This is a genomic window from Flavobacterium sp., from assembly GCF_004295795.1.
Classification (GTDB): Bacteria; Bacteroidota; Bacteroidia; order Flavobacteriales; family Flavobacteriaceae; genus Flavobacterium.
In genome coordinates this window covers 173,015-230,685 of the sequence record NZ_SEBR01000003.1, presented here as the reverse complement: position 1 = coordinate 230,685, position 57,671 = coordinate 173,015, and the positions used below count along the sequence as shown (strand labels likewise).

At 46.9% G+C, this 57,671-nt stretch carries 52 protein-coding genes and 1 tRNA gene (2 of these 53 running past the window's edge); 32 read left to right on the top strand and 21 right to left on the bottom strand.

The genetic code is table 11. The features are described 5' to 3' along the window. The 3 genes in view from EOO49_RS03395 to EOO49_RS03385 are tightly spaced (at most 1 nt apart) and all read left to right on the top strand, a layout consistent with a single transcriptional unit that may run on beyond the window. Nucleotides 1-38: the end of a hypothetical protein gene (locus EOO49_RS03395; protein WP_290842741.1), read on the top strand. It extends 298 nt beyond the left edge of the window; 38 of the gene's 336 nt are visible here — the last part of the coding sequence; the start codon falls outside the window, past its left edge; its stop codon occupies nt 36-38. Continuing rightward, nucleotides 39-332: a hypothetical protein gene (locus EOO49_RS03390; RefSeq protein WP_290842739.1), complete on the top strand. Its 294-nt coding sequence runs from the start codon at nt 39-41 to the stop codon at nt 330-332. It abuts the gene before it with no gap. A gap of 1 nt (nt 333) precedes the next feature. After that, entirely contained in the window at nt 334-1,893 is a 1,560-nt protein-coding gene (locus EOO49_RS03385) for a PepSY domain-containing protein (protein WP_290842737.1), read from the top strand. Between the two features lie 50 nt (nt 1,894-1,943). Here the strand turns inward: EOO49_RS03385 and EOO49_RS03380 are convergent, their stop codons facing one another. Both EOO49_RS03380 and EOO49_RS03375 read right to left on the bottom strand, forming a co-directional pair. Then, nucleotides 1,944-2,285, bottom strand: coding sequence for a membrane-binding protein (locus tag EOO49_RS03380; RefSeq protein ID WP_290842735.1), 342 nt, complete (start codon nt 2,283-2,285; stop codon nt 1,944-1,946). A gap of 227 nt (nt 2,286-2,512) precedes the next feature. Further along, nucleotides 2,513-3,493, bottom strand: coding sequence for a TlpA disulfide reductase family protein (locus tag EOO49_RS03375; RefSeq protein ID WP_290842733.1), 981 nt, complete (start codon nt 3,491-3,493; stop codon nt 2,513-2,515). Nucleotides 3,494-4,435: 942 nt separating this feature from the next. Between EOO49_RS03375 and aspS the strand changes: the two genes are divergently transcribed. The 18 genes from aspS (at nt 4,436) to EOO49_RS03285 (ending at nt 21,398) form a co-directional block, all read left to right on the top strand. After that, on the top strand, nt 4,436-6,187 hold the full coding sequence (gene aspS / locus EOO49_RS03370) for an aspartate--tRNA ligase (protein WP_290842731.1): 1,752 nt from the start codon (nt 4,436-4,438) through the stop codon (nt 6,185-6,187). Between the two features lie 128 nt (nt 6,188-6,315). Continuing rightward, nucleotides 6,316-6,513, top strand: a complete 198-nt coding sequence (locus tag EOO49_RS03365) for a cold-shock protein (protein WP_290842729.1) — start codon at nt 6,316-6,318, stop codon at nt 6,511-6,513. A gap of 390 nt (nt 6,514-6,903) precedes the next feature. Next, nucleotides 6,904-7,269, top strand: a complete 366-nt coding sequence (locus EOO49_RS03360) for an NADH-quinone oxidoreductase subunit A (RefSeq protein WP_290842727.1) — start codon at nt 6,904-6,906, stop codon at nt 7,267-7,269. A 75-nt stretch (nt 7,270-7,344) separates the two neighbouring features. Further along, nucleotides 7,345-7,902, top strand: a complete 558-nt coding sequence (locus tag EOO49_RS03355) for an NADH-quinone oxidoreductase subunit B (protein WP_290842725.1) — start codon at nt 7,345-7,347, stop codon at nt 7,900-7,902. 5 nt (nt 7,903-7,907) lie between these two features. Then, nucleotides 7,908-8,438: an NADH-quinone oxidoreductase subunit C gene (locus EOO49_RS03350; RefSeq protein ID WP_290842722.1), complete on the top strand. Its 531-nt coding sequence runs from the start codon at nt 7,908-7,910 to the stop codon at nt 8,436-8,438. A gap of 2 nt (nt 8,439-8,440) precedes the next feature. Then, nucleotides 8,441-9,676, top strand: a complete 1,236-nt coding sequence (locus EOO49_RS03345) for an NADH-quinone oxidoreductase subunit D (protein ID WP_290842721.1) — start codon at nt 8,441-8,443, stop codon at nt 9,674-9,676. Between the two features lie 73 nt (nt 9,677-9,749). Beyond that, nucleotides 9,750-10,304, top strand: coding sequence for an NAD(P)H-dependent oxidoreductase subunit E (locus tag EOO49_RS03340; RefSeq protein WP_290842719.1), 555 nt, complete (start codon nt 9,750-9,752; stop codon nt 10,302-10,304). Continuing rightward, entirely contained in the window at nt 10,279-11,643 is a 1,365-nt protein-coding gene (nuoF, locus tag EOO49_RS03335) for an NADH-quinone oxidoreductase subunit NuoF (protein ID WP_290842717.1), read from the top strand. The genes EOO49_RS03340 and nuoF overlap by 26 nt, the downstream gene beginning before the upstream one ends. A gap of 116 nt (nt 11,644-11,759) precedes the next feature. Then, nucleotides 11,760-12,206, top strand: a complete 447-nt coding sequence (locus EOO49_RS03330) for a hypothetical protein (RefSeq protein WP_290842715.1) — start codon at nt 11,760-11,762, stop codon at nt 12,204-12,206. Nucleotides 12,207-12,285: 79 nt separating this feature from the next. Next, nucleotides 12,286-13,329, top strand: a complete 1,044-nt coding sequence (locus EOO49_RS03325; RefSeq protein WP_290842713.1) for a 2Fe-2S iron-sulfur cluster-binding protein — start codon at nt 12,286-12,288, stop codon at nt 13,327-13,329. After that, nucleotides 13,329-14,381 (top strand): NADH-quinone oxidoreductase subunit NuoH, encoded by a 1,053-nt coding sequence (nuoH, locus tag EOO49_RS03320; RefSeq protein WP_290842711.1) that lies wholly within the window; start codon nt 13,329-13,331, stop codon nt 14,379-14,381. Before EOO49_RS03325 ends, nuoH begins: the two co-directional genes overlap by 1 nt. Nucleotides 14,382-14,434: 53 nt before the next feature. After that, entirely contained in the window at nt 14,435-14,977 is a 543-nt protein-coding gene (locus EOO49_RS03315) for an NADH-quinone oxidoreductase subunit I (protein ID WP_290842709.1), read from the top strand. Next, nucleotides 14,977-15,492, top strand: a complete 516-nt coding sequence (locus EOO49_RS03310) for an NADH-quinone oxidoreductase subunit J (RefSeq protein WP_290842707.1) — start codon at nt 14,977-14,979, stop codon at nt 15,490-15,492. The genes EOO49_RS03315 and EOO49_RS03310 overlap by 1 nt, the downstream gene beginning before the upstream one ends. Further along, the gene (gene nuoK, locus EOO49_RS03305; RefSeq protein ID WP_290842705.1) at nt 15,492-15,812 is read left to right on the top strand and encodes an NADH-quinone oxidoreductase subunit NuoK; all 321 of its coding nucleotides are present in this window, start codon (nt 15,492-15,494) and stop codon (nt 15,810-15,812) included. The genes EOO49_RS03310 and nuoK overlap by 1 nt, the downstream gene beginning before the upstream one ends. 7 nt (nt 15,813-15,819) lie before the next feature. Continuing rightward, entirely contained in the window at nt 15,820-17,742 is a 1,923-nt protein-coding gene (nuoL, locus tag EOO49_RS03300) for an NADH-quinone oxidoreductase subunit L (protein ID WP_290842703.1), read from the top strand. Beyond that, entirely contained in the window at nt 17,742-19,178 is a 1,437-nt protein-coding gene (locus EOO49_RS03295) for a NuoM family protein (protein WP_290842701.1), read from the top strand. Before nuoL ends, EOO49_RS03295 begins: the two co-directional genes overlap by 1 nt. Before the next feature lie 15 nt (nt 19,179-19,193). Next, nucleotides 19,194-20,588 (top strand): NADH-quinone oxidoreductase subunit N, encoded by a 1,395-nt coding sequence (locus tag EOO49_RS03290; RefSeq protein ID WP_290842699.1) that lies wholly within the window; start codon nt 19,194-19,196, stop codon nt 20,586-20,588. Nucleotides 20,589-20,669: 81 nt separating this feature from the next. Then, on the top strand, nt 20,670-21,398 hold the full coding sequence (locus tag EOO49_RS03285) for a hypothetical protein (protein ID WP_290842697.1): 729 nt from the start codon (nt 20,670-20,672) through the stop codon (nt 21,396-21,398). Nucleotides 21,399-21,469: 71 nt separating this feature from the next. Here the strand turns inward: EOO49_RS03285 and EOO49_RS03280 are convergent, their stop codons facing one another. The 10 genes from EOO49_RS03280 to EOO49_RS03235 form a co-directional block, all read right to left on the bottom strand. Beyond that, nucleotides 21,470-22,222, bottom strand: a complete 753-nt coding sequence (locus EOO49_RS03280) for a glucose 1-dehydrogenase (RefSeq protein ID WP_290842695.1) — start codon at nt 22,220-22,222, stop codon at nt 21,470-21,472. A 180-nt stretch (nt 22,223-22,402) separates the two neighbouring features. Continuing rightward, nucleotides 22,403-23,263 carry a T9SS type A sorting domain-containing protein gene (locus EOO49_RS03275; protein ID WP_290842694.1) on the bottom strand — a complete coding sequence of 287 codons (861 nt, stop codon included), beginning with the start codon at nt 23,261-23,263 and terminating at the stop codon, nt 22,403-22,405. A gap of 1 nt (nt 23,264) precedes the next feature. Continuing rightward, nucleotides 23,265-26,342: a tail fiber domain-containing protein gene (locus EOO49_RS03270; protein ID WP_290842692.1), complete on the bottom strand. Its 3,078-nt coding sequence runs from the start codon at nt 26,340-26,342 to the stop codon at nt 23,265-23,267. A gap of 225 nt (nt 26,343-26,567) precedes the next feature. After that, nucleotides 26,568-28,298, bottom strand: coding sequence for a tetratricopeptide repeat-containing sensor histidine kinase (locus EOO49_RS03265; protein ID WP_290842690.1), 1,731 nt, complete (start codon nt 28,296-28,298; stop codon nt 26,568-26,570). Between the two features lie 10 nt (nt 28,299-28,308). Next, the gene (locus tag EOO49_RS03260) at nt 28,309-28,935 is read right to left on the bottom strand and encodes a response regulator transcription factor (RefSeq protein ID WP_290842688.1); all 627 of its coding nucleotides are present in this window, start codon (nt 28,933-28,935) and stop codon (nt 28,309-28,311) included. Between the two features lie 65 nt (nt 28,936-29,000). Further along, nucleotides 29,001-30,053 carry a UDP-glucose--hexose-1-phosphate uridylyltransferase gene (locus tag EOO49_RS03255; protein ID WP_290842686.1) on the bottom strand — a complete coding sequence of 351 codons (1,053 nt, stop codon included), beginning with the start codon at nt 30,051-30,053 and terminating at the stop codon, nt 29,001-29,003. Nucleotides 30,054-30,673: 620 nt separating this feature from the next. Beyond that, entirely contained in the window at nt 30,674-31,876 is a 1,203-nt protein-coding gene (galK, locus tag EOO49_RS03250; protein WP_290842684.1) for a galactokinase, read from the bottom strand. Further along, entirely contained in the window at nt 31,873-32,970 is a 1,098-nt protein-coding gene (locus tag EOO49_RS03245; RefSeq protein WP_290842682.1) for a glycosyl hydrolase 53 family protein, read from the bottom strand. Before EOO49_RS03245 ends, galK begins: the two co-directional genes overlap by 4 nt. Before the next feature lie 150 nt (nt 32,971-33,120). Then, nucleotides 33,121-34,218 (bottom strand): glycosyl hydrolase 53 family protein, encoded by a 1,098-nt coding sequence (locus tag EOO49_RS03240; RefSeq protein ID WP_290842680.1) that lies wholly within the window; start codon nt 34,216-34,218, stop codon nt 33,121-33,123. Continuing rightward, the gene (locus EOO49_RS03235; protein WP_290842678.1) at nt 34,215-35,267 is read right to left on the bottom strand and encodes an aldose epimerase family protein; all 1,053 of its coding nucleotides are present in this window, start codon (nt 35,265-35,267) and stop codon (nt 34,215-34,217) included. Before EOO49_RS03235 ends, EOO49_RS03240 begins: the two co-directional genes overlap by 4 nt. A gap of 98 nt (nt 35,268-35,365) precedes the next feature. On the opposite strand from EOO49_RS03235, the gene EOO49_RS03230 reads away from it, so the two are divergent. Continuing rightward, entirely contained in the window at nt 35,366-36,364 is a 999-nt protein-coding gene (locus EOO49_RS03230) for a GntR family transcriptional regulator (RefSeq protein WP_290842675.1), read from the top strand. A 25-nt stretch (nt 36,365-36,389) separates the two neighbouring features. After that, on the top strand, nt 36,390-36,644 hold the full coding sequence (locus tag EOO49_RS03225) for a hypothetical protein (protein ID WP_290842671.1): 255 nt from the start codon (nt 36,390-36,392) through the stop codon (nt 36,642-36,644). A gap of 1 nt (nt 36,645) precedes the next feature. Here the strand turns inward: EOO49_RS03225 and EOO49_RS03220 are convergent, their stop codons facing one another. From EOO49_RS03220 to EOO49_RS03210, 3 genes are all read right to left on the bottom strand, one after another. After that, on the bottom strand, nt 36,646-37,218 hold the full coding sequence (locus EOO49_RS03220; RefSeq protein WP_290842667.1) for a Crp/Fnr family transcriptional regulator: 573 nt from the start codon (nt 37,216-37,218) through the stop codon (nt 36,646-36,648). A 50-nt stretch (nt 37,219-37,268) separates the two neighbouring features. Beyond that, nucleotides 37,269-37,886, bottom strand: a complete 618-nt coding sequence (locus EOO49_RS03215) for an NAD(P)H-dependent oxidoreductase (protein WP_290842665.1) — start codon at nt 37,884-37,886, stop codon at nt 37,269-37,271. 375 nt (nt 37,887-38,261) lie between these two features. Then, complete coding sequence (locus EOO49_RS03210; protein WP_290842663.1) at nt 38,262-40,391, bottom strand: tail fiber domain-containing protein; 2,130 nt, start codon at nt 40,389-40,391, stop codon at nt 38,262-38,264. A 436-nt stretch (nt 40,392-40,827) separates the two neighbouring features. On the opposite strand from EOO49_RS03210, the gene EOO49_RS03205 reads away from it, so the two are divergent. From EOO49_RS03205 to EOO49_RS03185, 5 genes are all read left to right on the top strand, one after another. Continuing rightward, on the top strand, nt 40,828-42,969 hold the full coding sequence (locus EOO49_RS03205) for a glycoside hydrolase family 97 protein (RefSeq protein ID WP_290842661.1): 2,142 nt from the start codon (nt 40,828-40,830) through the stop codon (nt 42,967-42,969). Nucleotides 42,970-42,979: 10 nt separating this feature from the next. Beyond that, nucleotides 42,980-43,417, top strand: a complete 438-nt coding sequence (locus EOO49_RS03200) for a DUF3828 domain-containing protein (RefSeq protein WP_290842659.1) — start codon at nt 42,980-42,982, stop codon at nt 43,415-43,417. 180 nt (nt 43,418-43,597) lie between these two features. Further along, nucleotides 43,598-45,541 carry a heavy metal translocating P-type ATPase gene (locus tag EOO49_RS03195; RefSeq protein ID WP_290842657.1) on the top strand — a complete coding sequence of 648 codons (1,944 nt, stop codon included), beginning with the start codon at nt 43,598-43,600 and terminating at the stop codon, nt 45,539-45,541. A gap of 97 nt (nt 45,542-45,638) precedes the next feature. Then, nucleotides 45,639-46,622, top strand: coding sequence for a bifunctional methionine sulfoxide reductase B/A protein (locus EOO49_RS03190; protein WP_290842655.1), 984 nt, complete (start codon nt 45,639-45,641; stop codon nt 46,620-46,622). Beyond that, nucleotides 46,622-47,128 (top strand): peptide-methionine (S)-S-oxide reductase, encoded by a 507-nt coding sequence (locus EOO49_RS03185; protein ID WP_290842654.1) that lies wholly within the window; start codon nt 46,622-46,624, stop codon nt 47,126-47,128. Before EOO49_RS03190 ends, EOO49_RS03185 begins: the two co-directional genes overlap by 1 nt. A 553-nt stretch (nt 47,129-47,681) precedes the next feature. Here EOO49_RS03185 and EOO49_RS03180 read toward each other — a convergent pair. Continuing rightward, a tRNA-Leu gene (locus EOO49_RS03180) sits at nt 47,682-47,761 on the bottom strand. A gap of 165 nt (nt 47,762-47,926) precedes the next feature. On the opposite strand from EOO49_RS03180, the gene EOO49_RS03175 reads away from it, so the two are divergent. The 3 genes from EOO49_RS03175 (at nt 47,927) to pth (ending at nt 50,795) form a co-directional block, all read left to right on the top strand. After that, on the top strand, nt 47,927-48,868 hold the full coding sequence (locus EOO49_RS03175; protein ID WP_290842652.1) for a ribose-phosphate pyrophosphokinase: 942 nt from the start codon (nt 47,927-47,929) through the stop codon (nt 48,866-48,868). 29 nt (nt 48,869-48,897) lie between these two features. Beyond that, nucleotides 48,898-49,506, top strand: a complete 609-nt coding sequence (locus tag EOO49_RS03170; protein ID WP_290842650.1) for a 50S ribosomal protein L25/general stress protein Ctc — start codon at nt 48,898-48,900, stop codon at nt 49,504-49,506. A 668-nt stretch (nt 49,507-50,174) separates the two neighbouring features. Next, the gene (gene pth, locus EOO49_RS03165) at nt 50,175-50,795 is read left to right on the top strand and encodes an aminoacyl-tRNA hydrolase (RefSeq protein ID WP_290842648.1); all 621 of its coding nucleotides are present in this window, start codon (nt 50,175-50,177) and stop codon (nt 50,793-50,795) included. 14 nt (nt 50,796-50,809) lie between these two features. Here the strand turns inward: pth and EOO49_RS03160 are convergent, their stop codons facing one another. Further along, on the bottom strand, nt 50,810-51,229 hold the full coding sequence (locus EOO49_RS03160; protein ID WP_290842645.1) for a response regulator: 420 nt from the start codon (nt 51,227-51,229) through the stop codon (nt 50,810-50,812). A 106-nt stretch (nt 51,230-51,335) separates the two neighbouring features. Beyond that, complete coding sequence (locus EOO49_RS03155) at nt 51,336-52,199, bottom strand: AraC family transcriptional regulator (RefSeq protein ID WP_290842643.1); 864 nt, start codon at nt 52,197-52,199, stop codon at nt 51,336-51,338. A 200-nt stretch (nt 52,200-52,399) separates the two neighbouring features. On the opposite strand from EOO49_RS03155, the gene EOO49_RS03150 reads away from it, so the two are divergent. Further along, nucleotides 52,400-53,002: a hypothetical protein gene (locus EOO49_RS03150; protein ID WP_290842641.1), complete on the top strand. Its 603-nt coding sequence runs from the start codon at nt 52,400-52,402 to the stop codon at nt 53,000-53,002. A gap of 61 nt (nt 53,003-53,063) precedes the next feature. Here the strand turns inward: EOO49_RS03150 and EOO49_RS03145 are convergent, their stop codons facing one another. The 3 genes from EOO49_RS03145 to EOO49_RS03135 form a co-directional block, all read right to left on the bottom strand. Beyond that, nucleotides 53,064-54,089, bottom strand: a complete 1,026-nt coding sequence (locus EOO49_RS03145) for a zinc-dependent metalloprotease (RefSeq protein WP_290842639.1) — start codon at nt 54,087-54,089, stop codon at nt 53,064-53,066. Nucleotides 54,090-54,418: 329 nt separating this feature from the next. Next, nucleotides 54,419-57,151: a reprolysin-like metallopeptidase gene (locus EOO49_RS03140; RefSeq protein ID WP_290842637.1), complete on the bottom strand. Its 2,733-nt coding sequence runs from the start codon at nt 57,149-57,151 to the stop codon at nt 54,419-54,421. A gap of 156 nt (nt 57,152-57,307) precedes the next feature. Then, a protein-coding gene (locus tag EOO49_RS03135; protein ID WP_290842635.1) for a reprolysin-like metallopeptidase crosses the window boundary here: on the bottom strand, nt 57,308-57,671 show its 3' end. It continues 2,321 nt past the right edge of the window; only the last 364 of its 2,685 coding nucleotides appear in the window; its start codon lies beyond the right edge, outside the window; its stop codon occupies nt 57,308-57,310.

The window sequence follows — 57,671 nt, the reverse complement described above, 5'->3', positions numbered from 1 at the left end:
TGTTTTTGTTTGTTGTGGAAATGTCAAACCTCGTCTAAATGCCAGCAAATCCTAAATACCTCACTCCGGCTTTTTGGCCAAGATTCGCCAAGATTTCGGCCGCGATTCTCGGCAGTTATTTCGTGACGCTCACTTTTCACATGATGTTTATCGCGTGGTTCGACCGTCCGACGGTTTTGATCACGACGGCCTACACCGGATTTTTGATGTGGGTAACGCTCATGATCGTGACTTTCATCGCCAAAAGCGGATGGAAAATGTGGGCGCTTTATCTCGTTCTAAGCCTGATTTTTGGCGCTATCACTTACGCCGGAACCATTTACACTATCTGACATGGAAAACCGCAAGTACAATATTTTCTTCCACCTTCACACCGTGAGCGGCATCGTGATCAGTGCGGTTTTGTTCGTGATTTTCTTCGCCGGATCGTTCGCGTTTTTCCGGGACGACATCAACAATTGGCAACACAACCAATCGGCGGCTGACAACGAATATCTTTTGCCGACTGCCAATTTCAAGAAGACACTTTTCACGTTGGATACGGCATTCGTCATGCAAGGCCGAACGGTGGAATTCTCGCGTCCTTATGCCGAAAATTTCATCGTGGCGCACATGGATCCGACGTCGGATTCGCTGGCTGACAAGAAAGCGCGCATTCACGAATATGTTTATTTTGACGCCCGAAAATCGAAATTCCAGACTTACGAAGAAGGTTATGCGTTGGGCGAATTCTTGTACCGACTGCATTTTCTGGCGCAAATCCCTTATCCGTATGGCTATTACCTCGCCGGATTCACGGCTTTGTTCTTCCTTTTCGCGATCATCACCGGCGTTTTGGTACATTGGAAAAAGATCGTTTCCCACTTTTACACTTTCCGTCCGAAAGAGAAACTCAAGACGTTGTGGACCGACGCTCATACGGCTTTGGGAATGATAGGATTGCCGTTTCAGTTCGTCTATGCGTTGACCGGAGCTTTTTTCCTGATCAACATTTTCCTTGTCGCGCCAAGTGTCGGATTGTTCTACGGAGGCGATTCTGAAAAACTTTACGCCGATTTGGGTTACATGAACCACAGGGTCGAATTTGCCAACAAACGCATTTCGGCTTTGCCCGATATGGACGCGCTGGCCAAAACTGCCGAAGCCCAATTTCCCGATTTTCACCTGACGGCGTTGGAAATTCAGCATTACGGAGACGCGAACATGCGGATTATCGCTAAAGGAATGCTGGACAAATCCCAGAAAATGTCAAGCGTCGGCCGTGTCGTTTTTGATTCTGACGGAAAAATCCTGGCAAAACAAGATCCTTACGAAACGACTTCGTATCTCGATACGACGCGAAATTTACTGTACAAATTGCACTACGGCGATTATGCGGGTTACTCGATGAAAATCGTGAGTTTTATCTTCGGACTCATCACTTGTTTCGTGATCATTTCGGGCGTGATGCTTTGGCTTGTGGCGCGTGACAAAAAGAAATTGGACGAGAAAAAACGCCGTTTCAACAACGCTGTCGTAAGAATTTATCTCGCGATTTCGATGACGATGTTTCCGATTACGGCCGCGACTTTCCTCGCCGTTAAGCTTTACGCTGCCGCGGATATGACGTTCCTTTACAGCTTCTATTTCATCGGATGGCTTTTGCTCGTAATTGGATTCTTGTTGAAAAGAAGTCTCGCGTTCACCACGAAATACAATTTGCTTTTGGGAAGCATTCTCGGATTTTTGGTTCCGATCGCAAACGGAGTCGCAACCGGAAATTGGTTCTGGAAAGCGCTTTCGAACGACATGTTCTCGATGTTTTTCGTCGACGTGCTTTGGATCGGGCTTTCGTTGCTTGGCCTTTATTCTTTCTTGCGAACCAAGAAATCCCAACGGACACAACTTTCGTAACTAAAAAAGGCTGCCCAATCGGACAGCCTTGTTCTTGTTTACAAATACTATTAGTTTTTCGCTACTGCCTGATTCCAGCTGTGAACCGCCGAAACGCGGCTGCCAGAGTAATCGACTTCGCTCAATGATTTCTCGTTCCAGAAGAACCACTTTCCGGTTTTTTCACCGTTCGTGTATTCTCCCATTGCTTTCTTGTTTCCGGTAGCGTCGTAGGAAATCCATTTACCTTCGGCTTTGCCTTCCTTGAAATATCCTTGTTGGGCAATCTGTCCGTTATCGTGGAAATAGGTAGCTTTAACCATTTGGCCGACAGCCTCGAGCTTTGGCTCTTTTTCTTGTGCTGAAACAAAAGCCGAAACCAACATAGCCGCTGCAATAAAGTACTTTTTCATTATAGTAGGTTTTTTGGGAATTCTTTGCAACATTCTCAAGTCTATGGGAAACGTGTGAAAGAATTCGTGGTTAATATTCAATCTGAAACAAAAATAGAGAACCACTTTACACTAACCAAACTTTTGCTTAACAATTTGGTAACATTGAATAAAACTTAACATTGGAAAACAAAAAACCCAGCATTTACGCCGGGTTTCCGTTATTCGAAAAAAATTACTCCGATTTTTTATTTCACCAAAGTATCCAATTTGGCGACCAAAGTTGGGTCGGATGGACGCGGTGCATCGGCATCGACAACTTTTCCGTCTGGTCCAATAAGGATGAAACGCGGGATCGATTGGATTCCGAAAGCGACAGCCCAGTCTGAATTCCAGTCTTTGTCAGCCATTACTTGAGTGCCGCCGAGTTGTTTTTCAGATACGAAATTCTTCCATTTGTCGTGATCTTTTTGGGCATCGATAGAAACACTTACGAACTCGATGTTTTTGCCGTGGTATTTTTCCTCCACTTTTTTCAAGCTTGGGATTTCGGCTCTACACGGTCCGCACCAAGTTGCCCAAGTGTCGATATAGACATATTTTCCTTTCATCGCTGAAAGTTTTGTCTTTCCGCCTTTGTGGTTTTCGTATTCGAAATCAGGAGAAGCCGTTCCGACGAGTTTTGCCTGAGCCGCTTTGGCATCGAACATTTTTTGCAAACTGGCTTTGTTTTGCGCCAAACCGGCCGTCATTTGCGTACGGAATTGCTCGTTCACCTCTTTGTTGGCGAGTTTGGAAGCTACGTCAGCGGACAATTTATCGAACCCGGCCAAAAATCCTTGTTGGTCGCCTTTCTCCATTAGCGGCTCCAATTTTTCCTGTTCAAGTGCCAAATAAGCCAAAATGTTGCTCTCGGCAGCACCTTTTCCTGTGTATTTGATGGTTTCATCAAACATTTTGGCGTCCATCTTCAATTTGATGTCCGAGCCCGGAGTAAGGTAAAGTTGTGTCGTTTCCACGCCGTCTCCCAAGTTGTAAAAACCTTGTGGCGCTTCGAATGTATCGGAGAATTTTCCGTCTTTTCCTTTGATGACTTTTTTGAAATTACGGCCTGCGATCACAATGGAATCGGAGTTGCGATTGGCGATCTCGGCGGCGAATTTCACTTTGGTTTCCTGAGCATACATTGCCGCGGAAGCCAGAAACAGACCTAATACTAGTTTCTTCATATGTTGTTGGATTTTTTACAGAGACGTAAAAATAGTGTTTAATATGATTTGGTGATTTCGTTTTGGGAAAAAAGTCTTTGCGAGATAATAGATGAAAGACGGATAGATGAAAGACGGATAGATGAGACTGATGGACAACAGACGCATTTGCATCGTGATCGGAACTTTTGCGATTTAGACTTGAGATTTGGATTTTGGTTGCGGTGTCAGTTGGGTGGAATTAGTCCCGACAGCTATCGGGATGGGATTTGAATAGAACAACGAACAATGAATAACGAATATTGATTGTCGAACTGGAAATAGCCCCGATGCAAGCGGTTAGCCTTTTGCCGGAAACGGCTTGGTTTTTCACGGCTGTGGCAGCGACCGCAGGAAGCTCGCCTCAGCCGTAGAAAAAACCGGCGTTTGCAAGAAAGCTAGAAGCGGGCAGCGGGATTTTGCTCCTAAAAATAAACGTCAGAAAGAACGATCGGACGTCGCTTTTCAGACACCTACATTTAACCTTTTTTACAGATTTTCTGTAATCAAGTCATCGCGGAATTTTGTAGGGATAAACACCGGCCCCTTCCCTGAAGGTAAGATCGGGATTTTGGAAATATGTCGGTTACAGAAAAAATGTACTTTTTGTTAAAACTGATTCCGACTGAAGCTCAAATTCCGCCCAGAAGCAAACCGCCACTTTGCATAATATTCGCTAGTCGCTTTTTCAGAAACTTACATTTAACCTTTTTTACAGATTTTCTGTAATCAAGTCATCGCCGAATTTTTTAGGGATAAACACCGGCCCCTTCCCTGAAGGTAAGATCGGGATTTTGGAAATATGTCGGTTACAGAAAAAATGTACTTTTTGTTAAAACTGATTCCGACAGAAGCTCAAATTCCGCCCAAAAGCAAACCGCCACTTTGCACAATATTCGCTACTTTTGCACCAAATTTTTCAAAATGTACAGAAGCCATAACTGCGGGGAACTCAAAGCCTCGCACATCAATACAGAGGTTACGCTCGCCGGTTGGGTGCAAAAATCGCGCGACAAAGGTTTTATGTCGTGGGTAGATTTGCGCGACCGATACGGAATTACGCAGCTTATTTTCGATTCGGAACGCACCGACAAAGCCGTTTTCGAACAAGCACGCTCGTTGGGTCGCGAATTCGTGATCCAGGTGAAAGGCAAAGTGATCGAGCGCGAGTCGAAAAACCCGAACATGGCCACCGGCGACATCGAAATCCTGGTTTCTGAACTCAACATTTTGAACGAAGCACTTTTGCCGCCATTCACGATCGAGGACGAAACCGATGGAGGCGAGGAACTGCGAATGAAATATCGCTATATCGACATCCGAAGAAATCCTGTGAAGAACAGTTTGCTGTTTCGCCACAAAGTTGCGATGGCCGTAAGAAATTACCTTTCGGGCAAGGATTTCTGCGAGATCGAAACGCCTTACCTTATTAAATCGACTCCGGAAGGTGCGCGCGATTTTGTCGTGCCTTCGCGCATGAATCCGGGACAGTTTTATGCTCTTCCGCAATCGCCCCAAACCTTTAAGCAACTTTTGATGGTAGGCGGAATGGACAAGTATTTCCAGATCGTGAAATGTTTCCGTGACGAGGATTTGCGCGCCGACAGACAACCTGAATTTACACAGATCGACTGCGAAATGGCATTTGTCGAGCAAGAAGATATTCTGGACACTTTTGAAGGTTTGACACGTCATCTTCTCAAAGAGATCAAAGGCATCGATGTGGACAAATTTCCGCGGATGACGTACGATCACGCGATGAAAACGTACGGAAACGACAAGCCGGACATTCGTTTTGGGATGGAATTCGGGGAACTGAATCAAGTCGCGCAACAAAAGGAGTTTTCGGTTTTCAATTCGGCTGAACTTGTCGTGGGAATCGCGGCTCCGAATTGCGGCGAAATGACGAGAAAAGAAATCGACGCTTTGATCGAATGGGTGAAACGCCCTCAAGTTGGCGCAAGCGGAATGGTTTATGTGAAATGCAACGCGGACGGCACTTTCAAATCGTCGGTGGACAAATTCTACGATCAGGACGATTTGGCAAGTTGGGCAAAAGCGACCGGAGCCAAAGCCGGCGACATGATCTTTATTTTGTCGGGCAAAGCCGATAAGACCAGAACGCAACTTTCGGCCTTGAGAATGGAACTCGCCACGCGTTTGGGCTTGCGAAAACCAGACGAATTCGCACCGCTTTGGGTTGTTGATTTCCCGTTGTTGGAATTTGACGAGGAAAGCGGACGTTATCACGCGATGCACCATCCGTTCACGTCTCCAAAACCAGAAGACATGCACTTGCTTGAAACCGATCCGGGGAAAGTTCGCGCCAATGCTTACGACATGGTTTTGAACGGAAACGAGATTGGCGGCGGCTCGATCCGTATCCATGACAAAGAAACGCAGGCTTTGATGTTCAAATACCTCGGATTTACTGAGGAAGAAGCGCGTTACCAATTCGGATTCTTGATGGACGCATTCCAATTTGGCGCTCCGCCTCACGGTGGTTTGGCCTTTGGACTCGACCGTTTGGTGGCAATTTTGGGCGGACAGGAAACGATCCGCGATTTTATCGCTTTCCCTAAGAACAATTCGGGTCGCGACGTGATGATTGACGCGCCTTCGAACATCAATCCGGCTCAACTTGACGAGTTGCAAATCAAACTCAACACAAAATAAAAAATCGGCAAGAATTGATACCGTTTACCTGATTTTTGATAATAATTAATTTTTTTTTAACGCTGTTAACATTTGTTTGGGCATAAAGTATAAATTTGTTTGCATTAACAATTTTATTCGTTTCAACAATGCGTACAGGTACAATCAAATTTTACATTGAATCCAAGGGATATGGATTCATCACAGATGACGAGACAGGAAGAGATATTTTTGTTCATGCATCAGGCGTAAGAGCCGAAAATCTTAAAGAAGGCGACAAAGTGAACTTTGAGGAAGAAGATGGCCGCAAAGGAAAAATCGCCGCTCAGGTAACGTTAGTAAGATAATCTCCATAGTTTATTTTTACAAAATTCGGCGCTTCATAAATGGGGCGCTTTTTTTATTTCGTTGTTCAAAATTCAGATTCAGTTCCAATTTTCATTCGGACAATCTTTTTCTGATCACTTTCCCATGTTGTTTTATCCGACGAAAAGCACGTAGCAATCGACCCAATTCCGAAAAAGCAAAAAAATATCGGTCTTGAACAAATCCCAAAGCGAAATTTCAAGATTGCACCAAAGCGAAAAAACCTCCAAATTTTCATTTCCCGACAATCTGCATCCGTGTTATTTATAATGAATAAAAATTAGCTTGTAATCAGGCGCGGAGGCTTGGTTTCGTTGTTTTTTTCTACACATGCGGTTATCTTTGCAGTTATTCAAAAGCGGATTTTTCTTATGGAAAGCACCCAAACCGATTACCTACCTATCCTGATGCAAATGGGATTGGCCGTTGGATTCGTAGTCTTGACGATCATAGCCTCATCATTTCTAGGGCCAAAACGCAAATCACTCAACAAGGACAAGAACTTCGAATGCGGCGTCGAATCTATCGGTAACGCGCGTATCCCTTTTTCGGTAAAGTACTTTCTTGTCGCGATTTTGTTCGTGTTGTTTGACGTCGAGGTCATCTTTATGTATCCTTGGGCGACGAATTTCAAAGCGATGGGACTTGAAGGTCTTATCAAGATGTTCATCTTCATGACAATCCTCATTACCGGTTTCGTTTATGTGATCCGCAAAAAAGGCCTTGAGTGGGAATAAGATTTTAACCGACGGAAGAAATGAAAGAGATCGATGCAGCAAAAACTTCTTTCCGTTAAACAAAACAATTCAGAAATGGAAGATTCTTCAAAAAAAATAAACACCAACGCTCCAATGCCGGACGGTTATTCGGGAGAAGGTTTTTTCGCCACGAAACTTGACTCTGTCGTAGGTATGGCGCGTGCCAATTCGCTTTGGCCGTTGCCGTTTGCCACTTCGTGCTGCGGAATCGAATTCATGGCAACCATGGCGTCTCACTATGATGTGGCGCGTTTTGGTTCGGAGCGTATGAGTTTTTCGCCCCGTCAAGCGGATATGTTGCTCGTCATGGGAACGATCGCCAAGAAAATGGCCCCGATCCTTCGTCAGGTTTACGAACAGATGGCCGAGCCAAGATGGGTAATTTCTGTCGGAGCTTGCGCTTGTTCGGGCGGAATTTTCGACACTTACTCTGTACTTCAGGGCATCGACAAGATCATTCCGGTAGACGTTTACGTTCCGGGTTGTCCGCCAAGACCGGAGCAGATTCTCGACGGAATCCTTCGCTTGCAGGATTTGGTCAGAACAGAATCGGTACGACGCAGAAGCTCACCTGAATATCAGGAACTACTCGCCTCTTATAACATTTCCTAATCAAGATGGCTCTAGAACAGAATACAATCATACAATCGCTTTCGGAACGCTTCGGCGCCTCGGTCAGCGATTTCGTTCAAATACACGACATCCTGACTTTCGAGGTCGATTCAGAATCGATCCTTGACGTGATGGGCTTTTTGAAAGACGACGCGACGTTGCGTTTCAACTTCCTTACAGACGTTTGCGGAATGCACTTTCCGGACGCGGACAAAAGCCGACAATTTTCCGTCGTTTACCACATGCACAATTGGATCGACAATGTCCGCATCCGAATCAAATGCTATCTCAACGGCGACACTCCTGAAATCGACAGCGTGACTTCTTTGTTCCTTGGAGCGAACTGGCAGGAACGCGAAACTTACGATTTCTACGGAATCATCTTCAAAGGGCATCCGCAACTCAAGCGAATCCTGAACATGGACGAGATGGTTTCGTTCCCGATGCGAAAAGAATTTCCTATGGAAGACGGCGGTCGTACCGACAAAGACGACCGTTTCTTTGGACGAACAACCGATAATCACACCAAAGCGTAGTTATGTCAGATTTGCTTTTACCACCAGAACAACGCTTTGGCGACATCATCAAACGTCACGAGAACGAGGACGGAAGCGAGCTTTCGGTCTTGAACCTCGGCCCGACGCACCCGGCAACCCACGGGATTTTCCAGAACATTTTGTTGATGGACGGAGAACGAATCCTCGACGGCGAAGGAACCGTCGGATATATTCACCGCGCTTTCGAGAAAATTGCCGAAAACCGTCCGTTTTACCAGATTACGCCACTTACCGACCGCATGAACTATTGTTCGTCTCCAATCAACAATTTCGGTTGGTGGATGACAGTCGAGAAAGTACTCAATATCGAGATCCCGAAACGCGTCCAGTACATGCGAGTGATCGTGATGGAATTGGCGCGCATCGCCGACCACATCATCTGCAACTCGGTTTTGGGCGTTGACACCGGCGCACTTACAGGCTTTTTGTACGTGTTCCAATACAGGGAAAAAATTTACGAGATCTACGAGGAAATCTGTGGCGCGCGCTTGACGACGAACATGGGAAGAATCGGTGGTTTCGAACGTGATTGGACGCCGCTTGTGTTCGAGAAAATCGAAACGCTTCTCAAGGAATTCCCGCCAATCTGGCAAGAGTTCGAGAATCTTTTGGTCCGCAACAGGATCTTTATGGATCGCACGATCGACGTAGGTCCGATTTCTGCCGAAAAAGCGATCTCTTACGGATTCACAGGCCCGAATCTGCGCGCCGCCGGAATCGACTACGACATCCGAGTCATGCAACCTTATTCGTCCTACGAAGATTTTGAGTTCGATATTCCCGTCGGAAAATCAGGCGATACTTACGACCGTTTCTGCGTTAGGAATGCAGAGGTTTGGGAATCGCTGAAAATCATCCGACAAGCCATCGATAAAATGCCCGAAGGTCCGTATCACGCCGATGTTCCCGATTATTACCTTCCGCCAAAAGAAGACGTTTACCACAATATGGAAGCGCTTATCTATCACTTCAAGATCGTGATGGGAGAAGTTCCGGTTCCGGTAACCGAAGTCTATCACGCGGTAGAAGGCGGAAACGGTGAACTTGGATTTTACCTTACGACAGATGGAAGCCGTACGCCTTATCGCCTGCACTTTCGCCGTCCGTGCTTTATCTATTATCAGGCGTTCAACGACATGGTTCAAGGACAGATGTTGTCTGACGCCATTGCGACGCTTTCGAGCCTAAATGTTATCGCCGGCGAGCTCGACGCCTAAGTAAGTGTTGAGAATTGAGTATTGAGAACAGTCCAAATCTCGTATCTCAATACTAAAGACTAAAGACTAAAAAATGGATCATTCTATCAGAATACATCAAGACATAAACATCACCGACGCTTTGATGACGCGCATCAACGAGTTGTTCAGCCATTATCCGGACGACAAGCGCAAATCTGCCTTGCTGCCGATCTTGCACGAAGTCCAGGATGCGCACGACAACTGGCTTTCGGTTGAGTTGATGGACAAAGTGGCAGCGATCATCGGCATCAAACCGATCGAGGTTTACGAAGTCGCGAGTTTTTATACGATGTACAACCTCAAACCGATCGGGAAGTACATGTTCGAGTTTTGTCAGACGTCTTGCTGCGCGATCAACGGAGTCGAGAATCTGATGGACTACACGTGCGAAAAGCTCGGAATCCAAAACGGACAAACCACGCCAGACGGACTTTTCACCATAAAAGGCGTAGAATGTCTGGGCGCTTGCGGATACGCTCCCATGATGCAACTCGGGGATTTCTACCACGAAAACCTGAATCCGACGAAGATCGACCAACTCATCGAAGATTGCCGCGCAGGCAAAATCAACATGACAAACCATGGCACAGAAGATATTACTAGATAAAATCAACGTTCCGGGAATAAAATCCTACGAAGTCTATCGCCAGAACGGCGGTTACGCTTCTGTGGAAAAAGCCCTCAAAATGACGCCGGACGAAATCGTCGAGGAAGTGAAAACTTCCGGGCTCCGCGGACGCGGTGGCGCGGGTTTCCCTGCCGGAATGAAATGGTCGTTCATCGACAAGAAATCGGGCAAACCGAGACATTTGGTGTGCAATGCCGACGAATCTGAACCCGGAACTTTCAAGGACAGATATTTGATGGAATATATTCCGCATCTTTTGATCGAGGGAATGATTACGTCTTCGTTCGCTTTGGGCGCGAATCTTTCCTACATCTACATCCGCGGCGAATACATGTGGGTTTTCCGCATTCTTGAAAAAGCGATTGCAGAAGCAAAAGCAGCAGGTTGGCTAGGAAAAAACATCAAAGGTTCAGGTTACGATTTGGAACTTTACGTTCACGTTGGCGCCGGCGCTTACATTTGCGGCGAGGAAACCGCACTGATCGAGTCGCTCGAAGGCAAACGCGGAAATCCACGAATCAAACCGCCATTCCCGGCCGTTTCAGGTTTGTGGTCGAATCCGACAGTCGTCAATAATGTCGAAACGATTTCGGCCGTGCCTTGGATCGTGATGAATTCAGGTGCCGATTACGCAAAGATCGGAATCGGAAGATCGACGGGAACCAAATTGATTTCAGCTTCGGGACACATCAAAAACCCAGGCGTTTACGAAATCGAAATGGGATTGTCGGTTTACGAATTCATGAACTCCGATGAATATCTTGGCGGAATGTCTTCAGACCGACCGTTGAAAGCGTTCGTTCCCGGAGGTTCATCGGTGCCAATCTTGCCAGCCAATCTTATTTACAAAACAGCTTTGGGCGAAGACCGCCTCATGACATACGAATCGTTGGCCGACGGCGCGTTCACAACCGGATCATCAATGGGTTCAGGTGGATTCATCGTATACAACGACACTTCTTGCATAGTTCGAAATACCTGGAATTTCTCGCGTTTCTACCACCACGAATCTTGCGGACAATGTTCACCTTGCCGCGAAGGAACAGGCTGGCTCGAGAAAGTCCTGCACAGGATCGAGAACGGCCACGGACGCGAAGAAGACATCGATTTGTTGTGGAGCATCCAAGCCAAGATCGAAGGAAATACGATTTGTCCGCTTGGTGATGCTGCGGCTTGGCCGGTTGCGGCTGCGATCCGTCACTTCCGCGATGAGTTCGAATACCACGTGCGCTTCCCTGAAAAAGTGAAAAACAGAGATCATTTTACAGAAGAGCCGTTTGAGAAAGTCAAACATTTGGTCGCTAAGGAAGTGATTTAAAAATGAGGAAAAACGTTCTTATAATTTTACTGTTTTGTTGTTTCGGACTTTGCGCACACGCTCAAAAATTTGACGGATACGTGGTCACGAATGAGAATGACACCATAAAGTGTAAGTTGTTTGCTCCAACCAATCCATTTGACGAAAAGTTGGTTGCGATCTACTCTATTCACGATAAGATCAAAATCTTGACCGATAAGGGCGAAACGAAAAAATACACGACAAAAGACCTGAAAAGTTTCCTGATCAAAGGGACAAAATTCGGGGATTTAAAATGGGTAAGCCTCGAGCAAGACGGCCGTAAACGCTTCTATCACGAAGTACAAGCCGGAAGGTTGATGTTCTACCGGTTTTACAAAGGTCCGCCGGCAATAGGAATTGGTTTTGGACTCAAAGATGGAAAATTCGTTGAGTTGCAAGGAAGGGAATTAAGGCAGCGATTAGGAGAATTTATAGCTGACTATCCGGAATTACACAGTAAATGGATGGACTCCGACAAATATTACAAGCCGAGGGAACTCGAAGATGTTATAAAGTTATATAACGATCATTTTAAGAATTAAACATTTGGTAGCGAAAGTTACCGTATAAGTTGACAGCTGTCTGGAATACTACCAACTGCCGCAACTAATCACTAAGAATATGAAAGTAACAATAGACGGTCAATCGATAGACGTCGAACCAGGAACCACAATCCTGCAGGCGGCTCGTATGATCGGAGGCGAATCTGTTCCTCCGGCCATGTGCTATTACTCCAAACTCAAAGGTAGCGGCGGTAAGTGTCGCTGTTGTTTGGTCGAGGTTTCAAAAGGTTCGGAAGCCGATCCGCGTCCTATGCCGAAACTCGTCGCTTCTTGCGTAACGGGCGTCATGGACGGAATGGAAGTGAACAGTACGGCATCAGAAAGAGTGACCGATGCGCGAAAGGCCGTGACCGAATTCCTGTTGATCAATCACCCGCTCGATTGCCCGGTTTGCGATCAGGCAGGCGAATGTGATCTGCAGAACCTGAGTTTCAAGCACGGAAAATCCGAAACGCGGTTTATCGAGGAAAAAAGAACATTCGAGCCAGAGAACATCGGCCCGAACATCCAACTTCACATGAACCGTTGCATTTTGTGCTACCGTTGCGTGATGGTGGCCGACCAATTGACTGACGGACGCGTACACGGCGTCGTGGACAGAGGCGATCACTCGAACATTTCGACTTGCTTGTCAAAAGCGATCGACAATGAATTTTCGGGTAACATGATCGACGTTTGCCCGGTTGGCGCTTTGACCGACAAAACATTTAGATTCAAGTCTCGCGTTTGGTTCAACAAACCTTTCAACGCACACAGAAATTGCGACAAATGTTGCGGAAAAACAACCGTTTGGATGTTCGGAAACGAGATTCAGCGCATTACCGGACGCAAAGACGAATTCCACGAAGTCGAGGAATTCATTTGCAACTCTTGCCGTTTCGACCACAAGGAAGTAAGCGACTGGGTTATCGAAGGGCCGCGCCGTTTCGAAAAAGATTCGGTTATCAACGCCAACAATTACACGCGTAAAATCGCTCCTGTCGTTATCGAGACCGAAGAGAAAATCCTTCTCGGACGCGACCAGGACAGAGTTAAGATTTCGATGGCGTCGCGACCGTTGCGCCCCGAAGAACAAGAAGTATTTAAAGAAGGAAACGTATAATGGATCAGGCAATCATCATAGAAAAGTCGATTTTCATCTTCTCGATTTTCGCCATCACCATGTTGGCGGCGATGTATTCGACTTGGGCCGAACGCAAAGTGGCCGCTTGGCTTCAGGATCGCATCGGACCGAACCGTGCCGGAACTTTCGGGTTGCTGCAACCGCTTGCCGATGGTCTCAAACTTTTCTCGAAAGAGGAATTTCTTCCGAACACGCCAAACAAATTTTTGTTCGTAGTCGGGCCGGCCATTTCGATGAGCGTGGCCTTGATGACAAGTGCCGTCATTCCTTGGGGTGACAAACTCGTGATCGGCGGACGCGAAGTGATTTTGCAGGCAACCGATATCGATGTTTCGATTCTTTACGTATTTGGGGTTTTGTCGGTGGGAGTTTACGGAATCATGATTGGCGGATGGGCTTCGAACAACAAATTCTCGTTGATGAGTGCGATGCGCGCCGCGTCCCAAATGATTTCCTACGAGATCGCCATGGGAATGTCGCTGATCGCTTTGTTGATGATGAGCGGCACTTTGAGCTTGAAAGAGATTTCGATCCAACAAGCCGGAATGAACTGGAACGTGTTCTATCAGCCACTTGGTTTCATCATCTTTCTGGTTTGTTCGTTCGCCGAAACCAACCGCACGCCTTTTGACCTTGCGGAATGTGAGGCCGAATTGATTGGAGGTTATCACACTGAATACTCGTCAATGCGAATGGGATTCTACTTGTTCGCCGAATACGCGAGTATGTTCATTTCGTCCACGATTTTGGCCGTGCTTTATTTTGGCGGGTACAATTATCCGGGAATGGAATGGGCAATCGAGAATTGGGGCGTAAATGCCGGAAACAGTATTGGAATCATCGTTTTGTTCATCAAGATATGCGCGTTCATCTTCTTCTTTATGTGGGTAAGATGGACGATCCCGAGATTCAGATACGACCAGTTGATGCGTTTGGGTTGGCAAGGTTTGATTCCGTTGGCAATCGCTAACATCGTGATTACGGGATTGGTGATGGTGAGACACGAACTTGCCGCCGCACTCGGATTTTGATAGCTCGTTCAAGAAAGAACTAAAATCGCGAAAGCGAATTAAAGAAAATAGAAATGTCAGTACAGACGATGTCCTTGTCAGGACGCAAAAAAGAGGTTTCGAACAAAAAGATGACTTTTTGGGAGAGCTTGTATCTGGTGGCGATCGTAAAAGGTTTGTGGATTACGATCCAACACTTGTTTACGCGCAAGGTGACGGTAAAATATCCCGAAGAAGTCCGCGAGCGATCGGCGGTTTGGCGCGGCCAGCACATGTTGAAGCGGGACGAACAAGGTCGCGAGAACTGCACGGCCTGCGGATTGTGCGCGCTTTCTTGTCCGGCGGAAGCCATCACGATGACAGCATCGGAAAGAAAACCTGACGAAAAACATTTGTATCGCGAGGAGAAATACGCATCGGTCTACGAAATCAACATGTTGCGTTGCATTTTCTGTGGATTGTGCGAAGAAGCTTGTCCGAAAGACGCGATTTACCTGACAGAATCGAAAGTGTTGGTTCCGGCGAGTTACGAGCGCGAGGATTTCATCTTCGGAAAAGACAAATTGGTAATGCCGCTTGAAATGGCCATGGCAAACTCTAAACACAAGCAGAACTAATGTCAACAGTTTTACTTATATTCTGCGTGCTTTCGGCCATCACATTGGCTACCGCTTTCCTAACGATTTTCACCAAACAACCTATTCACAGTGCGATTTACCTCGTTTTGTGTTTCTTTTCGGTTGCCGGACACTACCTGCTTTTCAACGCCCAATTCCTTGCAGTCGTTCACATTATCGTCTATTCTGGAGCGATCATGATCTTGTTCCTTTTTACGGTCATGCTCATGAACCTGAACAAGGAAGACGAAGTGCACAAACCTCGTGTGACGCGACTTGCGGCAGGAATCATTTTCATCCTGACTTCTATGGTTTTGCTTGCGATCTTCATTCAATCAAAACCGATTACCGGAGATTACGACAACACCGGACAGGACTACCAATCGATCAAAGTTTTGGGACAAGTGCTCCTGAACGAATATATGGTGCCGTTCGAATTCGCCTCCGTGCTTTTGCTCGTGGCCATGATTGGTGCGGTGTTATTGTCTAAACGTGAAAAAACCGAGAAGAACTGATGGGAAATATTCTTAATGAGATCGGTATTGAAAACTACATCTTCCTGAGCGTGATCTTGTTCAGTATTGGTGTTTTTGGTGTGCTTTACAGAAGAAACGCCATCATCGTTTTCATGTCGATCGAAATCATGCTGAACGCCGTAAACCTTTTGTTCGTGGCCTTTTCCACCTATCATCAGGATGCGCAGGGCCAGGTTTTCGTGTTCTTTTCGATGGCTGTGGCTGCGGCCGAAGTCGCCGTCGGTCTCGCGATTGTAGTGTCGATTTTCCGCAACCTTGCTTCCATCGACCTCGATAATTTGAAAAATCTCAAAGGATAAACCAAAAATGGATACAGCTTACATTTTACTTCTATTGCTCGCACCATTTGCGGGATTCCTTTTCAACGTGTTCTTCGGGAAGAAACTCGGGCACAACGGCGCAGGCTATTTGGCCACATTCGCCGTGTTCGTGTCTTTTCTTGTGACACTTTTCTATTTCATCCAGATAAACCAAACCGGACAGGCCGTAAAAGTCAAGTTGTTCGACTGGATCGAGCTTGCGTCTATCAAGATCAATTTCTCGATCGTCCTCGATCAATTGTCGTTGCTTTGGCTGATGTTCGTCACGGGAATCGGAACGTTGATCCACTTGTACTCGGTTTCGTACATGCACGACGATGAAAACCGACACAAGTTCTTCGCTTACCTGAACCTTTTCGTATTCTTCATGATCACGCTCGTGACCGGAAGCAATCTTTTGGTGATGTTCATCGGCTGGGAAGGCGTCGGGCTTTGCTCGTATCTGCTTATCGGATTCTGGTACAAGAATCAGGATTACAACGATGCGGCCAAGAAAGCTTTCATCATGAACCGAATCGGCGATTTGGGCTTCCTTATCGGAATGTTCCTTTTGGCGAAACTGTTCGGAACACTGGATTACGCCGACCTCAAAATGACGATAGACGGCGGAACGAACATGGCAAACACAGGTTTGATCGCCGGAGCCGCGTTGGCTTTGTTTATCGGAGCTTGCGGAAAATCGGCACAAATTCCACTTTATACTTGGTTGCCAGACGCGATGGCCGGCCCAACTCCGGTTTCGGCTCTAATTCATGCCGCGACGATGGTAACTGCGGGAATTTTCATGATCGTACGCCTGAATTTTCTTTTCGGATTGGACGTAACTCTAGTTCCTGAGATTCAAACAGTAAACACGATCATCGCCGTTGTTGGAGCAATTACCGCTTTGGTCGCAGCCACAATCGGATTGGTGCAAAACGACATCAAGAAAGTCCTCGCCTATTCGACCGTTTCACAACTCGGACTGATGTTTTTGGCTCTAGGACTTGGCGCTTACGAAGTCGCTGTTTTCCACGTGATCACGCACGCTTTCTTCAAGGCTTGTCTTTTCCTTGGATCAGGTTCGGTGATTCACGCTATGCACGGCGAACAAGATATGAGAAATATGGGCGGACTCAAGAAATGGATGTCGGTCACTTACATTACTTTCCTGATTTCTTCGCTTGCGATTTCCGGAATCCCGCCGTTCTCAGGCTTTTTCTCGAAGGATGAAATTTTGATGACAGCTTTCCACGCCGACAAAGCGCTGTGGATCATCGCGTCTTTGGCGTCGATCATGACCGCATTTTACATGTTCCGATTGTTGTATCTGACATTCTTCAAAGACTTCCGCGGCACCGACGAACAAAAACATCACCTGCACGAAAGTCCGGCGCTGATCACGTTTCCACTTATCATTCTGGCGATTTTGGCCACTGTCGGAGGCGCGTTAAGTTTGCCTGGAAACAGCTGGCTCAACCATTATCTTTCGCCAATCATCGCACACAAAGCGCACGGAGGCGAACATCACCTTGACAACACGGCTTACATGCTAATGGCGATTGCTGTCGTTGGAGGTTTGATCGGTATCGGAATCGCCTATGCGAAATATCTCAAAAAAGGAGAAGTTCCGCCTGCAGATGCACAAATGACGGGCTTCCACAAACTGCTTTACAACAAATTTTACGTCGATGAGATTTACGACACTGTGTTCGTGAAACCTATAAACGCGTTGGCAACTTTCTTCCGCGACACGCTTGAAACCGCGCTTTCCAGTTTGGTTTTCGGATTCGGAAAAGTCACGAATGCCATCGGAAACAAAGGAAAACTCGTGCAAAACGGAAGCCTCGGACGCTACCTTTTCGCTTTCACGCTTGGTGTTGTCGCCATCGTCACTTATTTGTTCTACAACAAAATAATCGTTAACTAATGGATGTAAGTATTGTTCTGATTTTACTTTTGGCGGGAACTCTCGTGTCGCTTTTCTCAGGGAAGGCCGCGGGAAAAGTGGCTTTGGTAACGAGCCTCTTAGCTTTTGCTGCATCCGTTTCACTGTTGCTTAAAGTGCAAGCCAAGCAAAATGTCGCTGTTTTGGGCGTTTGGCTGGAGAATCCGAAAGTTCATTTTGCGCTATCCGGCGACGGACTTTCGATCGCGATGTTGTTGCTTACGACAGCTTTGCTTCCAATCATCATTTATTCGACCTTCGGAAGCGAAGTCAAAAAACCGAATTCGTTCTATTCACTGGTTTTGTTCATGGGATTCGCGATGGTCGGGACTTTTCTCGCCGCCGACGGAATCCTGTACTACATTTTCTGGGAACTTGCCTTGATCCCGATTTACTTCATCGCACTGAATTGGGGCAACGGCGATCCGAAAGAACGCCAGAAAGCCGTCGTCAAATTCTTCATCTACACATTCGCAGGTTCGTTGTTCATGTTGGCTTCGTTCGCTTATCTGTACACGAAAGCCGGGAATTTCCTTGTCGGGAATCTTTCTTCACTACAACTTTCCTCTGACGAACAGTTCTGGATTTTTCTCGGATTTTTCGCCGCTTACGCCATCAAGATTCCTTTGATTCCGTTTCACACTTGGCAAGCTTCGGTTTACCAAAAAGCACCGACTGCCGGAACGATGTTGCTTTCGGGAATCATGCTGAAAATGGGACTTTACAGCGTTTTGCGTTGGCAGTTGCCTATTGCGCCTTATGCGGCAAAACAATTTATGGCCGTTTTCCTGATTTTCGGAATCGCCGGAACGGTTTACGGATCGATCGTGGCTTTGCGTCAAAAAGATCTCAAGAAACTCCTCGCCTATTCGTCTCTGGCTCACGTCGGACTCATTGCCGCCGGAGCTTATACCCTGACCGCCGACGGTTTGCGCGGAGCAGTGCTCCAAATGATCGCCCACGGTTTTGTAGTCGTAGGACTTTTCTTCGCAGCCGAAGTGATCCACAGAAGATGGAACACACGAGAAATAGCTGAAATGGGCGGAATTCGCGCTCAGGCGCCAAAGTTCACTTCGATGTTCATGATCTTGGTGCTGGCATCGGTCGCACTTCCTTCGACTTTCAACTTTGTTGGAGAATTCACGGTGCTTTACGCTTTGTCTTCCGTTGGAATCTGGTATGCGGTGATTGGCGGTTTGACGATTATCCTCGGTGCTTATTACATGCTCAAAATGTTCCAGAACGTCATGCTTGGCGAGGCCAACAAAAAGCCGTTTGCCGACATCACTTTCCAGGAAGGACTTACCATGGGCGTGATCATCGCCGTGCTGTTTTTCTTCGGACTTTATCCGAAACCGATCACAGATTTGATCTCGGACAGCATCATCCAAATTGTAAACTATACCCACAAGTCATAATTCGACAGTAAAGACATGAATACATTGCTAGCAATAACGGGATTGGGTCTTTTGTGCCTGTTCTTTGAAATCGCGAACCTGCGCAAGGCCATCGTTCCTTTTACCGTCGTCGGACTTTTGGGCGCTCTCGGAATCACGATTGCCGAATATGGCAAGACCGAAAGCCACTACAACAACATGATCGTAACCAACGATTTCTCGGTGTCGTTTTCGGCACTGTTCATCGTTTTGGCGGTTTTCCTGATCGCTTTGAGTGGCGATTTTTACCGAAACGTACAAACCAAGATCTCCGATTTCGTCTCCATCAAACTTTTCCTGCTTGCGGGCGCGGTCGCGATGGTTTCTTTCGGGAACTTGTCGATGTTTTTCCTCGGAATCGAGGTTTTTTCGATCTCGCTTTACATCTTGGCCGCAAGCCGCCGTCTGAACATCAAAAGCAACGAGGCCGGAATGAAGTACTTCCTTATGGGATCGTTCGCTTCCGGTTTTATCCTTTTCGGAATCTGTCTTATTTATGGAGCGATCGGAAGTTTTGACATTGCCGAAATCGCCGAAATGACGGGATCGGCCGAATTGCCTTCGGAATGGTTTTTCATCGGGATCATACTGTTGACGATTGGAATGTTGTTCAAGATTGCCGCGGTTCCGTTCCACTTTTGGGCGCCCGATGTTTACGAAGGTTCACCAACCTTGTCGACAGCCGTCATGAGCGCGCTTGCCAAAGTCGTTGCCATGGCGACATTCTTCAAACTTCTCACCGGAATGAACGTGAGCACGGCATTCACCAACGGAGAAATTTCGCTCAAATACGAAATGATTATCATGATTGTTTCTATCGCGTCGATGACTGTCGGAAATATTATGGCCTTGCGCCAAACGAACGTCAAGAGAATTCTCGCGTTTTCCGGGATTTCGCACGCCGGATTCATGTTGATGACATTGCTTAACATTTCTTCGTCTGCCGGAACGCTCTTGTATTACGCATCGGCTTACGCACTTGCCGGAATCGCCGCTTTTGCAGTAATTCTGTACGTTTGCCGCGAGAAAGACAACGAAGACGTTTACAACTTCAACGGACTCGGGAAAACCAATCCAATTTTGGCCGCGGTTTTGGCCGCCTCGCTTTTGTCGATGGCCGGAATCCCGATTTTCGCCGGATTCTTCGCCAAATTCTCGTTGTTCACCCAAACCATCCAAGCCGGCTATTTGGTCATGGTAATCGTTGGTGTCGTGAATTCGATCATCAGTGTCGGTTATTATTTCAAGATCATTTTGGCGATGTATACGAAAGACGCGACCGAAGAAGCGCCAAAAGCGAACTTCGTGTTTTACGCCGTCGGAATCGTGTCGATCCTTTTGAACATCGCGCTAGGATTGTATCCGACATTCGTGTTGAACCTCATCAAGTAAACAAACCAAATTGCAATAAAAAGAGCGTCCTGTTTTGGGCGCTTTTTTGCTTTATGCGCTATCTTTCGGTTTTACTGTCCGATGAAAAATACTTCGATTTTACTTCTTCTATTGGTTTCGACTTTCGTCGGATGCAGAAAAAATCCCGACGTAAAAATCACTCCGGATCCAAAAAATAAGAAAACGGACATCGTCGAAAAAACCGATTCTGATGCTTTGGAAGAACACTACGTCGACAGCACAAAAATCGGGATCAAAGGACATTTCAAACTCGATCTCAGGAAATTCCGGACGGTTGACAGTGTTTACGCGATTGTGAGATTTTACCAAAAATCCGACGGGAAATGGAAGCTCAAACAACAACTCAAATTCGATAAAGACGGCATCGTTGGCTGTGATCCGGAATTTTCCGACTTCAACAACGACGGAAATGGCGACTTCACGTTCAAGAACGGCGTTGCTGCGAGACGAGCGAACGAGATGCGGTTGTTGATCATTTTCGATCCTAAAAAACGCGAATTGACGTTGATGAAAAATTCGGGCGAGCATCCGAATTTAAAGTACAATCGCGAACTCGACTGCATCGAAGGCTTTCACGTTTACGGCGGAGCACTGACCTGTTTCCTAAAAATCGAATCCGATTCGCTAAGGGAATTCGCCAATGTCGAGACTTTTGACGACACACTGACCGTGACCAAAATCGACAAAAAAGGCAAGCAGCGCCAAATTTTGCGCAAACACTTTGAAGAAAGTTACGTGCGATTCAAAAATTACGATCCGGTTGAGGAATATCAAGACGGTTCGTACTAAAACGAAAAAGCGTCCGCAATTGGGCGCTTTCCGATATCTGATTTTTCTGAAATCCGCGAACTGATTTGACGTTAAACCGCTGTATAACCGCCGTCTGCGATAAAATAACTTCCGGTTACGAAAGACGATTTGTCCGAACTCAAATACACGACCAAATCAGCGATTTCTTCGGGTTTTCCCAATCTGTTCATCGTCGCTTTTGACGCGATAGCTTGCATGGCATCGGCACTTAAATTGGCTTCGAGCAAAGGCGTTTGGATATAACCCGGACCGACCGCGTTGCAACGAATGTTCTTTTGACCATATTCTGCCGCAATGTTTTTGGTCAAACCGACGACGCCGTGTTTGGTCGCGGTATAGGCCGACGTCATTGGAGCGGCGACCGTTCCGTGAATTGACGCCATGTTGACGATCACGCCTCCGCCCTGTTTGTCCATCTGTTCGAGCTGGTAACGACATGCGTAAAAAACACCGCTCAGGTTCAAAGCAACCACGCGATCCCAGTCTTCCGGCTCGGTTTCTCCCGTGAGCGCTGGCTTTCCGCCGATTCCTGCGTTGTTGAAAGCGATGTCCAAACTACCGAATTTGGCAACCGTCGCTTCTACCAATTCCTTGTTGTCTATGGCTTTCGATGCATCCGATTTTACGAAAAAAGCTTTTCCGCCCAAGTCCTCAATTTGTTTTACGGTCGCATTTCCGTGTTCTTCATTGATGTCCGAAACGACGACTTTCGCGCCTTCGCGAGCGTACGCAAGGGCCGCGGCCTGACCGATTCCCGAACCTCCGCCCGAAACGACGGCAACTTTATCTTTTAAGAGTGACATAATGTGAGATTTAATATTCCCTTAAATTTACGACATCATTAGTTCAAAGTGAAGCATTAAACAAGGATTGGCATATTGTTAACACGCAAATCCATTCATAGAAAAAAAAGCAATCGAAAAACCCTTTCCACGAAAGCGAAAAGGGCGTTCCAAAAACTAAAAAAAAACTTAACTACTATCTTATCGCTTGACGATCCGGTTTGTAAAAACGCCGTCGATACTGTGAATTCTTAGTAAATATTGCGCCGCTTGCAACTTTCTCAAGTCAATCGAGGTGCTGCCTTGTGCCTTTTCGCTTGTAATTTTCCGTCCGCTCAAATCGAAAACCTCCATCATCGTGATTTCTGATTCCGAAGCAAAATTGAAAATGCTGTCCGATGGATTCGGATAGACCAAAACAGCGTTTTTCGAATGCGCAGCAACACCCAAAAGCTGTCCGTCAAACTGCAGCATCGGAACCTGAGCATGTAGGATTGCGCCGCCCAAAGGATTTTCGGGATCGAAATTCGTACTGTCCGAAACCACCGCCATCCCTTTACTTCCGGTGTCGATATACGAATAGAACTGCGCCGGATCACTCGCCGCCGTCCAACCCGGGGCATTTTCATCGACCGCGATGACGATGTTATCGAGATTGTTGTAAACGAACGGCTGCGAAAATTCAAATTCGATCCAAGTTCCGGCAACAGGTGAAAATTCTCCAGAGAAAACCTGCGTCATTTGCGAGGCGGGAATCCAATCGTCTCCCTGAAAGTCTTGCTTGTTGGTATGTCCGATGTAAATCGCCCAATTGTTCCAAGGCGTAATCGCGCTTCCCGTAGACTCGCAGTAATAGCGGATTTTCGTGATCGTTCCGGCAGTTCCGCCCGCTTGATTGAATCGTTCTTTCGATACGATTTGTTGTGAATAACTGTAGCCGTAAAAACTGAAAACGGGCATGACAGGATACACGAGATTTTCACTTCCGATGGAAACCGTGCCAGATTGAGCACAAATCGATGCGGCGAACATCATTAAAAAAAGGGCCAGATTTTTTTTCATTTTATGGATTTTTTTTCGATTCTAAGTTGGATACGCGAGCCAAAAGCGCTTCTAAGATCGCTTGCTGACGGTTTACTTTTTCGTGCAATGTTTTGTTTTCCGATGCCAGATTTTCGTTTTGCGACTTGAGTTCCTTGAAAGCATTCACAGATGCGATCAATATCGGATGGATGTTTAGGTTCAGATAGCCGTCATCGTCCGTGCCGACGGCTTCCGGGAAAATTTGCTTGACTTCCTGGGCTGAAAATCCCGAGAATTCCGTTTCCAGGACTTTTTGCTCAAAAGTTCGCTTTCCGACATTTTTGTAATTGTAAAGAATCGGGTTGAGTTGCGAGATTTCAGATAAACCTTTGGTGTAACTTCCGTGGATTGTCTTTAGGCGCTCGTCCGATACGATCGTCCAAGTGTTTGTTCCTGGCTTGCGACCTTGATCCAGTGAAAGTTGAAATTGTCCGCCGGGAATGATATTTCCCAACGCAACACGGCCATTTTTCAGGATTGTCATGGCATTGCTGCGCTCGGCGGCGTCGAGTATCTGGTCGTTGTTATTGTCTGTTGCATTTCCTACCACAAACAATCTGTCAGCGTTGTTTGCCGCACCGAATTGAGATTCGCCGTTTGCGGAAACGGTATATATTGTGGCGCCAAGCCCAAAAACTGCCTCACCGATACTTCTCGCTTCGTTGCGATATCCCGCGACCAATGAAAAATCTCCAGAAGCAAAATTGCTTTGTCCAGTAGCCATCGCGCCAGTCCCGCTAGTATTGGTAAATGCTCCCAAAGTGACTGAATTGTCGCCGGTCGCGTTGGAGTTACGACCAATAGCCCGAGCATCGGATCCTGACGCCGTGGCAGCGTAGCCGACAGCAAAAGAATAGCTCCCCGAAGCCACTACACTAGCTCCCAGTGCGACAGCCGCTGTAGTTGTGGCTTGTGAGTTGATACCTGTTGCAGTACTTCCATATCCCGAGGCGACGGGCGAACTGCCGCTAGCAAAAGAGTAGAGTCCAATGTTCTCATCATCAAACTGAGCTGCAGCCGCGCCGCCAGTGCGAAATGCCGCCTTTCTGGGATAAAAGAACATTCGCGTTCCTGCGCCGCTCAAATCGAGAACAGCGCCCGTATTCATCGTCCCGGTCACTTGTAAACCCGCAGTTCCTTCGATTCTTACCGCGCCGGCATCGGCTGTAATGGTTCGTCCGGAACCTGCTCCACCAAAATCGTATCCGCTATCCAAACTGCCACTTGAATTTGTTTGTACCCATTCTTTGGTTACGACAGCTTTCCCGGTTGTTTCAGCAGTTATCAAAGCGTTTGTCACCGTTGGAAGTGTCGCCAATCCGTTTTTCAGAATCACTAAAGCGTTCCTTCTTTCGGCCGCATCGAGCGTGTTGTTGTTATTGGAATCGATCGCGTTTCCGACGGTAAAAACCCTGTCGGTCGCATTTGCCGTTCTATTCTGACTTGCGCCGTTTGCCGTGACCGTGTAATTCGTTGCGCCGATTCCCACAACTGTTTCTCCATAAGCCAGAGCCGAATTCTGGACGCCGAACGCGGTTGCACGCTGACCCGAAACGCTGTTGATGAACCCGAATGCCATTCCGAAGTTTGAACTTACACTATTGGCGATTCCCAAGGCGATTCCTGAATTTCCCGTGATGACGTTTTCAGCCCCGACGGCAATCGCGCCTCCGGCAGTCGCTTGGTTTTCGGAACCCAAAGCCGATGCGCTCGTACCCGAAGCGTCGTTAAAATAACCCGCGGCAAAAGAACCCGGACCGACGATGTTCGAGTATCCGAACGCTGTCGCCGCTTCTCCATTTGCATAATTGTCGTATCCGGCGGCGAATGCGAAATTCCCGGATGCTCTGGTGTTCGATCCGAAAGCGGCCGAGCCTTCGCCAATTTGTGCATCGTCCCAAAAATTCCCGTTTGCCAATCCTGCACGAAAAGCCGCTTTCCTCGGATTCCAGAACATTTTTACGCCATTTCCGGTTGGTGCGAGTGCGCCAGATGCGATCGTTCCTGTCGAGACCAATCCGTCAGTTCCTGCGATAGTGACCGAACCTGCATCTGCAATAATCGTTCTTCCCGCTCCAGCCGTCGGGAAATCATATGAACCGTCCAGACTTCCGCCGAAAATCGAAGTCGGATCGACCCAAGTGGCGATTCCTGTCGGCCCTGATCTCAGAATGCGACCGTTTGCCTGAGAACCGTTGTTGAGAATCATCGATCCTACCACGTGAAGTCTGGCTCCGGGCAACTCTGTTCCGATTCCCAAATTTCCGCTTCCGCTCAAATACATGTCATTTGTGCTGGCGGTAGAAGTTGTCTTGAAATAAATGCCCGCAGAAATCGATCCTGTGTTGTTTTCGACCATCATGCCGATGCGTCCGGCGTCTTTGAGATTTCCGAATGAAGACGGTCCGCCTCCGTTGTAAGTAAGGAACTTGATTTCGCCAATCCGATCCTCATAAACGAGACGCACCGGAGAGCCAAACTTGGTTCCTTTGTTGTGGATGATGTTGAAAACCGGGTGATCGTCGCCCGAATGGCGCAGCGTCAAATCATTGGGTTCTGTTTCTTCCGACCCAATTTCGAATCGGCTGAAGCCCGAAACCACATCTGAGAAAAGTCCCATTCCGAATCGCCCGTTTCCTTGCGGATCGATTCGCATTCGAGGTAGATTGTTCGTACGGAAAATCAAATCGGCCGCATTTGTCGTTCCGAGGAAATTCGCCCCGGTAATTCCGCCGTTTCCGGTCAAACCCCAACCGCCGGTCACGCTTCCGACAATTCCTTTCCAAGTCGTCGTCGGATTGTCCCAGTAGTAAATTCCCGGTGCGTTTCCTCCCGAAATTGCCGTCAGGAAAACCATCATTCCGTGTTGGGCGATCGTCGGATCCGTCAACGGGAAAGCCGAAACTCTCGGGATCAAGATGCCATCGGTGTTTGTTGGAGTTGCAGCATTCGAGGCCGGAACGTCGAGCAAAGCCTGAGGATTCGTCGTGTTGACGCCAACCTGTCCGCGCAAAGCGACAACCGAAAGCACAAAAAGAAAGAGTAAAGTGTTTTTCATACTTGCATTTTTGATAAAAATCCTCCCCTAATTCGCGGGAGGATTTTCTGGTTTTCAATCGGAAATGCCACCACCAATCGAATACCCAAAAATGCGACGCGTATCGCACTGCCACAATACGAAAATGCGCGTAACGAAAATGTGGTACTATGCGGGAATTGCCCGACAAAACGCCCGTTTGCGTGAAATTTTGGTTTTGAAATACGCAGTTTGGCGTATGGTCGTCTAGAACGGAATCTGGATTTTTACTTCCAGTCCGGTTTGGTTCGAGAACTCGAGCGTGCCGTTGAGTTGGCTTACGCGATTGCGGATGTTCTTGAGTCCGTTGCCGAAACGATTCTCGTCGATCATTCCGGTTCCGTCGTCGTGGATCGCGATCGTGAGGAATTTGCGATCGGCCAAAATCGATACCGAAACCGAACTCGCGCCTGAGTGTTTCATAGCATTGTTCAATGTTTCCTTTATGCAGAAAAACAGGTTTTTGCGATCGTGTCCGTTGATTTCGGTGTCGGCAGAAATCTCTATGTTTTCGTGATAATGGAACGCGATCGTAGTTCCTTCGAAAAACCGGAACGCGTATTGGCGCACGTATTCGCAAAAGTCGCGCAGTGCGTTGTTTTCGTTGTTGAGCGACCAAATGAACGTTTGCAATCTTTGGGAAACTTCTTTTCCCGTGGCCGAAATCTTCCCTGAAAGCAGTTGCTGGCGCTCGTTAGAATCGGGAAGTTTCCCAAGAAGATCGGCGTTGATCAAAATGCTGCTCAAACCGGAACCGATATCGTCGTGCAAGTCCTTGCTGATCTCGTTCTTTTGCTCGAGAAGCGTCTTTCGCAACTGGCTTTTTCGTCTGATGAACAACATTGCCATAAACAAGATCACCATCGCAAGCAAAGCCGCGACAAGTTGCAAGGACGTCATGTTTCTTTGGCGTCGCAGTTCGTCGATTTGCAGATTCAGAAGCCGATTTTCACTTTTGATGTACTGGTTGGCAATGTCCTGAATGTACGTATTGTTGTTGTTTCGCCTTTCGGTTTCAAGCGAAATGATGCGACTTTGCACCTCGAGCAGTTTTTCGTTGTGCTGCTGTTTGGCAAAAACCTCGCGGGCTGAACTGTAAAAAAGACGCTGAAAAGCTTTGTTGACCTCGATTCTGGCGATGAGATCTTTCCCTTTTTCATAGAAATTCTCGGGGCAATTCCGGTCTTCGCAACACATCATCATGTAGCCGTAATTCATCAACTCGATGTCGTGGTAGTTCGCCTCGATTGCTGAAACCGTACTTTTTTGCAGAAAATCGAGCGCTTTCTGTTTTTTGTTCTGATACAGGTTGATTAAGCCGAAAGTTTGGAACGCATTCGGAATGCCGCGCCGACTTTTGTTCTGGAGCGCTTCGTCATAAGCTTGCTGGTTGAACTTTTGGCTTTGGTCGAATCGCTTCTCGGTCACGTACAATTGGGCCAGATTGTTCAGTATGTACTCTTTTTTGACGAGTGCGCGAATGTGTTTTTTGGGATTTTTCTTCGGATAGAATTTGTGCGACAACATCAAATTGCGTTCACAGGCTTTGTAGTCGCCGAGCTCGAATTCGTTGATTCCCTTGAAAAAATATGCATCTGAAATCAATAGTGAATCCTTGAGTTTTCTGGCGACAGACAAACCTTTGTCGGCTTCGTGGACGCCAAATTGGTACAAACCCGTGTAGTAAAAAAGTTCCGATTGCAGACTTTGCATGAAATAGGCCGAAGTGTCGACCGAAGTTGGCGGATGATTGTCCTTAGCTTGCTGCAACCACTTTTGCGATTCCCCGATCTGGTCGGTTTCGAGGAAATGTTCGGCTGCTTTGAACGCCGACAAAAATCTGCAGTTGTCGTCTTTGCAGGATTTGTATTCCGATGCGGTTTGTGCCGACAAGAATTGGCATCCGAAGCAAATAAAAAGAATCCAGAAAGTTCTCACGCCGAAGAATTTAGCGTTTAAGATACAGATTTACGGCCTCGACGCGAGTGTTCACGTGCAATTTCTCGTAAATGTGCTGAATGTGTTTTCGAACCGTACCGACGCTGATGTCGAGCGCATAAGCAACTTCCTTGTTCATTTGGCCTTTGGCGAGCAGGTTCAGGATTTCCTTCTCGCGTTGCGTCAACGATTCGACGATCTTGTTCTGGGATTCGAATCTCGAGAAACTCGCCACGACCTTTCTTGCGATCACGCTGCTCATAGGGCTTCCGCCGTCTAAAAGTTCATCCAGCGCCTTGAGAATATTCGCCGGACCTTCTGTTTTGAGAATGTAACCCGTGGCGCCGGCTTCAAGACTTTGGAAAACCTTGTCGTCGTTTTCGTATGACGTGCACATCATGACAAGGCTGTCAGGGGAAAGATTCTGCAATTTGTTCACGCACGAAATCCCGCTTTCGCCCGGCAGATTGATGTCCATCATGATGGCGTTTGGCTCGAGAAACGGAATGTTTTCAAGCGCTCTTTCGGCGTTCTCGAAACTCCCGACGAGCTCGTAACGATCAGTGAATTGGATCATCATGCTCAAGGCTTCGCGCAGGTCGCGATCGTCTTCCACTATGCAAATCTTTTTCTTCATACAAAAAGGGTTGCCACAAATTTAAAGATAGGCAACCCTTTGGGAAATACGTAAAAAGGCGTAGGCTATTTCGCCGATTTGTAGTGGATGCTTGGCAATTCGCGCAACAATTGGGCGCTTTTCTCGGGCGATATGTCGCGCTGTGATTCGCCCATCATTTCGTAGCCGACCATGAATTTCTTGACCGTCGCCGATCGCAACAACGGCGGGTAAAAGTGCATGTGGAAGTGCCATTCCGGATGGTCTTTTGCGTCGGTTGGCGCTTGGTGGATTCCCGATGAATACGGAAATGAGGTTTGGAACACGTTGTCGTATTTGGCCGTCAGTTCTTTCAAGGTCTTGGCGAAATCAGACACTTCAGCCGTCGTAAAATCGGTAATTTTGGAAATTGGTCGTTTGGACAGAATCATCGTCTCGAAAGGCCAAATTGCCCAAAACGGGACGAGCGCGACAAAGTGTTCGTTCTCGATAACGATGCGCTCGTTCTTGGCCAATTCCTGTTTCAAATAGTCTTCCAACAACGTTTTTTGGTGCTTTTGGAAATAAGCCGAAAGACTGTCCTGCGTTTTCTGGACCAAGGTCGGAAGCGACGATTGGGCCCAAATTTGCCCGTGTGGATGCGGATTCGAGCAACCCATGATCGCACCTTTGTTCTCGAAAATCTGGACGTGGTTGATAAAGTCGATCTTGCCCAGATCTTCATATTGGAACTGCCAGGTTTTTACGACGTTTTCAATAGTTTCCAAATCCATTTCAGGTAAAGTCAGGTCGTGGCGTGGCGAAAAACAGACCACGCGTGAAATGCCTCTTTCGGGTTGCGCTTTGAAGAAAATATCGTCTGGGTTTTGTTCGAATTCGAGTTCCTCTTGTTTTAAGGCCGCGAAGTCGTTGTCGAAGACGTATGTTGATTCGTATTTTGGGTTTTGTTCGCCGTTTGCTCGCACGTTACTTGGACACAGATAACACGTTTCGTCGAACTCGGGGCGTTTTTCTTCGTTTACTGCTTCGGTTTGGCCTTGCCATGGGCGGGTTGCTCGGTGTGGGGATACTAGTACCCATTCTTTTATTAGTGGGTTGTAGCGGCGGTGTGGGTCGTTGTTGTGATTGAACTTGTTCATTTTTGTTTGTTTTTGACGAGCTTCGCTCGTTGCTCTAACTTGCTTCGCTAGCTTGGGATATTATTCGCCGGCTGCGCCGTCGTGTTTTTTATTCGCCGGCTGCGCCGTCGTGGGCTTTGAATTTCTTTCGTCGCCTTCCGCGGGACTTCTTTTGCCTCGCCGCAAAAGAAGCAAAAAGGCTCGCGGCACGACCGATTTTGGCGACCTGACAGCCTTGGAAATTCGGAAATGAAAGGAACTCGCGGGCACCTTTTTTCCAAACTACTTACTTTTGGGTCGCTCAAACAGCCTTTCATTTCACGAATTTCCAAGACGTCAGGTGCCCGCCAAAACGCTCAAATGCCGGACTAATTGGAAGTGTTTATTGACATTTTCCTCCGCTTCGCTTTGGAAAAATGTGGCTTCGAAACAACCTTTTAGGTGTGTCTTTGACGGTGGGTATTGGCTGGCTTTGTAAGAACATTTTGGTTGGTGGGCTTTGTGCTTGGATCGGGAATTCTTTTTCAGTCGAGTGCGTTAGGGATGGTGGCTTTGTTTAAGCTCGTTCAAATCTCCTTGAAAGATTTGAACAGCGAGTGCCATCCAGCCCGGCGGCGGCCTTGTACTGCAACTGCTTTGTGCTATTGTTTCGTGGCCGGCGCAACGCCCTTAAATTTTTTATATTCCTTGCAGCCGTCAGAAATCTTGACTTTGTAGACCGCGGGTTCGATGTCGAATTTGGTTTGGTAAGCTTCGGAAATGCGGCCAATGACTTGCTTTTCGGCTCCTTTTTTGACGAGGTTGATCGAACAACCGCCGAAACCGCCGCCCATCATTCGCGTGCCGAGAATGTCTTTCTCCTCGAGTGCGCGGTCTACGAGATAGTCGATTTCTTCGCAGCTCACTTCGTATTCTTCGCTTAGGCCTTTATGGGTTTCGGTCATCAGATTGCCGAGTTTTTGAAAATCGGACTTTTCCAATGCTTCGACCGCGTCGAGAACGCGAGTGATTTCGCCGACCACGAAATGGCAGCGGCGATAGCGCACGTCCCCGAGTTCGTCCTTTGCAGCATCGACTTGGGCAACCGAAAGATCACGGAAAGTTTTTACCTGGGGAAATTTGGCTTTGAGAATTTCGAGACCTTCGGCAGCTTCGCGTCTGCGGTCGTTGTAACCGGACGTGAGGTGCGTGTGTTTTACCTTGGAATCGAGCAAAAACACCGAATATTCAGTGAATTCGGCCGGATGGTAATCGTGCTCCAAAGTGTTGCAATCGAGTTTGAAAACGTGGTCTTTTTTGCCGAAAACCGACGCGAATTGATCCATGATCCCGCAATTTACTCCCGCGAAAGTGTGTTCTGATTTTTGTCCGATGAGTGCGATTTCCTTTTTGGACAATCCGAGGTTGAACAATTTGTTGAGCATGTAGCCAAAGCCGCATTCAAGTGCTGCCGATGACGACAAACCCGCGCCCATTGGGATATTGCTGGCAAAAACGACGTTGAATCCTTGCAATCTTGAGCCTTTGTCCTTGAGTTGGGAAAGCACGCCTAGCATGTAATTTGCCCACATTTTTTCCATCGGTTTGATGTCGTCCGAAAGCTGGAAATGGTGCGCGTCAGACAAATCTTTCGAAACGAAATTCACTTCGCCCGTCTCGTTGGTCGAAACCGCAAAACAGATGTATTTGTTGATCGCCGCGGGCAAAACGTAGCCGTCGTTGTAATCGACGTGTTCGCCGATGATGTTGATTCGGCCCGGAGCCAAAAAAATGTGTTCGGGCTGCGATTTGAAAATCTCGGCAAAATGTGCTGCCGTGTTTGCTATGAGTTTTTTCTTTTTCACTTTTTGTAGTGTTTGATGTCGTAAAAATCGAAGGCTTCGAGCGCCTCGTTGTGGTTTTTTGAATCGAAGAAAGTGGCGTTTTCCCAATGCGAACCTTGTCCCCAAAGTGTTTTGCAATTTGACGTCACCCAAGCCGGTTCCCAATAAATGACGCCGTTTCCGCCCGCGTTCACCACGATTTTGGTCAGGTCGACCATGTACTTTTTTTGTCCCGATGGCGATACCGGATAACCGTCGATCAAGGCTTTGTTATCGAGAATGTTGTTGGCCGAATCGACATTTTCCATAGTGTAAGGATAAGCGGTCTCGACGATCAGGAATTTCTTTTTGTAAGTATCGACGAGCGTTTTCACGGCCTCGGGCAATCGGTCAAATTTGTACTCCGACCAAAGCGGATAATAAGAAATTCCGATAAAATCGTAATCTTTGATACCGTTCTTATCTGCGGAAGCGAACCATTTCAAAGCATTTTCGGGCTGCGCGATGTGAAGCAGGATCTCGATTTTCCTGCCCGTTATTTTGGATGCTTCGCGCACGGCGGAAATGCCTTTATTGAACAGAAAAGCGTTGCGTTTCCAGTCGGTTTCCTTTTTGTGGGTTTTGTCCGGCTGCAGGATTTCCTGGTTGGTTTCGTTTCCTACCTGAACCATTTCCGGAAGCAAATTTTCGCTGTTCAACTTCAAAAGCGTGTTCAACGTGTAGTTGTAAAGTGAGTCGCCAAGCACGTTTAAATCAGTGATTTTCGACCAGGCTTTCGGGATGAATTGTTTTTCGGGATCGGCCCAAGTATCGGAATAATGAAAATCGAGCAACACCGCAGTTTTGGTTGCCTTGGCGCGTTTTATCGACTTTTTCACATCGGCGAAACCTGAATAGGAATTGATTTCGGGCGAATGCCACAACCGCAACCTGACGAGATTCGAACCTTTTTGGGCGAACAATTTATACGGATCGACTTTTTTTCCTTTGGATTGGAAACTCGCTCCGCAGTCTTCGATTTCGTTTACGTACGACAAATCGGCTCCAAGATAAATTGGCTTTTTCTGAGCGAAAGTCAGCATCGGAAGTAAAACAAAAAAGAGAAGTTTTTTCATTCGGGCAATTTTATCGTGGTGTTCCTGCAAGGTTTCCAAAACCTTGTAGTTTTTTGTTGCAAAACAATCGGGTTCAAATTTGGTCTTTTAAACCAAACCTACAAGGTTGAAAAAACCTTGCAGGTTAGTTCCAAAACCTCGCAGGTATACTTACTCGTGAAATGCGTCCAAAACCGGCAAAGCATTGTGATCGAAATCCCACAAAGCCTGATTCTCGAAAGTAGAACCGTTTGTTGCCTGAGTTCCGCGGAAAGCTAGCCATTCGCCGCCCCAATAAGCGAAGCCCAAACCGTGTGGAGAAGTTTCGACGATATTTCGGATCGCGAGCAAAAAGTCTTTCTGGCCTTGAGGCGTCGCCGGATAACCCGAAACCAATTGGTTGTCCTGACCGACGATGTTGTTCGTCCAATCGTTCCAGCCCAAAGTAAAAGGATAAGCGGTTTCGGCGATGATGACTTTTTTGTTGTAAGTCGCGCCCAAACTGTTCACGAGATTCTGCAAAGGCGTCAAAGTCGTGCCGTGCCAAACCGGATAATACGAAAGTCCGATGTAGTCGAAATCTACCGAAGCCGTTTTCGAGAAAAACCAGTCAGCGCCAGAGACTCCGGCGTAATGCAACATGATTTTTGTGTTCGGCGATTGCGTTCTGATTTTTTGGCTGATGGCCGAAAAAAGTTGTACCGACTGCGTTTCGTTCGTCGACAATTTGCCGCTTGGCCACAAAAGTCCGTCGTTGGTTTCGTTTCCGATTTGGATGATGTCCGGATTGATTTCCGACAAAATCTGTCCCGTATAATCGACCGCCGCCGACTTCAATTGGTCGAACGAAAAACCGCTCCAAGCCGATGGAATCTGTTGGTTTCCGGGATCGGCCCAAGTATCGGAATAATGAACCGTTAGCCAAACTTTCAGACCTGCGTTCCTGACTCTTTGCGCCAAAGTTTTGACTTCCTGAAAGCCCGAATGCGCGTTGGCCGGATCTTTCCAAAGTCGGATCCTGATGCAATTCACGCCCGAACTCTTCAAGGTCGTAAGCGCGTCCTGAGCCGCACCATTGTTGTAATAGACCGTGTTTTCGCTCTCGATTTCGGGCAGGAACGAAATGTCGGCGGCGCGGATAAACGTTTCAGCTGGCGGATTCGGATCGTCGTCTGAAACAGTCGGGCTCGAATCGTCGCTGCCACACGCTAGCGGCAAGGCGGAAACCGCGACAATGCCTAGCGCTAAAAAGTATTTTCTGAAGTTCATTGTGACTGGAATTTAAATATGGTTTTGTGATGGTAAATCGAATCTGGTTTTAGGATTGCGTTCGGGAAATTCGGCTTGTTTGGCGCGTCAGGAAAATTCTGGGTCTCGAAACAAATGCCGCTCGTCTTGTGATAATTGGCGTTTTCTTTTCCCGTTATTTTTCCGAAGCAATTTCCGCCAACATAAATATGAACGCCGGGCTGGTTCGTGTAAACCAACATTTTGAGTTTGTTTTTTGGACTGAACAAAGTCGCTGCAAGTCCATAATCGGCTTCAAGCGCGAACGTGTTGTCGATGTTTTCCGGAACAGATTTGGCCGATGTGAAATCGAAATCCTTTCCGTCAAGCGCAACAAAATTCCCCGTTGGAATATTCTCGTGATCGACCTCGACCATTTTCTTCGAATTTACAGAAAGTTGCTGGTTCAACACCGATTCGCTGTGTCCGTCTAGGTTGAAATAACTGTGATGCGTGAGATTGACTACCGTATCTTCTGACGTAATGGCTTTGTATTCCACGACGATCTCGTTTTCTTCTGTCAACGTATAAGTGAGTTCGACCGTGAGTTTTCCGGGGAAATTCTCATCGAGATTCGGACTCACGAGCGAAAGCACGATCGACGGATTATTGCCCGGAACCAAGCGTTTCACCGTCCACATTTTTTGGCTGAAGCCGATGTTTCCGCCGTGGAGCGTGTTGAAATTCTGGTTTGCGTTCAGGATGATCTGTCGTCCGTTTAGGCAAAAACGTCCGCCGCCGATGCGACCTGCGTAACGTCCGACAGTCGCTCCAAAATAGGGCGCCGACGGAAGCGAAAACGAATCGACATAATCCTGTAACGACTCGAATCCCGGAACGACGTCGACAACTTCGCCCGACCTCAGCGGCACTTTGATGGAAGTGACCGTCGCGCCAAAGTCCGAAACGCGCAATTCCATGCCTTTCGAATTCTGAAGCGTGAACAAACCTGCTTGTTCGTAGCCGTTCGCAAAACCGAACACTTTCTCAAAAATCGGTTCGACAAAATTGGATATCTGCTTCAGTTTCATGGTTTTTTTGGCGATTGTGAAATCCAAAATTATCCCAGACCTCAAAATTATCATACCGATACCTACCAGTTTTTATATATTTGCACAAACTTTTCCTTATGAAGTTGATTTCGATTTTACCCAATTCGGGCGTTCCGAAGTACAAACAAATCATCGCATCACTTGAAAAAGCCATATCGGACGGGCTTTTGCAAAAAGGCGATCGGCTTCCGAGCGTGAACAAAGTGTGCCTCGAATTCGGATTGTCGCGCGACACGGTTTTGCTCGCTTATGACGAAATGAAGAAACGCGGCATCATCCTGGCCATACCAGCCAAGGGCTATTACGTAAAAAGCACTGAGATCAGCATTCGCGAAAAGATTTTCCTGCTGTTCGACGAGCTCAATTCGTTCAAGGAAGATCTGTACAATTCGTTTCTCGAAAACATCGGAAAAGACGTACAAGTCGACATTTCGTTCCATCATTTCAACGCCAAGATGTTCGCCAAACTGGTCGAGGACAACAACGGAAGCTACACGAAATACATCATTATGCCAGCCAATGTCGACAACGCGACCGAAGTGATCAAGACGCTTCCGGCTTCGGAGGTTTTTATTTTGGATCAGACGAGCGAAAGCCTTTCGAATTATCCGGCCGTTTACCAGAATTTCGTGTCCGATATTTATACCGCGCTCAAAGAAGGAAAAGGCCGACTCGACCAATACGGGAAGTTGATCCTGATTTTCCCCGGATTCCGCGAACCGATCGGCATGAAACAAGGATTTCTGAACTTTTGCCAGGATTTCAATATCGCGCACGAAGTGCTTTCTGAATTCGATTCGCGCACGATAAGGCAAGGTGAAGTCTACATTTTGCCGAACGACCGAGATCTGGTCAAAGTCATCGAACAATCCAAAAGACAAAAGCTGCAATCGGGAATCGATTTCGGAATTATTTCCTACAATGAAACGCCTCTGAAAAAGGTTGTAGAACGCGGCATCACAACGATTTCCACCGATTTCGAAGGCATGGGAAAACTCATGGCCAAACTCGTGCTCGAAGGCCGAAAGCGCAACATCGCCAACAAATGCTCGCTCATCTTGCGCAACTCGCTCTAAAATGTGACCTTTGCCAAAAAAGCAAATGAAAAAGATTCTCGCCCTTTCGCTCCTCGCCTTTCTGTTCGCTTGCGACAACGACAATGAAGGCGAACAGGTTTGCACTAACAAACTTTGGAATCTTACTCAAAATTCGGGTTCGGGCAGCTATTTCGCGACTTATGGTCCGACGCAAAACCAGGTTGGAACGATCGAGGTCAATGCTGCGACTTACGATTATTACATCGACCAAGGCAACGTGACCGACGGATCTGTTTGTTGGGAAGGCACGAAAGACTGATCTAGCCTTTCTCGAGTCGGCTCAAGGTTTCTCTTGAAACGCCCAGATAATGCGCGATCAAGGTTTTCGAAACGCGTTGGAACAACTGCGGATATTGGCTCAACAACAATTCATATTTTTCCTTAGCCGAATTTTTCATCAGCGAAAGCACGCGTTTTTGCAAGGCGACGTATCCCGAAAGCGATTTCTCATGATGGAACCGGTACATTTTTGGAAGTTTTTCGCACAACGCTGCTTTGTCGGCGAAAGAGAATTCGAGCACGAGACAATCTTCGAGCGCCTGCACGCAAATTTCCCCGATTCCTTTGGATGCGAAAGCGACATAATCTGAAACCCACCAGTTTTCCATCGAGAATTGTAGAATGTGTTCTTTGTCGTTTTCGTCGCGGATGAACGATTTCAAAAGTCCGCTCACGACCAAAAATTCCGATTGTACTTTTTCTCCGGCCTCGATCAGATATTGTTTCTTCGCGACTTTCGTCAGATGGAAATTAGGCAAAACCTCAGCAAATTCCTCATCGGTCAAAGCGACTATTTTCTCGATGTGCGTGCGCAAAAAAGAAGCGTATTCCATTTCGCGAAAGTACGAACGGAATACGCTTTCTGTATTTTTTGAATTGCAGATTATTGCAGATTTTCGACCAAAGTTGGTTTGAAAACGCTTTCCAGATGTTCGATGTAACCGGCGCGATAGGTCTCGATTTCGGATCCTTTTTTCATCACGTCGTGAAAGTGGAAACTGTCCAAAGGCTTCAATCCTATGAACGCATTCATTTTGTGGAAACCGAACATCACGCCTTCGTCCACGCTTTTCTGTTCGAAGAATTCGCCTTCCAAAGTGAAAGCGGTTTCGGGCGCGTTCCAGGTTGTGGTCAGCATGTAATTCCTGCCATGGAGCGAGCCGCCTTTTCCGTAGTTGATCTTTGGGTTTTCAGAATTTCGTCCGTCGTTATAATACATTCCCGTGCGATGTCCTTGTGTGAAAACCTTGTCGATGTAAGCCTTAAGCGCGTGCGGAAGTGAAAACCACCAAATTGGCGTGTGGTAAATTATGACATCTGCCCAAACGTATTTCGCGACTTCGGTTGCCAGATCGTAAGGTTCGTCGACGTTCGTGGTTTGGAGCTCAAAACCGTTTTCGGGCGCGAAAAATGATTTGTCCCAATCGAGAATCGTGTTATTGAACTGCGCTCCGGAATGTGCGAAAGCCTGAGCGCCGTTGATGATGAATATTTTTTTCATGGTGAAAGTTTTGGCAAATTTGCGTCGGTTTGCCAAATTGGAGGTGTGAGGTAGGTCACAGTTTTGCAGTGGCAGTGGCAGAAAAAGCAGTAGCAGTTGCAGAAATGCAGCGGCAGAAAAGAAGTTGCAGTAGCGGAAGTGTTGGAAGACACAGATGCAGATTTAATCAGATGAAAACGAGTTCGAATACGGCTTTTCGCTGTTTGCTTTCTGCTGATTTGTAGTAAACTTTAAATAGCTTTCGTCGCTTTTTGAATTTCAGCAGATTGCCATGGAACAACTCATACTGCGTTATCACGACGACACGCCAAACGTATGTCGGCTTTTGCGGAAAAGCAATTCACCAAAATTCAGGCAAATGAATATGGAAAATTCTCATTTCTTGCGTTCGAGTGCCGACAATCGCGATTCGATCGATTCCAACGCTTTTTTATTGCCTTGCACTTCTGATTTCAATGCAGCGTTTTCGGCTTTTAATTTCTCGATCTCGGCTTGTTGTTCCTGAACCGATTTCACGAGCGGCATCACGAATTGGCTGTAAGCGACGCTGTAATTGTCGGTTGGATTCGAGGCATCGGGTTTGTGCAATCCGTCAAAATCGTATCCGATTTCGTTCGCGGCTTTTTCGATATCCTGAGCCAAAAATCCGGTTCTTACGATTTGGAAACCTTCATTTTTCGCATCGGATAAATCCTTGTGACCGTCCAGATTCTGAGACAAATGCGACTGGAATTTCGCCGAATCGAAGTGATAAGTAACAGGTTTAAGTCTGAGGATGAAATCGAGTCCCGGCACGTTGTTTTTTACATCAGATTTAAAGCGCGCATCCGATGGATTGAAATACGGAACTTGTCCTTCCACGAGCAAAACCGCGGCATTTCCCAAACGCACCTTGTTCGAAGTGTTCACGATCGCGCCACTTCCGATAGCTGTCGCATTCGACCAAGTTCCGCCCGAAACGTTCGCCGCATTCCCGATCGCCGTATTGTTGTTTCCTATGACATTCGCCAGCAAAGCCGCGATTCCGACGGCCGTGTTATTGTCGCCCAAACTCGCGTAAAGCGCAGACGAACCCAAAGCCGTGTTGCCATTTCCGGAAACATTCGTGCGCAAAGCCGCGCTTCCGGATGCCACGTTATTGCTTCCGGATTCGTTGAGTGCCATCGCGTTCATGCCCGAAGCGACGTTGGAAAGTCCGGAAATATTGTTGGCCAGCGACAAACGACCGATCGCCGTATTGTTGTCTCCGGTCGTGTTCCAACGCATGGCATAAAGTCCGACGGCTGTGTTGAAACTTCCGCTGACGTTATTGATCATGGCCGAAACGCCAACCGCGGTGTTGCCCGATCCCGAAACGTTGTAATACATGGCGTTCGATCCTACGGTCGTATTCGAATCGCCCGAAGCATTCTCGTGCAAAGCCGAAAATCCAAGGCCGGTGTTGTTGCTTCCCACGGCGTTCATGACCAGCGCATTCGTGCCGCTTGCCGTATTTCCCAAACCGGTCGTATTCGTCATCAAAGCGTTAGCTCCGACAGCCGTGTTGCTTTCGCCCGAAGTCGTATTTCTCAGTGCATTTGTCCCGATGGCCGTATTCCACGAAGTCGTTGAAGCCGTTAAAGTATAAGCGCCCAGAGCGACATTGTTGTTACCGGAAACGTTGTTTTTTAACGCATTGTATCCGATGGCAGAATTGTTCGCGCCCGTGACGTTTGCCGCAAGCGAGTTGTTTCCGATGCCCAGATTGAGTATTCCGTTCACGTTGGCCAACATCGATTGGTAACCGATTGCGATGTTGCTGTTTCCGATCGTATTGGCGGCCAAACTGTTGTAACCGATTGCCGTATTGTTGAAACCTGTCGTGTTCGTGCCCATGGCGTTCGACCCTATACCGACGTTGAAATTGCCGCTTGTGTTCGAAAAAAGCGATTGGTAACCAAGACCTATGTTGTTGTTCCCGCCGATATTCGAAAACCCGGATTGATGCCCTATAAAAGCATTTCGGTTCGCGGTCTCGTCGTCGTTTTCGCCCGCCATTTCACCAACGAAAACGGATTGTCCGGTGTTGAGGAATTCGAGTTGCCCTCGTTGCGTGAGTCGCATTTTGATGCTGTTGTTCGATCGGAAATCGACATCTTGGGCGTTTACGGTTCCTATGAAATTCGTGCCGCTGACCGCATTTACGTTGCCCGAAGTTTCCCAGCCTTTAAAGCCCGAAAGTCCGATCCAAATTCCGGCGGCGTTGTTCCAGTAATAAAATCCTGGCGTATAAATTCCGGAGGTCGTGGTCAAATAAACCATCATGCCGTCTTGTGCAATTGTCGGATTTGAAATCGGGAAAACCGAAATTCTAGGGATAAGCAAACCATCGGTTGCAGTTGGTGCCGATGGGTTCGAAGCCGCAATCTCTAGTTGTGCTTTCGGGAAAGTTGTACCTATGCCGACCTGTGCGCGGGCGCCGAAGCCAAGCAAGAGCAAAAGTGGTATGAATAGCGCTCTGTTCATTTGTAGCAGATTGGGACTCTGTAATATTTTCTGTGACAAATGTAATTTTTTTAGCAACAAATTGAAATTCAAGGTCTTTTATTCGACAAAAATGCCACAAATTAAGACGAATGGGAAAGTTTCAACAAAAACTTTCTGTTAACAATTGGTCATAGCGGCTTGTTTCATCGGTCAAACACAAAATCCCGACGAAGTGTAACGCACACAAAATCAATCCGCTTGACGATAAATGCATGCATCTGTTAAATTCCGAATTGCATTGGCCGAAAAATCTTGCAACGAATTCAAGAACTTACTGACACACGAAAATTTTTTGCCTGGTTTTCGTTCATAAGTTTTGCATTTCCGAACATTCCTTAACCGTGTTTCGAGGCCGTTTCGCTTTTCCGCCAAAATCGATTTCGCTACCTTTGGCCAAACCTCTATCGACTACCAAATGAAAAAAACAGTACTTGGTTTCCTTGTGATTTTGATTTGCGGATTCGCGTCTGCGCAACAACTGAAATCGCCTAACGGAAACTTCACGATGCAGTTCTCGCTTGCTCAAGGCGGCGTTCCGACGTACAAACTCGATTACAAGGGAAAAGCGGTCGTGAAAACCAGCAAACTTGGGCTTGAACTCAAAAAAGACGATAAGTCCTTGCTAAATGATTTCGTTGTCACGGATACAAAAACGGCCACATTCGACGAAAGTTGGAAGCCGGTTTGGGGCGAAGTGAAAGCGATCAGAAATCATTACAATGAACTTGCGGTGACGTTGAACCAAAACGGGACGAACCGCTCGATCGTCGTGCGATTCCGCCTTTTTGACGAAGGACTTGGTTTCCGATACGAATTTCCGCAGCAAAAAAACCTCACCTATTTCGTAATCAAAGAGGAAAAAACCGAATTCGCGATGACGGGCGACCACACGGCATTTTGGATTCCGGGCGATTACGACACTCAGGAATACGATTACACGACTTCGAAATTGTCTGAAATCGAGGCTTTGATGAAAAAGTCGGTTACGGCAAATTTGTCCCAGACTTCATTCTCGAATACGGGCGTGCAAACGTCTTTGATGATGAAATCTGCCAACGGGCTTTACATCAACCTTCACGAAGCGGCGCTGATCAATTATTCGTGCATGCACCTGAATCTCGATCCGAAGACTTTCACGTTCACGTCTTGGCTCACGCCCGATGCGAAAGGCGACAAAGGTTATATGCAAGCGCCATGCGTTTCGCCTTGGAGAACGATCATTGCCAGCGATGATGCTCGCGATATCTTGTCGTCCAAAATCACTCTGAACCTTAACGAACCTTGTAAAATCGACGATACTTCCTGGATCCATCCTGTGAAATACGTTGGCGTTTGGTGGGAAATGATCACCAATAAATCGACTTGGGCTTACACCGACGACGTTCCGACAGTGGAACTTGGCGTAACCGATTTCAAGAAACTCAAACCAAACGGAAAACACGGCGCAAACAACGCCAACGTGCGCAAATACATCGACTTTGCCGCGCTTCACGGTTTCGACGGTGTTCTGGTCGAAGGTTGGAACGAGGGTTGGGAAGATTGGTTTGGACATTCGAAAGACTACGTTTTCGACTTTGTGTCGGCTTATCCCGATTTTGACGTGAAAGCTTTGCACGAATACGCCAAGTCGAAAGGTGTCAAAATGATCATGCACCACGAGACTTCTTCATCTGTCAGAAATTACGAAAGACACATGGACAAGGCCTACCAATTCATGAAAGACAATGGTTATGACGCGGTGAAATCTGGTTATGTGGGCGATATTTTGCCGCGTGGCGAGAATCATTACAGCCAGTGGATCATCAACCATTACCAATACGCGATCGAAAAAGCCGCCGATTACAAGATCATGGTCAATGCTCACGAAGCAGTTCGTCCGACTGGAATTTGCCGAACTTATCCGAACCTTATCGGAAACGAAGCTGCTCGAGGAACGGAATACCAATCTTTCGGCGGATCAAAACCGAATCACGTGACCTTGTTGCCATTCATGCGTCTTTTGGGCGGTCCGATGGATTATACTCCGGGGATTTTCGAAATGGATCTCACGAAGTTGAATCCGGACAATCACTCACACGTAAACGCCACGATCGCCAACCAACTTGCGCTTTACGTGACGCTTTACTCGCCTTTGCAAATGGCCGCCGATTTACCTGAAAACTACAACCGATTCCTTGACGCGTTCCAGTTTATAAAGGATGTCGCCATCGATTGGGACGAATCGAAATACCTTGAGGCCGAACCCGGACAGTATATTTCCGTGGCCCGTAAAGCCAAAGACAAACAGGATTGGTTTGTGGGAAGCGTTGGTGGAAACGATCCCAGAACCTCCAAAATCGACTTTTCTTTCCTCGAGAAAGGAAAATCTTATGTCGCGACGATTTACGCCGATGGAAAAGACGCGCATTACAAGACAAATCCGCAAGCTTATGCAATTCGCAAAGTGCTTGTGACGAACAAGTCGAAATTGAGCCAATGGGTTGCTGCCGGCGGCGGATACGCGATTTCTGTCGTTCCTGCCACGTCTGAAAATTCAAAAGGCTTGAAAAAACTTTAAATCTGGACAGATGAAAAAACACCTTATCGTTCTCATTTTGGCCTTGAGTGCATTTTTGTCTGTTTCTTCTTTCGCACAAAAAGCCAGCGACAAGGAAGCCAAGATCAAGATGCTCAAGGATTTCTACACGGAATATATCACCGCAAGCGCCAAAGAACCGAGCGACCAAAAGGAAATCGACGCGATAAAAAAGAAATATTGCACAGCGAAATTTCTTAAGGAACTCGATGCGAAACTGGCTTCGGGCGAACTCGATTACGACATTTTCGTGAGCGCTCAGGATTATGATGTCGAATGGCTAAAGTCATTGAAAATCGAGTCTGCCGCAACTTTCAATGTTTTTCGTGTGACTTACGATATGGGTTACGAAGACGATCAGGCTTTGATCAGGCCGGTCGTTACCAAAGAAAAAGGAAAATTCAAGATCGATAACATCAAAACCGATTGATCTGATTGCCTCTTCAACTTGAAGGGGCTTTTTTTTTGGCCGATTTGGAGCGATTTTTACGATATCCAGTTCAAAAAAGCCAAAAATTTCCACACCAAATTCACATCAGATTTCCCTAACATTTCTTAAACGACAAAACAATCCGGCAAGCGTTTCGTACCTTGATACCAAACAAATCCCATGTCAGAAAATTGTTGCGATTCCCACCAAAACGGCCATGCGAAACCAGCTGAAGATCACGGACACGACCATGATCACGGAAGCGATTCGGGTTGGAAAAGCCATTGGCGATTGCTTGTTGCGCTCGCGATTTTGGCGATAATGCTTACGTTGGAATACGGTTTTCAAGTTGTCCCCAAATTTCCTATCAACCTCATTATTTTTTCGATCGCCTACCTGCTCGCGGGTTATGAAGTGCTTTACCTCGCCTACAGAAAAGCGCTCCGACTCGATTTTTTCAACGAATTCTTCCTGATGAGCGTGGCCACGATCGGTGCTTTTGCGATTGGCGAATATTCCGAAGGCGTCGCGGTAATGATCTTTTATTCGATTGGCGAATGGTTTCAGGACGCGGCCGTGAATCGCGCCAAACGCAGCATCAAAGCACTTTTGGACATTCGGCCAGAAACGGTAACTGTCATACGAAATGGACATGCAGTCGAAGTTAGTCCGAATGTGGTTTTAATTGGCGAAACCATCCGAGTGAAACCAGGCGAAAAAGTCGCGTTGGACGGAGAATTGTTGTCTCAAAAATCGGCTTTCAATACTTCGGCCTTGACCGGAGAAAGCAAACCCGACACGAAATCGAAAGGTGAAAAAGTGTTTGCGGGTTCGATCAATCTAAACACGGTTTCCGAGATAAAAGTCACCGCCAAATTCGCCGATTCCAAACTCAGTAAAATACTCGAAATGGTTCAGGACGCGACCGCTAGAAAGTCGCAAACGCAGCTTTTCATCAGCAAATTCGCGAACATCTACACGCCTATCGTTTTCGCTTTGGCGCTTCTGGTTTGCCTTTTGCCGTATTTTTTCGTGCAAGATTATGGGTTTCGCGAGTGGTTTTATCGCAGCTTGGTTTTCCTCGTGATCAGTTGTCCTTGTGCGCTCGTAGTGTCGATTCCGCTTGGTTATTTTGGTGGAATCGGATTGGCTTCGCGAAACGGGATCTTGTTCAAAGGCTCGAATTTTCTCGACGTCATGACGCAAATCGACACGGTCGTGATGGACAAAACCGGAACGTTGACCGAAGGCGTTTTCAAAGTACAAAAAATTGTTTCGGACGGACTTTCAGAATCGGAACTTCTGCAGAAAACCGCCGCTCTGGAAAGTCATTCGACGCATCCGATCGCTTCGGCAATCGTCGAAAAGGCCGATTCTTCTTTTCGGAATATTTCGGTTTCTGATGTCGAAGAGATCGCTGGGCACGGTTTGAAAGGCAAAATCGCTTCGGACGAAATCCTCGTCGGAAACACCAAATTGCTGCGAAGATTCGGGATCGATTATCCGACAACAGTAGACAATATTGTATTTACGGCTGTCGTGGTTGCGATCGACAAAAAATACGCCGGACACATCGTGATTGCCGACCAGATAAAATCGGACGCAAAAATCGCAATCGGGAAATTGCACAAACTTGGACTAAAAACCGTGATGCTTTCGGGCGACAAGGAAAACGTTGCGCAGGAAGTTGCGCGCGAAATTGGAATCGATCTGGTTTTTGGGAATTTGCTGCCTGAAGGAAAAGTCGAAAAAGTGCAGCAACTCAAAGACCAAAACCGCAAGATCGCTTTTGTGGGCGATGGCTTGAACGACGCGCCTGTCGTGGCTTTGGCCGACGCGGGAATCGCGATGGGCGGACTTGGAAGCGATGCCACGATAGAAACCGCCGACATCGTCATCCAGAACGATCAACCTTCGAAAATCGTATCGGCAATCAGGATTGGAAAAATCACCAAAAAGGTCGTTTGGCAGAATATAATCCTGGCGATGTCAGTCAAAATCGCGGTGTTGGCATTGGGCGCGGGCGGCGTCGCAAACCTGTGGGAAGCCGTGATTGCCGATGTTGGCGTGGCTTTGCTATCAGTCCTGAATGCGGTGCGCATCCAAAACATGAAAATCGACTGACAGAACCTGACAGAACAACTGACAATCAAGGCTTCGGCACTGAAATTGACTATTGGAAACCGAGAAAAAATCTCACAACTCAATTAAAATTCTTACGATGCTAAAGTGGCTGGATGTTATCAAATTTGCGAGTCAGGGCAATCCAAAACCGGACAAAATCGTTGAAAAACCAGAGTCTGAATGGGCGAAAATCCTCACGGACGAACAATTTCGCGTAACCCGTGAAAAAGGAACGGAACGCGCATTTTCATCAGAAATGTGCTCCTATTTCGAACCCGGAATCTATTCTTGCGTTTGCTGTAAAACCCCGTTATTCGACAGTGGCGAAAAGTTTGAAAGCGGAACCGGTTGGCCGTCATTTACGCAACCTTTGAAAGAAAATGCCGTCGCTTATCACAAGGACAGTTCTTTTGGAATGGTGCGTATCGAGGCGCTTTGCAACACTTGCCAGGCGCATTTGGGACACGTTTTTCCCGACGGTCCGGCGCCGAGCGGTTTGCGATATTGCATGAACGCCGTAGCACTTGAAAAACAGGAATCAGCGTTGCGAAAAGCGACTTTCGGTGGCGGCTGTTTTTGGTGTACCGAAGCGGTTTTCCAACAGTTGAAAGGCGTCGAGAAAGTCGAAAGCGGCTACACCGGCGGACAAATCGACAATCCGACGTATCGCGAGGTTTGCAGCGGGAAAACCGGTCACGCCGAAGTGATTGAAGTGACTTACGATCCGAATGTGATTTCGTTCGACGATTTGCTGCGGATTCATTTGGTGACGCACGATCCGACGAGTTTGAACCGTCAAGGCGCCGACGTCGGGACGCAATATCGCAGCGTGATTTACTACAGAAATGACGAGGAAAAGGCAATCGTGGAAACTGTCGTGGCCGAACTTCAGGAACCATACGAAAACAAAATCGTGACCGAGATCGCGCCTTTGGACCATTTTTTCAAAGCCGAAGAATACCATCAGAATTATTACAATCGCAATTCCCAGGAAGGTTATTGCCAGGCGGTGATCAATCCGAAGTTGAAGAAATTCAAGGCTTTGTTCGCCGATAAGATGAAAGACGCGGCATCGGCTTGATGAAAACGGTTGGATTTGGAGGCGGTTGCCATTGGTGTACCGAAGCGGTTTTTTCTTCGTTGAAAGGCGTTTCGAACGTGCGCCAAGGCTGGATTTCTTCAGAGTTTCCGAACGATGCGTTTTCTGAAGCGATCTTGTTTGATTTCAATTTGCAGGAAATCGATTTGGAGACTTTGATCGCGATTCATTTGTACACGCATTCGAGCACTTCGGATCATACTATGCGCCGGAAATATCGCTCGGCGGTTTACTTTCCGGATTCGGAGATCGAGAATTCGGCGAAAGTCGCTTTGGAAAATCTGCAACCCGATTTCGAGAAACCTTTGGTTACGCAAGTTTTGGCGCTTTCTGATTTCAGATTGAACATTGAAGAACAGCTCAATTATTATTACAGCGACCGGACGCGGCCTTTCTGCGAGGTTTATATCAATCCGAAGTTGGCTTTGTTGAGGCAGAAGTTTTCACGCAATATCGACTTTGGGAAGTTGGGTGATTTGGCTGTTTGAATTCGGACGAAAAAAATCGGATTCTACTTTTACAGACCTCAAAGGTTTTATGACCTTCGAGGTCTTTTTTTTGGAAAAGTTCCAGGCGGGAAAATCCTGATCTTGTAACAAAGATTTCCCGTGTGAAACCTGCGTTAGGGATGGTGCTATTGTTTGAGCTCTTTTGCGTTTCGGATGCTTGTCGTCTGCCGATTTTTTGTTGCAAAAAGCGAGTAGCTCCAGCCCGACGGCGGCTCCGCGACTTCGCTCGAGGTCAAAAAGTGATTTGAAATGTATCGTTCTTATTGACTTCGCCGCCGGAACGCCCAAATCCAAAATAGCGTAAAATGAAAAAAGCTTCCCAAATAGAGAAGCTTTAGTACCCGGGGCCGCAAACTTGAAAAAAGTTTGAGCCCGATATTTTCCAGAACTCAAAATGGCGTAAAATGAAAAAAGCTTCCAATAAGGAAGCTTTAGTACCCGGGGCCGCAAACTTGAAAAAAGTTTGAGCCCGATATTTTCCAGAACGAAAAATGGTGTAAAATGAAAAAAGCTTCCAATAAGGAAGCTTTAGTACCCGGGGCCGGGCTCGAACCGGCACGGTTTCCCACAGGTGTTTGAGACCAGCGCGTCTACCAATTCCGCCACCCGGGCATTTGATCTGGCATAACCGTTTCGTGGGTGCAAATGTAAAACTTTTTCTTTATCTGCAAACAAAATTTACATGAATTTATTCTTTCAGCATCGGATTTAATTTCTAAATTTGCACACCGTTTACGAAACGGTCACACAACTAACTACTTAACAACACAATAAACGATGTCGCATCACGAGCCGGAAGCCAAAATTTTCGCGTGTACGAACAGCACCTACCTGGCCGAGAGAATCGCCGACGCATATGGCGCAAAACTCGGAAAGGTCACGTTCTCTGAATATAGCGACGGTGAATTTCAGCCGTCTTTTGAAGAATCGATCCGCGGGATTCGCGTGTTTTTGGTTTGTTCGACTTTTCCGAGTGCGGACAATCTGATGGAGCTTTTGCTTATGATTGATGCTGCCAAAAGAGCATCGGCACGGCACATCACGGCCGTCATTCCTTATTTTGGATGGGCGCGCCAGGACAGAAAAGACAAACCGCGCGTTCCGATAGGCGCCAAGCTCGTAGCCAAGTTGCTCGAGACCGCCGGAGCGACGCGCATCATGACAATGGACTTGCACGCCGACCAGATTCAGGGTTTCTTTGAAAAACCGGTCGACCACTTGTTCGCCTCGACGATCTTCCTTCCTTATGTGAAGAGCTTGAATCTCGAGAATTTGACGATTGCGTCTCCTGATATGGGCGGTTCCAAAAGAGCTTACGCGTATTCGAAGTTTTTGGAATCGGATGTCGTGATCTGTTACAAACAGCGCAAGGCCGCCAATGTGATCGAATCGATGGAACTCATCGGGGAAGTCAAAGGCCGAAACGTGATTTTGGTAGACGATATGATCGATACGGGTGGAACGCTTGCGAAAGCCGCCGACCTCATGATCGAAAAAGGCGCTTTGAGTGTTCGCGCCATCTGTACGCACGCTATCCTTTCGGGTGCGGCTTACGAGAAAATCGAAAACTCTAAATTGACCGAATTGATCGTCACCGATTCGATTCCGTTAAAGAAACAGTCGCCCAAAATCAAAGTCGTGACTTGCGCAAGCCTGTTCGCCGACGTGATGAAAATGGTTCAGGAGAACCGTTCGATAAGCGGCAAATTTGTAATGTAAATTTTTTTATCAACTATAATTTTTTATCAATGAAATCGATTACGATTAAAGGATCAGAAAGAGAAAACGTAGGCAAGGTTTCGACCAAGTCGCTACGTGATGCTGGGATGGTTCCGTGTGTAGTTTACGGCGGCGACAAACCAGTTCATTTCTCGGCAGAAGAGAAGTCATTCAAAAACTTGGTTTACACTCCGAACGCGCACACAGTAGTGCTCGACCTTGGTGGAAAATCAATCAACGCAATCCTTCAGGATATCCAGTTTCACCCAACAAGCGACAAAATCCTTCACATCGACTTCTTCGAATTGAACGAGAAGAAAGAGATCACGATGGAAGTTCCGGTAAAAATCACAGGAACGTCTCCAGGTGTACTTGGCGGTGGTGTTTTGCGTCTTAACACTCGTAAATTGAAAGTGAAAGCACTTCCTGCCGATCTTCCTGATTACGTGTCTGCTGACATCTCAGAACTTCAAATGGGTAACAAATTGTATGTAACGAAACTTGTTTCTGACAAGTACAAATTGATCCACCCAGACAACACTGTCGTTGCTCAAGTACGTATTTCTCGTGCGGCTATGAAAGCTGCTCAGGAAGCTGCGAAAGCTGCGAAAGCTCCTGCAAAAGGGAAGAAAAAGTAATTCGTCTAAGGTTAGATGTCGAAAGTCTTTTGATTTTGGATGTTGTACTTCACGAAAACTTAATATTGGAAAGCCTCGTCGAAAGATGGGGCTTTTTTTTGGGAGGAATTTTGGGAGTTTGCGTGTGGTATTTTCGGGAGATGCCGTTTCGCAAGAGAGACGTGATGCAATCGGGAACTTTTTGACTGGCGGATTTTCTGAAGTCAGATCGCCAACGATTGATTCTCCGTTTCTCAGGTATTTGGCACTCAGGTACTCTCAAAAACTTTAAGATTTTTTACAGATTTTCTGTATCCGGATGTTGGCTTATGACCCTAAATTTAGGGCGGGTGGTGGTGGTAATTTTTGCCGTTGTTTTTTAGAAGCCAATCCCGCTGACCCGCTTTTAGCTTTCTTGAAACCGCCTGGTTTTGCAAGGTTTGGCGAGAGCTTCCTGCGGTCGCTTCACCAAACCTGCAAAACCAAGGCGTTTTCTTCAAAAGGCTAACCGCTTGCATCGGGGCTATTTCGTTCGTTGTTCGTTGTTCGACGTTCGTTGTCAAAATTAGTTTCCAAATTTGTCGTTTTCGAGAAGTCTGTGACTTCGAGAATTGTGTGAGAAAGTCTGTGACTTTCAAACTTGGGATCCGGATTTTGGAATTTGGGATTTTCAGGAGTATTTTTGCCCCATGAACTGGTTTTCCAATCTCTTTAAATCGCCTCCAAAACCCGAATTTGATTCTATGAAGAAGTACCTAATAGCCGGCCTGGGCAACATTGGCGCCGAATACGTGAACACACGCCACAACATCGGTTTCAAGGTCTTGGATTTCTTGGCAAGAAAAGAAGGCTTGTCGTTCGAAACAGCCAAACTCGGAGCTGTCGCCGAATACAACTTCAAAGGAAGAAAGTTCATTCTGCTGAAACCAAACACCTACATGAACCTCAGCGGAAAAGCCGTCCAGTATTGGATGCAAAAGGAAAATATTCCGCTCGAGAACGTTTTGGTCATTACAGACGATCTGAACTTGCCGTTCGGGACAATCCGCGTCAAGCCAAAAGGAAGTGATGGCGGACACAACGGACTCAAAAACATCAATCTGGTCTTGAACACGCAAAATTACACGCGTTTTCGTTTCGGGATTTCCGATGAATTCAAAAAAGGCCAACAAGTGAATTACGTGCTTGGAGATTGGTCGCCCGAAGAAGAAGCGAAACTTCCGGAACGCCTGGAATTGTCCGCCGAAATCATCCGATCGTTCGCGACAGCCGGTTTGGAAAACACGATGACGGGTTTCAACGGAAAGTAAGCATCGGCGAAAGCCTAAACCGACTGCAGATATTTATCTCGAGAAAGCACGAACTCGTTCGATTCATCTGACAAATCCATTCTGAGCACAGATTTCATGGCATGCGTCAAATCCCAAAAACTGTCGGGTTTGACCAAAAATAAATTTGCGCCAAGCATTTTAGCCTTTTCGATCATCGCCTCGTCGTTCGAAGTCGTGAACATCACAACAGGCAAATCGCTTTTAGAATACTTGCTCCGAATGATTTCCAAAATCTCGAATCCGTTGCGTTTTGGCATGTTGATGTCAAGAAAAATCATCGACGGCTCGCCCAAATGTTCCTCGATTTCATCTCCGCTGTAAAACACTTCGAATTCCTGTTTGAGGTCTTCCATGGCTTGGGCAAAAAGCAAAAGGTCATCTGGATCGTCGTCGGCAAAAAATATCTTGTTCATGGTTTTCTATTTCCATCAAAGATATTTTCAGTAAAGTCCAAACACGTTATACCATCGCGCGCGGGCGTTGCATTTTAAACCTGTCTGGAAAATCGCGCCCGAAAGCCTAATTGATGACCGAGCGATATTGCTTTCGGTATTCCGAGGCGTTCTTTCCGGTCAATTCCTTGAAAGTCTTGTTGAAATAACTGAAGTTGTTGAATCCGCTTTCATAACAGATTTCGGTAATGCCTATTTGTTTTTCGGCCAAGAGTTTGGAAGCGTGAACGACGCGATATTCGTTGACGAACCGTGTAAAGGTCTTGTTGGTGACTTTTTTGAAATAGCGGCAAAACGACGGCACTGTCATGCTGACCAAATCGGCTATTTCCTCGAGGGAAATCTGTTTTTGGAAATTGTCCTTGACGTGATTGAAAACCATGTTGATCCGGTCGTTGTCCTGAACCTGGGTTTCGACCGCGAATCCTTCGGCATTCAATATCTTGGTGTCTTTCGACAGATGAAGCTCGTTCAGGATCGACAGCATAGCCATCAAACGCTCGAACTGCGGCAAGTGTTGCATCGCCTCGATTCTTGTGCCGACTTTTTGCATCGTTTCGCGTCCGAAGGCGATTCCGGCTTTGGCTTCGTCAAACAAAACGCCGATGTTCTTGATTTCGGGCAAATCCATAAAAGCACTTCCTAGAAAATCAGGTTTCATCTGAATTACCGTTTCATTGCGGTTTCCGGTCTTGTCGTCGGTGAATCCGCAATGCGGTAAATTACTTCCGATAAGGATCAAATCACCATCGTTATAATAGGAAACGTGGCTTCCGATTTGGCGCTTGCCCGATCCGCCGTTTACATAGACCAACTCGATTTCGGGATGATAATGCCACACGTGAGATTTCGCGTTCGCCTTCTCGTCGAAACGGGAATAGTAGAACGAGCTTCCAAACGATGGCTCTATGACTTCGAGTGCGGGTTTCATATGACAAAATTATTCACTTCTCAAATAGGTCTTCTGTGCAAAATTACCAATAAACTGAACAAAATTACCATTTAACTTTAAGTTAACGCACCCACAGGACAATCTAGTACACAAATCGGAACATTGACTGCTAACATCGGCTTGACCTTACCACTAATTTTACATCGTGAAATAGAAGTTTAACCTAAAATCTTATCACTATGAAAAATGTAATGAAGTTCGGTTTGGTAATGGCAATGTTGTTCGGAATGGCATTTTCGGCATTTGCCAACACAAAAGATTTCTCGCTTCGCATCACTAAAGCGGCGGGAAAAACGGTAAGCTTTTCTCTTGCTGAAGCAAAAAACGTAACGCTTTCGATATATGGTCAAAATGAAGGAATTCTGTTTCAGGAAACCTTTATGTCAGATGGACATTTGTCGAGAACTTATGACCTAAATGCTTTTCCCGTTGGAAATTACACACTTGAGACAGAATCGGCGACGGAAGTAACCCGTTACGAAATCGCGGTTGACGCTAATTCGGCGAGAATCGTGGACGAAGTGAAAGCTGTCGTGAAAAAACCGATGGTCGTCAAAAAAGCGAACGAGCGCGTGACCTTGAGTATTATCAACGTTGAAAAAACTCCGGTTAAGATCGCAATCATCGACGAAAGCGGAATCGAGATCTACAATGAAACTTTCCCTGCTGAATTGAGTTTGACCAAAGCGTTCAACTTCGGAAACGTCGTATACGGAAACTACACTTTCGTGACGCAATACAGCAACAAAACTTTTACCGATTCGATCAAAGTCGGAAACTAATCCAACCTTAAAAGTCAGCAACAAAAAACCCTCCGGAATCTGGAGGGTTTTTTATTTTATGTCATTTCTTGATTAGCTTGTCAGACTTGAGCAGCTTTCCGTTCGCATCGAAAATCCTTAGAAAGTAAATGCCTTGTTCAAAGTTCTCTAACGGAATTGCCGTTTCTGATTTTTCGAGGTCAGCTGTTTTGCGGAGTTGCCCGTTGCTACTGTAGATCTCGACTTTCCCCAACTCCATATTGTCCGATTTTATCACGAAAAATTTATCTGCCGGATTCGGATAGACCGAAATTCCAAAGTTCGAGGTATTTGTTTTCGTACCAAGAAGCGACGCCCTCGGCCCTTCCAAAGTCGCTCGCGCCACAATTTTTTGGTCGTCGGTGAACATTCCCATCGCTTCGTCGTTCACGTAGTCCATGAAGTTCATGAACATGGCGCCGTTCTCGTCAGGAGCGCACATATTGCTGTTTTCGGGATAGGTCGGAACGCCGTAATGCGGATCGTTTATCGATGGCGTGTCGCTGATTTGATCGTCGTTTGCCAGTTCTCCGCAAGAAGAACCGTCTTCGCCCCAAGGATGCGAAAGTCCTAAATAATGACCCAATTCGTGAACCACAGTACGGCCTTTGTTGAAAGGCGCGATGGCCGAACCATTGCATCCGAAGGCTTTGTAGGAAATCACCAACCCGTCATAAGGCATTCCCGCGGCGGCTGGCGGTGTTCCGAAACCGAGGTATCCGAAAGTCTGGAAGCGTCCGATCCAGACGTTGAGATAAACCGAAGTGTCCCAAGCCTGTTCGCCTGCCGTGGTATAATATTGTGATTCGAGATCGAAATTTTCCGAAACCTGCTTGCGCGTGATTCCGTTTGTAGGTTGTCCGTTTGGACCTGACGTCGCTTTCACGAATTTGATTTCAAGGTCAGCGGCTTGGTTTTGGAAAGCTAGTGGAACGACGTCTCCGAAATCGGCATTAGTCTTGCGGAAATCAGCATTCATGGACGCCAACTGCGAATGGATTTGAGAATCCGAAACATTCTGGGAATTGTTCTTGTACAAAACGTGAAAGACGACCGGAATCGTGATCACTGAGTTTGTGGTGCTTGTAAAACCACTTTTATTGGACGTGGAACGAGCGTTTTTCAAGTAGGTTTTGATCGCTTGGTCACGTGCTGCGAACTCGGGATCGTGGGATAACTGTGCGACGCGATCGGTCGTTCCGCAATGGCGTTGAGCCGACACGGACATTAGGATAAACGCGCTTAAAAGAGTAAATAATTTCTTCATATTCAATTATCTGAAGCAAAATTATTACAATTAAATCGCGGGTAATCATTTAATCGACTATTGACCAGAACAATCGATGTAAACGAAAAAGGAGGCACTTGGCCTCCTTTCATCGACAATATTTTGTAAGATTACTCTACAACAATACGCTTCACGGTCTTTTGTGCACCGTTTTGTACAGTGACGAGATAGATTCCCGCTTGTACTGAAGGCAGTTGAAGGTTCTCTTCAAAAATTCCGGCAGCCGGATAAGTCTTGTTATAAATCTTACGGCCTTGTATGTCATGTACGTTGATCGCCACATCGTTGCTTCCGTTAGGCGTGAACTTCACGTTGAATGCACCTTTGTTCGGGTTCGGGTACAACGCAAAATCATTCAATTCGAAATTGTCTGTAGACAACTGAGCCGTTGTGGTGCTCGAACAAATCTTCACAGAGAAAGTGTTCAAAGTTCCATTGAAGTTAGTGTTCAAATCGGCAACTGCCAATCGCCAAGTTCCCGCAGACAATGTACCGTTGAATTGGGAAAGATACTCCTGAGGCTGGTAGAAACCTGTTCCGTTAGAGATTGTTCCGCAAGCGTAAGTTTGAGAACTGTCATCGAATGTAGTGTTCATACCTGCCGTGATCACCGTTCCGCAATCCTGCATGTAAAGCATTCTGATATCGCCAACCGTAGGAGCAGCTACAGGAGGAATCAATCCGATGTAAAGATCGTTGATTCGCTGGTGCGTGATGTTTACCATGACATCCAGATCACTGATCGTCACGCTCTCACCTGCCGGAACAACAACCTGTCCAACGATTGCCCAAGCTGGGTTTGTCGAAGAACCTGTAATAGCAGTAGCGGGCGAGGTCGTGTAAGTGTTGCAAGTGTTTTGGGTCGTAACGTTGTATCCGATCGCGAAAGACGGCGACAAAGCGTAGTAAATATTTCCAACCGCTTCTACCATGATGCGACAGTAAGGTGCGGCGATGTTCGGAACTGTAATGGCTTCAGATCCGTCGTTCGAGGTATTGGCTACCAAAGTTGAGAAGCTCTGCCCGCCATCTGTAGAAATCAGGATGTTCACGTTGGCTGTGTTTATGCCGTTCGCCGTTGTTCCGGCTACATTCCAAGTAATTGTCTTGGATGTGTTTTGCGTCCAAGTCTCGTTGGCTACGTTCGGGTAAGTGACTGCAAAAGGACCTGCTGTTCCGTTAACGCTGACAACCATAGCATCTGTATTAGTTTGCGGACCTGTCGGATTGCTGTCTCTTCCTGTCAAGGTAAAGTTAAGCGTTCGGGCTACGCTGGAAACGGTTTCCCATCTGTTGTACAAATTTCCGCTCAACACCGTTTGGAAATTCGGCATATATCGATTCGGACTTGTCGAAGGATTCACACTTCTGAAATTCGGACCTGATACTTTTGTCGCAGATGGCAAACTCGAAGCTCCGATCAATCCCGCAGTAGAATCGTCGTTTTGCTCCCAAGTGTAAGTAATCGCGTCTTGCTGTGCATCGGAACCCGTTCCTTTCAAAATGAAGGCAGTTCCTTTTGGGATCGTGAAATCCGCGCCAGCGTTGATAGTTGGCGGTGTATTGGCGACAGCCGTGCTCACGGGACAAGTTTTCATTGCCATATTGTTCTGGATCTGCAAAATGCTTCTGTAAGTGAAGTAAGGGTCTGAATGATCCTGGACATTAGCTCTAACCGGAGAAACAATTCCGGCGTAACCCATGATCGTAGAACCGCTTCCTGGCTCAACATTTACTCCTGAACCTTCGTATGCGCTGGAGAATGTGTGATTGGCTCCCAATTGGTGGCCGATTTCGTGAACAACGTAATCTACGTCGAAATTGTCCCCGGAAGGAATTCCGTCCGCAGGTGACGTATAACCGCTTCCCTTATTTTTATCTGTCAATGAAGTCGAGTCGTCCACGCAAACGCATCCGATACAACCCGCATTCCCGCCTCCGCCACTAGCACCAAAAAGGTGACCGATGTCGTATCCTGCGTTTCCGATAAGATTCGTCAAAGTGTTCTGAAGTTCTGTATTCCAAGCGCCGCCGGCACCCGCCGTAGCAGCAGAATAAGGATCTGTGGCCGCATTCGGGAAAACAAGAATATCATTGTTGGCGATCAGGTTCAAGTGGATAGCCAAATCTTTCTCCAAAATACCATTCACGCGCGCCATCGTGTTGTTCATAGCTGCGACTGCGTTGGCAACACCGCCGAAATAAACCGTGTATTCTCCTGTACAGGAAAGCGCCAGACGCATAGTCTTGAAAGACTGGTTGTTCGAAAGCGCTGTAGCAGCAGATCTACCCAACTCTTGGGTAAGCGCGACGTCGTCCGTTGAACACGTCCAAGGAAGTTCCGAACGCTTGCGGCTTGCAGAATCAACAAGTTCGTAAACGGCGTGGTCTTTTGTGTAAGGTTGTATGAATTCCGAAGAGCTATCGGCACGTAGCGTCATAGTCTGGATTCCTATTGGAGAAACCGACAAGTTCAAAGAAGCCGTCGGATCAGTAATACCTTTTCCTAGGTATGAGCGAATTTCAGGAAACTTGGCCTGGAGTTCTGGCGCGAAGTTCGAATTTTCCCAAACGAGGAAGCTTTCCATTTGGCCAGCGGCGTTCGGAATTGAAATCTGCACGCCCGCCTGACCTGAGAATCTGTCTGAAGCGGAAGCCAGCGAGGCTTGTACTTGATCTTGGTTGACTTGGTAAAGACGTTGGTTTTCAGCTCTGTCTCCGGTGCGAACTTTTTCACGTCCGGCAAGCTTTTCCGTCCCGACCTTTTGCCATGATGAACCTTTCTGCGCGGTCATAGAACCAATCGAAAGTACCATCGCGAAGAATAGTAACGTTTTTTTCATTATAGTTTAAATTTTGCCAAATGTATCGGTTTTTTGTCAGATTCAAAACATTATTGCTGCTGTTTGACCAACAGAACATCAAGGATTTGTGTTAAATATCGGATACAAAAAAGCCGACTTTGAAAAGCCGGCTTTTGAGTATGTAGATTGACCTAATTATTGGATAACGATCTTTCTGACTTCTTTTTGGTCACCTTCCTGAACCGTCACTACGTAAACACCTGCCTGAACATTGTTCAACTGGATGTTTTGGGCGAAGAATCCGGAATTTCCGTATTTGCGATCATAAACCTGACGGCCTCTGATATCGTGAACGGCAACATTCACATCACCCGATCCTTTAGGAGCGAACTGAACCGTGAAGTTTCCGGCGTTAGGGTTTGGATAAAGAGCAAAATCCGTCAAACCGAATTGCTGAGTACCGAGTGTCGCCACTTCTGTACAAACCTGGATTTGCCAAGAATTCAGCGTTCCTGTATCTCCGCTCCAAGAATCTCTAACCTCCAACTTGTAAGTTCCG

Bases quoted from the DNA above. Each gene is read 5' to 3' on its own strand.
- EOO49_RS03390 (WP_290842739.1), top strand. From the start codon at position 39: ATGCCAGCAAATCCTAAATACCTCACTCCGGCTTTTTGGCCAAGATTC.
- EOO49_RS03385 (WP_290842737.1), top strand. From the start codon at position 334: ATGGAAAACCGCAAGTACAATATTTTCTTCCACCTTCACACCGTGAGC.
- EOO49_RS03380 (WP_290842735.1), bottom strand. From the start codon at position 2,285: ATGAAAAAGTACTTTATTGCAGCGGCTATGTTGGTTTCGGCTTTTGTT.
- EOO49_RS03375 (WP_290842733.1), bottom strand. From the start codon at position 3,493: ATGAAGAAACTAGTATTAGGTCTGTTTCTGGCTTCCGCGGCAATGTAT.
- aspS (WP_290842731.1), top strand. From the start codon at position 4,436: ATGTACAGAAGCCATAACTGCGGGGAACTCAAAGCCTCGCACATCAAT.
- EOO49_RS03365 (WP_290842729.1), top strand. From the start codon at position 6,316: ATGCGTACAGGTACAATCAAATTTTACATTGAATCCAAGGGATATGGA.
- EOO49_RS03360 (WP_290842727.1), top strand. From the start codon at position 6,904: ATGGAAAGCACCCAAACCGATTACCTACCTATCCTGATGCAAATGGGA.
- EOO49_RS03355 (WP_290842725.1), top strand. From the start codon at position 7,345: ATGGAAGATTCTTCAAAAAAAATAAACACCAACGCTCCAATGCCGGAC.
- EOO49_RS03350 (WP_290842722.1), top strand. From the start codon at position 7,908: ATGGCTCTAGAACAGAATACAATCATACAATCGCTTTCGGAACGCTTC.
- EOO49_RS03345 (WP_290842721.1), top strand. From the start codon at position 8,441: ATGTCAGATTTGCTTTTACCACCAGAACAACGCTTTGGCGACATCATC.
- EOO49_RS03340 (WP_290842719.1), top strand. From the start codon at position 9,750: ATGGATCATTCTATCAGAATACATCAAGACATAAACATCACCGACGCT.
- nuoF (WP_290842717.1), top strand. From the start codon at position 10,279: ATGGCACAGAAGATATTACTAGATAAAATCAACGTTCCGGGAATAAAA.
- EOO49_RS03325 (WP_290842713.1), top strand. From the start codon at position 12,286: ATGAAAGTAACAATAGACGGTCAATCGATAGACGTCGAACCAGGAACC.
- nuoH (WP_290842711.1), top strand. From the start codon at position 13,329: ATGGATCAGGCAATCATCATAGAAAAGTCGATTTTCATCTTCTCGATT.
- EOO49_RS03315 (WP_290842709.1), top strand. From the start codon at position 14,435: ATGTCAGTACAGACGATGTCCTTGTCAGGACGCAAAAAAGAGGTTTCG.
- EOO49_RS03310 (WP_290842707.1), top strand. From the start codon at position 14,977: ATGTCAACAGTTTTACTTATATTCTGCGTGCTTTCGGCCATCACATTG.
- nuoK (WP_290842705.1), top strand. From the start codon at position 15,492: ATGGGAAATATTCTTAATGAGATCGGTATTGAAAACTACATCTTCCTG.
- nuoL (WP_290842703.1), top strand. From the start codon at position 15,820: ATGGATACAGCTTACATTTTACTTCTATTGCTCGCACCATTTGCGGGA.
- EOO49_RS03295 (WP_290842701.1), top strand. From the start codon at position 17,742: ATGGATGTAAGTATTGTTCTGATTTTACTTTTGGCGGGAACTCTCGTG.
- EOO49_RS03290 (WP_290842699.1), top strand. From the start codon at position 19,194: ATGAATACATTGCTAGCAATAACGGGATTGGGTCTTTTGTGCCTGTTC.
- EOO49_RS03285 (WP_290842697.1), top strand. From the start codon at position 20,670: ATGAAAAATACTTCGATTTTACTTCTTCTATTGGTTTCGACTTTCGTC.
- EOO49_RS03280 (WP_290842695.1), bottom strand. From the start codon at position 22,222: ATGTCACTCTTAAAAGATAAAGTTGCCGTCGTTTCGGGCGGAGGTTCG.
- EOO49_RS03275 (WP_290842694.1), bottom strand. From the start codon at position 23,263: ATGAAAAAAAATCTGGCCCTTTTTTTAATGATGTTCGCCGCATCGATT.
- EOO49_RS03270 (WP_290842692.1), bottom strand. From the start codon at position 26,342: ATGAAAAACACTTTACTCTTTCTTTTTGTGCTTTCGGTTGTCGCTTTG.
- EOO49_RS03260 (WP_290842688.1), bottom strand. From the start codon at position 28,935: ATGAAGAAAAAGATTTGCATAGTGGAAGACGATCGCGACCTGCGCGAA.
- EOO49_RS03255 (WP_290842686.1), bottom strand. From the start codon at position 30,053: ATGAACAAGTTCAATCACAACAACGACCCACACCGCCGCTACAACCCA.
- EOO49_RS03245 (WP_290842682.1), bottom strand. From the start codon at position 32,970: ATGAAAAAACTTCTCTTTTTTGTTTTACTTCCGATGCTGACTTTCGCT.
- EOO49_RS03240 (WP_290842680.1), bottom strand. From the start codon at position 34,218: ATGAACTTCAGAAAATACTTTTTAGCGCTAGGCATTGTCGCGGTTTCC.
- EOO49_RS03235 (WP_290842678.1), bottom strand. From the start codon at position 35,267: ATGAAACTGAAGCAGATATCCAATTTTGTCGAACCGATTTTTGAGAAA.
- EOO49_RS03230 (WP_290842675.1), top strand. From the start codon at position 35,366: ATGAAGTTGATTTCGATTTTACCCAATTCGGGCGTTCCGAAGTACAAA.
- EOO49_RS03225 (WP_290842671.1), top strand. From the start codon at position 36,390: ATGAAAAAGATTCTCGCCCTTTCGCTCCTCGCCTTTCTGTTCGCTTGC.
- EOO49_RS03220 (WP_290842667.1), bottom strand. From the start codon at position 37,218: ATGGAATACGCTTCTTTTTTGCGCACGCACATCGAGAAAATAGTCGCT.
- EOO49_RS03215 (WP_290842665.1), bottom strand. From the start codon at position 37,886: ATGAAAAAAATATTCATCATCAACGGCGCTCAGGCTTTCGCACATTCC.
- EOO49_RS03210 (WP_290842663.1), bottom strand. From the start codon at position 40,391: ATGAACAGAGCGCTATTCATACCACTTTTGCTCTTGCTTGGCTTCGGC.
- EOO49_RS03205 (WP_290842661.1), top strand. From the start codon at position 40,828: ATGAAAAAAACAGTACTTGGTTTCCTTGTGATTTTGATTTGCGGATTC.
- EOO49_RS03200 (WP_290842659.1), top strand. From the start codon at position 42,980: ATGAAAAAACACCTTATCGTTCTCATTTTGGCCTTGAGTGCATTTTTG.
- EOO49_RS03195 (WP_290842657.1), top strand. From the start codon at position 43,598: ATGTCAGAAAATTGTTGCGATTCCCACCAAAACGGCCATGCGAAACCA.
- EOO49_RS03190 (WP_290842655.1), top strand. From the start codon at position 45,639: ATGCTAAAGTGGCTGGATGTTATCAAATTTGCGAGTCAGGGCAATCCA.
- EOO49_RS03185 (WP_290842654.1), top strand. From the start codon at position 46,622: ATGAAAACGGTTGGATTTGGAGGCGGTTGCCATTGGTGTACCGAAGCG.
- EOO49_RS03175 (WP_290842652.1), top strand. From the start codon at position 47,927: ATGTCGCATCACGAGCCGGAAGCCAAAATTTTCGCGTGTACGAACAGC.
- EOO49_RS03170 (WP_290842650.1), top strand. From the start codon at position 48,898: ATGAAATCGATTACGATTAAAGGATCAGAAAGAGAAAACGTAGGCAAG.
- pth (WP_290842648.1), top strand. From the start codon at position 50,175: ATGAACTGGTTTTCCAATCTCTTTAAATCGCCTCCAAAACCCGAATTT.
- EOO49_RS03160 (WP_290842645.1), bottom strand. From the start codon at position 51,229: ATGAACAAGATATTTTTTGCCGACGACGATCCAGATGACCTTTTGCTT.
- EOO49_RS03155 (WP_290842643.1), bottom strand. From the start codon at position 52,199: ATGAAACCCGCACTCGAAGTCATAGAGCCATCGTTTGGAAGCTCGTTC.
- EOO49_RS03150 (WP_290842641.1), top strand. From the start codon at position 52,400: ATGAAAAATGTAATGAAGTTCGGTTTGGTAATGGCAATGTTGTTCGGA.
- EOO49_RS03140 (WP_290842637.1), bottom strand. From the start codon at position 57,151: ATGAAAAAAACGTTACTATTCTTCGCGATGGTACTTTCGATTGGTTCT.